Raw genomic sequence first — 57,671 nt, forward strand, 5'->3', positions numbered from 1 at the left:
TTTAAGAATTCGCTTGTTAGCTCATTCAAAAAACTAGCTTTGCGAAACGTTCGTTTCGCGATTTATGACCATTTGACTGGTCGCTCATTGTTCAGTTTTCAAAGAACAAATTTCATGTTCTGGTTTGTTGACCCAGAATCAGATCTTATCATACTTCGAAACATAATTGCAAGCTTTATTTTTCAACTTGTTTTCGTTTCGATCACCGCATCCCGTATCTCTCAGCGGCGGAATTAGAATATATCATGGTTCGACATCATATGGCAAGTCTTTTTTGAAATTAATTTTGAATAGGTAATCCGGAGACGCATCAAGCGCCTCCAGACCGGTAGTAGGACTATCTATAACGCTGAATAAGATCAAGTTTCAATTGCCATGCTTCGACACTGATATTCACGCGATACATCTCCGGATTCAGCTTGCGAAGGTATTGCGGCCAGAACAACTTCAGCTGCTCCTCATGATAACTCCGGATTCCCCCAAGGGTAGGCATCGAATATACAAGCTCCCCCGATTGGAATATCGGCTGCAAGAGCGGTACAGCGTCGTATTCTTTAATGACTTTGTGGATATAAGGATGCAAAGGATCGAATAGTTCTATAGCCTCTCCACGCTTCACGGCTTCCTCATGACGAAGGGCGATATAATCGCCATCAGCCATTCCGGTTTCCCGGTTAATGATGCGGTAAACCTCTTTGATCCCCGGTGTGCTTACTTTTTCGGGATTACCTGAGATTTTGATAACGGGAATATATTCGCCATCGCAGCCTTCTCGAGCAACAAGTTTATAGACGCCGCCTAACGAAGGCTGGTCGCCGGCCGTTATCAGCTGCGTGCCGACACCCCAGACATCGATACGAGCTCCTTGCGCCTTTAGATTGAAAATAATGTTCTCGTCCAAATCATTCGATGCAATGATCTGAACATAAGGGAATCCCGCTTCATCGAGCATATGCCTCGCACGCTGCGATAGATAAGCGAGGTCACCGCTGTCGAGGCGAATCGCGTTCATCCGTTTCCCCTGCTGCTCCAACATACGCGCGATGCGAATCGCATTCGGTACTCCGCTCTTCAGCGTATCGTACGTATCAACCAGCAGCGTCACGTGATCCGGAAGCACTTCCGCATATTTGCGGAAGGCCTCCTCTTCCGATTCATGGCCTTGAACCCACGCGTGCGCATGCGTCCCCTTGGTAGGAATGCGAAACAGCATTCCCGCTCTTAAGTTGGAAGTCGCATGGAATCCGGCAACATAAGCAGCCCTTGCTCCCCAAATCGAGGCATCTGCCTCCTGCGCGCGCCTTGTGCCAAACTCCAGCAAACCATCTCTTCCGGCAACCTGCTTAATCCGCGAAGCTTTGGTAGCGATCAGCGTTTGAAAATTAACGAAGTTCAGCATGGCCGTTTCAATCAGCTGCGCCTCGAACACTCTGGCTTCTACTCGAATCAGCGGCTCATTCGGGAAAATAATCGTGCCCTCCGGAACCGCGTCCAGGTTACCGGTAAACCGGAAGGTACGAAGCTCCTTCAGAAACGTCTCCTCATAATTTTCTTCCTGCTCCCCCAAATAAGCAATCTCTTCGTCGCCGAATTGCAGGTTCCTTATATAGTGGATAACCCGCTCAAGCCCGGCTGCGACCGCGTACCCGTTCCCAAAAGGAAGCTTGCGGAAAAACAGTTCAAATACCGCCTTATCATTCAAGGTACCGTTCATCCAGTGGGCGTACATCATATTAATTTGATATTTATCCGTATGGAGCGTTAAATTGTCGTAGCTCGTCATAGTGCCTCACTCCTTCCACCAGTCATCATAAACCGTCACAGGGCCACGGCGTTTATGCTCCGTTAATTTGTAACGCGCTTCGATTTTGTCGCTTAACTCGGCAGGTAATGTTTTGCCCTCTAAGTAGTCGTCGAGCTGCTCGTAGGTCATACCTAATGCGACTTCATCGGGAATTCCCGGCTTCAAATCCTCCAGATCCGCGGTTGGTTTCTTCGTATATAAGTGGGCCGGGCAATGCAATGCTTCTAATAGAGCTCTTCCTTGACGCTTGTTAAGGCCATAGATTGGCGCCATATCGCAGGCTCCGTCACCGTGCTTCGTGTAAAAGCCCGTTATGGCTTCAGCAGCATGATCCGTACCCAGCACAAGCAGCCCATAGTGGGCAGCCAAATCGTATTGCGCCTTCATCCGTTCCCGCGCCTTCACATTCCCTTTATGGAAATCGCCCAGCTTATCGCCGGTTGCCGCTTCAAACTGCTCAACAGCCGCATCCACCGCTGGTTTAATATTGATCGCAGTCGAACGAGTCGGTGCAATAAATCGGAGCGCATCCTGGCAATCGTCCTCATCCTTCTGCACGCCATATGGCAATCTGACGGCAAGGAAGGTCGCTTGATTCTTGCTGGCTGGATCGGCATTATATTCGTCTACGGCCAGCTGCGCGAGCTTGCCTGCCAATGTGGAATCTTGACCGCCCGAGATGCCAAGAGCGAACCCTTTGGCCCCGGTATGTTGAAGATAGGCTTTCATAAAGCCCACTCTACGCCGGATTTCTTCCTCCGCATCAATCGTCGGTTTCACTTGCAAGTGTTCAATAATTGCTTGCTGCTGCTTATTCACCATAATTCAATCTCTCCTTTATAGGGTTGTGCGATTGCGCAAATTGGGGTGATTAGGTAATCGGTTGATCGCCTGCTACTACTTCCGCTCCAAGCGAATGCTTGAAATGCTGCAACGCCCACTCATGCCCCTGCTCATTAAAGGTTGCCACGCCATCGGCGTGAACGACGATTTGATAGCCTCTATTGTAAGCATCCACCGCTGTATGCAGCACACAGATGTCCGTACAGACCCCAACCAGATGAAGCTCCGTAATCCCTCTTGCCCGAAGCTGCAATTCCAGATCCGTTCCGCAAAAGGCGCTGTATCTCGTTTTGTCCATCCAATAGATACGGTCTTTCTCCATCTCATAAAGCTCTCGCAATTTGCCATACAGCTCCCGTCCTGCCGTACCTCGAATATTGTGCGGGGGGAACAGCTTGTGCTCGGGATGAAGAATATCGTGCTCATCATGCAGATCTACAGCCATCACGACATAGTCTCCCTGTTCCACAAACTGCTTCGTTATAGCTGTGATTCGGCTCTCAATCTCAATTGCATGCTGACCGACAGGAAGCTGGCCGTTCACAAAATCAACCGTGTAATCAATGACAACCAATGCTTTCATCATATCCACCATCCTTATTTGAATGCATGATCTCAAATCATGTCACTATGACAATATCAATGTCGTAAAAAGAATGCCTAGCTGTATATAGACAACTGAGGCACGTAATCCGTAAAGCGATAAAGCTGTGCTGCCCGCTGGGAGTAGCGATTCGACATCTTCGGCTCACCTCGTGAATCCCTACTCTCTTCAATGATACCTTTGCGGCTTTGCGTCGATGTGATCTTGCGGATAAAATTGCGTTCCACAAACTCCGGCACAACCGCTTCAATGACCTGGTACAGCTCGCCGATCGTGAATTCGTCCGGCAGAAACTCTCTGGCAATTGCCGTGGTCAGCATGCTGCGGCGAATATGCCCCAGCGCATCCTGCAAAATCTGCTTATGATCGAATGCCAGCTCCATCTCAAGTGCTTCTTGCACCGAAAACAACCGTACATCCGCGGCATCATCGGCAGCTCTGCGATGCTCAAGCGCCCCCTCATGCACCAGCGCGCAGAAGGCATGTGAGATCATCCATCCGCGCGGGTCCCGCCCGGGTTCACTGTAAGCGTTGAAATATTCAATATGAACATTATCGACGCCGGTTTCTTCTTGCAGTTCCCGCTTCGCGCTCTCGATGATGGTCTCGGTATCTTTCGAGAATCCCCCGGGCAAGGCCCACTGCCCTGCGAACGGCCAGCTTTTGCGCTGAATCAGCAGTACTTCTAGCCGGCGGGCGGGAAGAGACTTCTTCACTGTATTCCGCTGTGTTGAAGTAATCGTGAAAATGACAATATCCGCAGGCGCACCATCCGGAGTGCGATAGTTACGCGGGGAATAAGTCTTTGCTTCAGACTCGTTAGCCTCGTCAATGGGTTCAGTCAAGGTGCTTCACCTGCTTTTTACTTTAATAATGTCATTATGACATTATTAAAGTATTTGTCAAGCGGTTTGAAGTAAATGTTATCCATGCGGCAGCCAGTCTATTCGTTCCACATGCAAACCAAGCTTCTCAAGCTGCATCTTGTTCAGGAACAATCGACCGCCGTAATTGCGGCTTGTTGTGATATCCACATCAAGCTCCCCGCCCAAAGCGCGTGTGATATGAAAGCTCCCGACATTCTTACTGACCGTAAGCTGCTCCATCTGCAATTGGAATCGATCTATTAGAGGCCGAATCCACATCCAAGTTTGGTCGCCTTCAAGGAAAGCTACAGGCATATTAATAGCTTGTCCGTTCATATGAATGGTCGCTTCCGAAACATAAGAATCCGTTACTGTCTCCTCCGGAAGTTGATCAGGCTGTATATCTGAGGGAGGCACTATGCTTGGCTCATGTAATTCCAATTGATCTGATTCGCTGCTTCTCAGTTTCTCTTCACTTAGCGGGTCTCTAATAGTCCCTGTTCGAATGTTCAGGATATGCGTAATACGGCTAGGCTCGTTATAAGCGAACCAGATGTCACCCTTGTCTGCATCGAAACCAACCAGTTTGGCTAACAGCAATCTTGTCGCAGCGCCGGTGGCCGGATTAATGGAGAGGATTTCATTTTGCTTCGCTTCATTGCTATACACATTCGCCAGAAGCTGATTATCCGATGTCCAACTAATGCCGGAATAAAAGGCCGGGAACGCCATCTTCCGCAGCTTGCCCGACTTGAAATCTTTGACGAGCACGATAAGCTCTTTGTTAAAACCGTCACTAGCAAGGTAATTCGCTGAAACGGCTAGACCCCACTTCGCATTAGGGGACTTGATGTAGTCAATCCGGTGTGTAACATTGTCGCCGGAAGGATCGTAGACAGAATTGATCATCACTGAATTCATATTATCGTCGAGAGAAGCCAGTAAATAAGAACCACTTGTGTTCGCATTCCCCATCCACCAATATCGCTTCGGAAGCACATGCCAATCTCCGCCCTTGTCCGCAAAGATGATACGATGGTCGAACGTGTATCCGTTCTGTGCATAGATGGGAAAGTAGGATCTCCCGGTTGCCTGATCGGCGAAACCGTTATAGTACTGCCACTGTTGAGGCTGGGATTCTTGCTGCGCTTGCTCGGCTGATACTGAAGCCGTTAACCCAAATAGAGCTGTCGCCAGTGCGAATGCCGTCCATATGCGGAATTTCATATTTCTATCTCCTCCTTGTTAATAATCAGGCTACTAATGAGCAAGACGCTACAGGAGGAAGAATAGTTGCTCCGTTCTGTTATGCAATTCCTCAATTGGGCCAATTATGATACTATTACGTTTGGCAAAATCATTATATCCGCCACATCAGGAGGCCATCACCGTTGTCGAAGATCATTCAAGTCCATGAACGGCCGTCACTCGCGGCCAGTATTCCGCTTAGTTTGCAGCATTTATTCGCCATGTTCGGTTCCACCGTGCTCGTCCCGATTCTATTCAAAGTAGATCCTGCAACGATTCTGCTCATGAACGGTATTGGCACGCTGCTCTATCTCTTCATTACGAAATTCAAAATCCCGGCTTATCTGGGATCAAGCTTCGCTTTTCTCTCGCCGGTATTCGTGGTGCTTGGATCTAAAGGCGGGTACTCCGCGGCGCTTGGCGGATTCATTGCGGTCGGACTCCTATTCATGCTCGTCTCCTTTATCATTAAGCTGGCCGGCACGCGCTGGATTGACGTGGTGTTCCCGCCAGCGGCAATGGGCGCAATCGTGGCTGTTATCGGCCTTGAGCTTGTGCCGACTGCTGCGCAGATGGCCGGCCTGATTGCCAAGCCGGGTTCCCCGGCCGAATGGTCTCCCGATACGGCTACCATTACGGTATCTCTCGTCACACTTGGTATCGGCGTTGTCGGTTCCGTGCTGTTCCGCGGATTCATGAAGGTCATACCGATTCTGATCTCCGTTATCGTCGGGTATGCCCTCGCTTCGATCCTTGGGCTGGTTAAAGTACAAGCAACGATCGATGCTGCTGCTTGGTTCAAAGCGCCGACGTTCTATTCACCGACGTTCGACTGGTCCAGCATCGCGATCATTGCGCCGGCAGCCCTCGTCGTCATAGCGGAGCATATCGGCCATTTGATCGTAACGGGCAACATAGTCGAGAAGGATTTGACGAAGGATCCGGGCCTCAGCCGGTCGCTGCTCGGCAATGGCGTATCCACGATTCTATCCGGCTTCGTCGGCTCAACGCCTAATACGACCTACGGCGAAAATATCGGCGTCATGGCAATCAGCCGCGTATATTCCGTATGGGTGGTCGGCGGTGCAGCCATTATCGCAATTGTGCTTTCTTTTATCGGCAAGCTGTCCTCCTTAATCCAAACGGTTCCAGAGGCAGTTATGGGCGGCGTATCGTTGCTGCTCTTCGGTGTTATTGCAGCTTCCGGGATTCGCATGTTGGTTGAAACCAAGGTCGATTATTCAAAACCTGCCAACCTAATGCTGACTACCATTGTGCTTGTCATCGGTTTAAGCGGGGCTACCCTCAAATGGGGGAATTTCGAGCTCAAAGGAATGGCGCTCGCTACGGTTTCCGCCATTGTGCTCAGTTTGTTCTTGAAGATCATTGAAGTGTATAAGCTTGCTGAAGAATAGCAGCAACTCAAAGAAGAGGGCGTCCCGACGGACGTCCTCTTCTTTAAATCATCAAGCGAATGAAGAGCAGCTAGCACAAGAAGCTCGGAGATTATTCGCCTGTAAAATGCGGCGGCCGCTTCGAGCGGAACGCTTCGAGCGCCTCCAGCCGATCTTTGGTCGGAATGATCGCTTCGTAGGCGGCGGTTTCGTGGGCAAGACCTGACGGGAGGTCCATGTCTAGTCCAAGATCAATGGCCCGCTTCGCTTGATACACGGCGAGCGGGGCATTGGCGAGCAGTTCTTCTGCCGTTGCCGCGCATAGCGTTTGCAGTTGCTCTTCGTTCTCTGCGATGTCGGTTAGCAGACCGAGCTTATGCGCTTGTTCGGCTGTGATCCGCCGCGCTGTAAGAATCAGCTCTTTGGCCTTGGCCTGGCCGATCAGCCGCGGCAATCGCTGCGTGCCCCCGGCGCCGGGGATGATGCCGAGGCTAACCTCGGTCAGCCCCAGCCTTGCACTGCTTATGGCGTAGCGGAAATCGCAGCATAGCGCTAGCTCCAGACCGCCGCCGAAGGCGAGGCCGTTGATCTTGGCAATCGTCGGCTGCGGCAGCCGCTCCAGCGCGGCGAACACGGCCTTGCTGCGAACGAGGCGCTGCCGGATTTGCTGCGGATCGGTCAGCAGGCTGCGTTCCTTGAGGTCCGCGCCGGCGCAGAAAGCACGGCCTTCCCCTTCGAGGATGACGACGCGGATGCTGCGGATATCGGAGGCAATGCGATGCAGCTGCTCCTCCAGGGCAATAAGCATCGCTTCGTTAATCGCATTCAAGCTCTCCGGGCGATGGAGCCGGATGTAGCCGATATGCCCCCTTTGCTCCCACAGAAGGGGCTGTTGCGGCTGCGTTGATTCCGTAGTCATGGCGCTGCCCTTCCTCCCTCCATTCTTCTGCTAAACCGGATAGACCGGATGTTTGCGCTCCGTGAAGGCGACGGTTTTTGAGCTGTACACCTCAAAGCGCTTGATCAGCTCTCTGCGCAGCGAATGAGCGGGAACGATGCCGTCGATGACCATGTCTGAAGCCAACTGGTAGAGATCGATGTCTTGGCGATATTCCTCGCGTTTGGCGGCGATGAACTCGGAGCGCTGCGGCTCCTGCAGCTCCGCGATCTTGTTGGCATACACGGCGTTGACCGCTGCTTCCGGTCCCATGACGGCGATTTGGGCCGAAGGCAGCGCAAGGCAGCAATCGGGCTCGAAGGCCGGGCCGGCCATGGCATAAAGGCCCGCTCCGTAAGCTTTGCGGACGATGACGGATATCTTCGGCACGGTCGCTTCGGATACGGCGGCGATCATTTTGGCACCATGGCGAATGATGCCCGCCTGTTCCACCGCCGTGCCCACCATGAAGCCGGGCACATCGGCGAGAAACAGCAGCGGGATGTGGAACGCATCGCATAAGCTGATGAATTTGGCGGCTTTGTCTGCGGAATCGTGGAACAGAATGCCGCCCTTGGTCTTCGGCTGATTGGCGATAATGCCAACCGGTTTCCCGGCGATTCTAGCTAAGCCCGTGATGAGCTCCCTGGCGAAGAGGCGTTTGATTTCGAAGAAGGAATGCTCATCGATTAAACCGTCGATGAACGGATACATGTCGAATGGGGTGTACTGGTTATCCGGAATAATGGAATCAAGGGGGACTTTCAGATCTGCTGGCGGACGGGTTTCTTTGGTAGGCGGCTTCTCCGTGAAATTGGGCGGGAAGTAAGCTACGTATTGTCTCGTCAGCGCGATCGCTTCCTCCTCGCTCTTGGCGAGCACATCTCCGCAGCCCGAAACAGAGCAATGCATCCGGGCTCCGCCGAGCTGCTCCAAAGTGGCTTTCTCCCCCGTTACCATCTCTACGATGCGAGGGGATCCGAGGTACATAGATGCATTGCCCTCGACCATAATGACGATATCGCAAAAGGCTGGGATATAGGCGCCGCCTGCTGCCGACGGTCCGAATAGCAGGCATATCTGCGGAATTTTGCCCGACAGCTTCACCTCGTTGTAGAATATTCGCCCTGCGCCTCGCCGCCCCGGGTACATCAGCGCTTGATCGGTTATCCGAGCCCCGGCCGAATCGACGAGATAAAGCAGCGGTACCCGCAGCTTATCCGCCGTCTCTTGCATCCGAATGATTTTCTCAACGGTGCGCGCTCCCCAAGAGCCGGCCTTCACCGTGGAATCATTGGCGATCACGCACACCGCTCTACCGTGAATCTTACCGATAGCCGTGACAACGCCGTCGGCGGGCAGCCCAACCTCGTTACAGCTGGCGAATAAGGCATCCTCGAGCTCGAAGTCCGGATCGAAGAGCAGCTTCAAGCGGTCGCGCACGAAGAGCTTGCCCTGCTCCGCATTCTTCACGTGATATTTGGAGGCGCCGCCCTTCTTGATCTCCTCGATCTGCTCCTGCAGCCGGTCATTCGCCGATTCGTGTTCAGCTTCCATTCTTCTCGGAGCTCCCCTCTGCTGCTGGCTCTGCCAAGGTGAAACGGCTGCTGCCGTCCTTTCGGCTGCGCAGCGCGTTTCATTCCGGAGAATTCTAAGCTCATTTATAAAGTGAAACTATAAATTCTTAGAATTCAAGTTAACAGCCGATTTGGGCTGCAATGACGAGACGCTGGATTTCTGAGGTTCCTTCGCCGATCTCGAGCAGCTTGGCATCGCGCATGTAGCGCTCCACCTCGTACTCTTTCATATAGCCGTAGCCTCCATGAATCTGGACCGCTTGATCACACACCTTCATGCACATCTCCGTCGCGAACAGCTTCGCCATCGCCGCTTCTTTCTTGAACGGCCTCCCTTGATCCTTCAGCCATGCAGCCTTATACACCATCGTACGGGCGAGCTCGATGTTCATCGCCATGTCGGCCAGCTTGAACTGGATGGCCTGAAACGCGCTGAGCGTTCGGCCGAATTGCTTGCGCTGCTTGGCGTAGCGAAGCGATTTATCGTAAGCGCCTTGGGCGATGCCGACCCCCATGGCGCCAATCCCAATTCGGCCGCCGTCGAGAACGGCGAGAAATTGCTTGAAGCCATTCCCTTCCTTGCCGAGCAAATTGTCCTGCGGCACCGCTACTTCCTCGAGCACGAGCTCGGTTGTGTTCGAAGCGTGAAGCCCCATTTTCTCGTATTTGCAGCGGGTGGTGAATCCGGGCGCATCTGTCGGCACGATAAAAGCGCTGATGCCGCTCGTTCCCTTCGACTTATCGGTGACAGCAGTAAGCGCGAGGTTGCGTGCATAGCTGGCATTGGTGATGAAGCATTTGGAGCCGCTGATGATCCACTGATCCCCGGCCCGCACCGCTGTTGTGCGGGTTCCGCCCGCATCCGATCCGGCATCCGGTTCGGTTAACCCAAACGCGCCAAGATACTCACCTCTGCATAGCGGGGTTAAAAAAGCAGTTTTCTGCTCTTCTGTGCCGAACAGTGCGAGCGGCGCTCCTCCGAGCGACACATGCGCGGAGTAGGTAATGCCCGTTGATGCGCATACTCGGCTGAGCTCTTCCACTACGATCGCGAAGCTGATCGTATCCGCCCCGCCTCCCCCGTATTGCTCGGGAAAGGGAAGACCCATTAAGCCGAGCTTGGCAAGCTTCTCGAAAACATCCATCGGAAACGTGCCGGAGCGATCCCGCTCCACGGCCCCCGGCGCCACCTCCGCATCTGCAAAATCATGAATCAAATCCCGAATCATCGCCTGCTCTTCCGTTAAGTCGAAATTCATCGCAAGCAACCCCTCTTCTGCTTAAGTCGTGGTGGCGGGCGGCGGCAAAGCATCATTGGCGTCGGCCTGCGTCTGTTCCTCATTACCGTTACCAACGTCGTCGCCGTCGTCCACTTCAATTTCCAACCGTAACAGATTAGCCGCATAACACTTGCCGAGGTTATCCATCCGAAGCGTGGCGGAGCCGCCCCCGCCAAGTGCGGCGCGGCATACATAATTCATGGCCAGCAGATTCGGCACTACATAACGGATCACTTCCCCCTCAATCATGCCGGCAAAATGCGCCTTTACAAGGTCGGAGGTCAGCTCCCTTTTCAACAACTCGAACGCAGCCGCATCGGGTGCGAACACGGCAATGTTGATCGTATTGCCCTTGTCGCCGGATCGGGCCTGCACCAAATGACGAAGCTGCTTGCGTATACGCGCCATGCCGGCTACACCTCCACAACCGTCACTTGCACACCCTGCTCGATGAGCCCGCGCTGAACAAGACATGACCACATGCCGAGCAGCTCGCGCGGCTTCATCACGCCAAGGAATGCACCCATCGCAGGTGGCCCGCTCAGCATGAGCGGCGGAACGAGCCGGCCCAGTTTAGCCGCATCGTCTCTGCTCTTCGTCCGCATCGCTACGCGCACATAAATTTCGTTCAGCTCATCCTGCTGCGGCTGCCTTGCGAGCGGACCATGCAAAGAGTTGTAACCCAGATAATCCGTACGAATTTCTTCGTATTGTAGACCGAGCCGATCAATATGACTGCGAACAATCCGATCGGCGGTCTGCGCCTTGGCGAGTGCATCCGGCCACGAATAACCCCAGATCGCCTGCCCGAGCCAGCCATCGGCATAACCCATCACGACCTTGAGCGTATCCGGACGTTTCGAGCCGCGCGCACCGGAGACATGAACCTTATTCGGGCCGACGTCATGCAGCGTAACCCCCATTAGATCTAACACAACATCAGGCGTGACGTACGCAGCCGGGTCATGGATTTCATAGAGCAGCTGTTCCTTGACCGTATCCACGGAGACGCGTCCACCGGTCCCATCCGTCTTGGTCAGCGTGAACGTGAGATCCTCACCAACTTCCGCAATCGGAAAACCAATATGCTCGAGCTCCTCTACCGCCTGCCAGTCCCCGCTGAAGTTGCCGCCCGACGCTTGCCCGGAGCATTCCAGAAGATGCCCCATCAGCACGCCTTGCGCCAATCGATCCCAATCATCCGGCCCAATAGCGAATTCATAAATCAACGGAGCCAGAAATAACGCCGAATCCGTCGTTCGGCCTGTAAGGATCACTTCCGCCCCTTGTCGAAGCGCCTTCACAATCGGTTCAGCACCTAAGTAGGCATTAGCGAAGACGATACGATCCCGGATCGTGCTTATATCTCGGCCATCCTCCATGTGGGAAAGCGCAGCACCTTGGCTGATGAACGCAGGCAGCTGCGAGCGGACATCATCCCCGGTTACGACGGCTACCCGGAGTTCCGTCAAACCTAACTCTCGCGCGATTCGCTCGGTTTCCTGCATCGCCCCTAGCGGATTCATGCCTCCCGCGTTCGTGATGATGCGAATCCCTTGCTCCTTCGCTATTGGAAGCAGCTCTTTCATCGTGCGGCCAATATCCGCGGCGTAGCCTCGGGTCGGATCCCGCTGCCGATCCTTCTGCAGGATGGCAAGCGTGAGCTCAGCCAGACTGTCAAAGCAGAGATACTGCACCTTCCCCCGCTTAGCCGTCTCGATGGCGGGCAGAATGGAATCGCCATAGAATCCCTGTCCCGCTCCTATACGTATCGTTTTTTTCATGCGAACCTCCTTTCGATAATCGCAATCGATCGTGAGGTACCTTCGTTCACGAAATGAAACATAACGTGTAATAGTATCATTGTATGGCGGGCAAAAGTAGGCTAGACATAAACAAATACCCCTAGTATGGCATTCAGTCATCTCGGGGTATTGTCGTACGCAATCCATTAAGGATTCATGAGTCCTTGGAACAGTATGCTGATCATCTTCGCAGTTTCTTCACGCGTAGCAAATTGCTGCGGATCGAAGCTGCTTCCTGCACCGGCAGATGTTCTGCCGTTAATAATGCCTGCTTGCTGAACGGCCGAAACGGCTTCTTTCGCATAAGCAGAGATACTCGACTCATCTGTGAATGTAACAATCGGCACTGTTTTGGGAAGCGTGTAGTGCAGGGTTGCTGCCAGACGCGCAATCATCGCCACCATTTGCTCTCTTGTAATCGGAGCATTGGGATTGAATAAGCCTTGTGCTGCACCGCTTGTAATTCCCGTTGCCGCCGCCCATTCCACGGACTCCGCATAATAAGCATCTGCGCTTACATCGCTAAACTTACTTCCTTGGTAAGTCGTTAGGTCGACCCCTGCTACCCGGGCCAGAATCAACGTAAAGTCGGCTCGTGTCACTTGCTTCTTAGGAGCAAAGCTTCCACCGCCTACACCCTCCATGATCTCTCTTGCCGATAAGTAAGTAATTTGGTCCTTCGCGAAGCTGGATGCCGTATCGTTATACTTCACGTTGTTGCTTGCGATCGCATACGTCGAGAAGTGGGTCACCGAGAAGATTAATCGCCCTGTTGCCTTGTCATACTTTGCATTAGGCAGCAGCTCGATTGTTCCATTCTCAGCAATATAGTAAGCGATAATGGCATTGGCATCTTCGCCTGCGCTTAGCACATACGGAATACTGATATTCACGATACCGCCTGCAAAATCAGATACCTTCTTCCCATCTGCCAGCACATTAAAATCATACACAGGATGCGAGCCAATAGCCTCAGCTACTGCAGCTTGATTGTCCTTCGTACGAGCAGCCAGGTCCGAAGCTGAAACCTTCGCAACGGAAACCGTTACTTCCCCTGTGCTTGCAGCATTCGCTACTGTGGACATCGCTTTCTTATCCAGCTGTACCTGTCCAATCCCCGATTGAATGACCAGTGCATCCGCGCCGCTGCCGGAGATCTTATCCATTGCCGCTGCAGAGAAGGTAACGGCCGTCTCCTTCGCACCAGCATCTGCCATTGCTTTGATCGCAACGATGTCTTTCACGCTTGCCGGATTAGAAGCTGTCAGCTTGGACAAGGCTTCCTCGACTTGCTTATCCGTAACTACCGCTGTCGCTTTGCCAGAAGCGTCCGTGACGGCTTTCACTTCCGTCGTTACTTTGGTTCCATCCACAATGGGTCCTGTTGCAGGTGGCGTGGTTGGGGCCGTAACCGGATTACTTGGCGCGCTATCTGCATTCGCAACGGTAACCTTTGCTTCCGCTACACCATAACCATCTGCGCTTAGTGCCGTTATGACAGCAGTACCGGCTTTAATAGGCGAAACTTTACCGGTTCCATCTACCGTGGCAACCGTTGCATCCAAAGAAGACCAAGTCACTGTCGAAGCACCGTCCCTATATGGAACTACCGTTGCTTCAAGCTGCGAAGTCGAACCGCCAACCTTAAGCGAAATATCCTTCGCATTCAATGTAACTTTGTCTACATTCAGTTGATACACCGTAATCGTACCGCCTACTTCATTCGCTACCAGAAGAAGCGGCATTCCGCTCGGACTTGCTGTTGCAGGTATAAACTCGAGACCCTCCGGGCCGATATCGCCTTGCAGCGGATTGCTCGGATCATCCGGCGTCTCAAAGTTGCGCGTATTCGTATAATTAACAAAAGCAGGGGTCAGGGGGTTTGTCACATCATAGGTCATGATGCCGCCCACACGCTCGAGGCCGATGAATGCCAAGGCTTTGCTGCCCACCTTGCCTACTTTCACATACTCCGGTTCAGGGCCCTTCTTAGGGCTTCGTTTATCGAAAGCAATCTCCTTATGATCGGAGTTGAAATACTTCGGAAGACGCTGCGCTGTTATTTTCTCAAAATCATTCTTGCTGTCAAAGACAGGCTCTAAGCTGTCCGCATGCCAAATGGAGAATGAGCGCCCGCCATACAAGTAGACGCCGTCCGGTCCCATATCGCTTGGTACCTCTACACCGTCATATGGCGTTTTGCCATTTACCGTTTGGCCGGCTAAGAACTGAGCTGCATCCGATGCAGGGTTCAATCCGGCTTTCAAACTGCCGATCGTAGCGATATTGGTTCTGCCCGGCCACTCCGTCGCATCCCCTTCATTGGCCGTGAACAAATACGTTTCGCCGCCAACGGTATAGGTATCGATGCCATCCGGCATAAACATGCCTTTGAACGGCACGTTCTCGAACTTGATCTTGCTGTCCTTCACCAAATCGAGGGAGTTGCCTTCGGCATTCAAATCCTTGTAGCCAAGTCCGGTAACCGCAGCCACCGTTCCACTTGCAATATCGATAGCCGCAATCGCGTTATTCTCTTGCAAGGAGACATAGGCTGTTTGCCCATCATCAGACAGCGCGATGTATTCCGGCTCCAGATCATACTTAGCTGCTTCTTTCGATGCAGCCGGTCCGGTAATGAGGCCTGCCTCGTTTGCAGTGCCGCGAAGATGCACCAGATCGTCAATGACGCTGACATCGTCGAATTTCACGTGTTTCGTCGCGTTATTCACCCGATCGACGATTGTCACGCTGCCTTCCGGATCAGCGCCGGCCAAACGCGGCTCGGCTTCATCGGCTGTTAATACGTAACGGCCGTCATGCGTAACCTTGATCATATCCGGTTGTACGCCTGCCTCGTAGGAGGTAACATACTCGCCGTTATAATCAAATACGAGGATCGCTCCGTTGTTGGTATACGTCTTCTCTTGAATAGCGGCGTAAACCAAATCATTCTTCAGGTCGATGTCGACGCTTGTAAAGTCGCCGTATTCGAAGTTAGGAAGGTGCTCTTGAACGACCTCTTCGATATTGATCGAGGTTGCATTCGGTTCCGGTTTTCCCGCGTTATCCAAGGAGACAATATCCAATGTTGCAGGATCGCTGGATCCGTTGACGGAATAGAATTTATGATTCTCCGGGTTGTACTTCACAATCTCCGCAACGCCGCCATCCTCGTTCGGTGCACCGGCGATAAAGGAGCCCAGTTTCGTCATTGTTAATGTATCTACAATAGCCTGGTTGACATGAAGGACATAGGATTTGCTTGTGGATTGCGGCGTAGATGCACTGTCCGTAATTGTAACCTCAACGTTGTTAGTAACAGGCGCATCTGCGGCCAGGGTTCCGGTAATGACTCCTGTACCCCCATCAATCGCGAGACCTGCAGGCAATCCCGTAACGCTGAAGTGATAAGGAGCTTTCCCGCCTGTCACACTGATGGCAGCCGTATATGCTTGCGTTGCTGTCGCATCGGCAAGCTCATTAGTGGAAACGACAAGAGGTGTCGGAGCGACTCCCCATTCTCCATCATTTGCACTGCGAGGGCTATAAGCGGTTATATCCGTTGGCATGGTCATGGACCCGTACGTAATTTGAACAAAATCGTTCTTGTTATTATCACTGTCCGCAAAATTAACGCGTCTTAGCGACATGTTCTTGGAAGTGCCGCCCGTCGTGCCAGCGACTCCTGTTCCGACTGTTTTACCCGTAGGATATGCCGTCTCAAAACCGCTAATATCACTTCCATTATCATTACTGCCTGTGCCGAGCATATCCACATAACCCGCAGGCTTATTCACGAACGGGTTCACCGATACATCTTTATCGAGCAAATCCTGATTGCTCATCAGGACGAGCTTCATCCCTTTGTTCTGGAGCGTACGAGGAAAATTCAAATCGAAATCGCCGTCCGCAATCGTAACCTTGGTTGCAGGAAGCGTTGTCGCGTTAGCACGGATCAAAAACGAAGCGTGTGCTGCAATTGTTCCTGTCAGGTTCAGTTTCTCCCAACCGCCTGTAGCACCGGTAGTAGTGTTCGTAGCTTCACCGCGATCGGCATATTGAATGGACCATGTGCTGAGATCCACATTTGCATCTGTTGGATTGTACAACTCAATAAAGCCATGGGTTACGGCCGCACCATCCGTCGAAATGCCTGCCCCATAGTACTGATTGATGATTACATGCGGAACTTGGACGCTGTACTCCCCGTTTGCGTCGTATGGCGTTCCTTGAGTAACAGCTGCAGCAGCGGAAGCAGGTAATGCTCCGGCCAGCAGACTTGCGGCAAGCTCCGTTGAAAGCAGCAAGGCCAATAGCTGTTTATTTCTCTTCTTCAACATGTCTTCACTCCTATATATGGATTGTCCTAGAAATTATAGGGGAGGAATGTGAAGCATCTATTAATGCGAAATGGATGTTTTGTAAATGACAGGTAAAAAAAATAACCCCGCCAACTCAGGAGCATGCCTGAATTCCGCGTGGTTATTGACTTTCATACGTTTATTCAATTGGAAAAAACGTGCGACTATTTACTTGATTCCTTAGTCGCCTTATCCAGCATATCGTTCCAATTCGCGAATTGGGTTTCTCTGGCTACATGGCGATCAAACAGCTCATCGGGAATATTACGAATGTCCTCGTGGGTTTCCACTTGGAAATTGCCCTTCTCCAGAAACTCCGAAAAGCTCTTCATACCGGAGTATTTCCCCATGAAGGAATCGTTGAACAAACGATCAAACGACAAATGCTCCGGATCTTCCTGAATGTTCTTCTGTCCTTGCAATTCCTTTAGCAACTCATCAAATGGCATTGGCTTATGCTTTCTCAGACGCTCACCCCTAAAATATTTTTATCAATAGTATAACCATGACGGTACTGATTTCTTCCTGTTTATTCAAGCTCAGTATATGTGAAAGTCAGACACGGCACACTGCTACTCTACCCAGTATACAAAAGGTACCCCCAGTTTGAACACCTTTTTTAAAAGTGTCCTGTCTAAGAGTACCCATTCTAAGCTATTTGGCAAGTCGATAATTTCTAATCTTCGTTAACGGATTCTGCGTATTTCTTAAAGTTATCCATGATCGCCTGCCAGCCTGCTTGCTGCATCTCGGCCGAATTCATCGTTTCCGTCTCGAACGTTTCGATGACTTTCGTCTCGTTGCCTTGGCTGATGAACGAAATCGATACTTCCCTGCCATCGCCTAATGTATAAGCAATCGTCTCGTTGATCACGACTTCATCATAGACGCCGCCAAATTCAAATTCAAAGCTGCCATCCTTCGCGGCCATCTTGGAAGAGAATGATCCGCCAACTCGCAAATCGTTCTCGGAGAATGGCGTATGCCAGTCATCAGAGGCGGCATTCCATTGCGTAATATGCGCCGGCTCGGTCCAGTATTTCCAAACTTTCTCAACGGGTAAGTGTACAACTGTTTGCACGGTTACTTTTTCAGAACCTGTTCCCATTTCCAAGACCGCCTCTACTCGTATAGTAACTGCTAACAAGCACATTCTACCAGAACATTCCTTCTTCCTCAACGCCGCGCCTAACTACGCGTGAATCTTCACTTTCGTGCCTGTCGGGACGGTGCTGAACAACCATTCTACATCCTTATTCAGCATCCGGATGCAGCCTGCGCTGGCATTTGTTCCGATCGAAGAAGGGGCATTCGTACCATGAATACCGTATTTCGTTCCTTGCGTATTCGGCACGCTCAGCCCAAGCCAGCGGCTGCCCAGCGGGTTCTTCGGGTCACCGCCCGGGATTTCTTTGGCCATGTACCATGGATTCTTGATCTTCGTAATAATCTCGAAGCTGCCGGTCGGCGTCGAACCCTTCTTCCTTCCGCTCGCGATATCAAAGCTCTTGTCCACGGCTCCACCCGCGATGACATATAACTTATTTCGTGTAATGTCGATTTCAATGGAGACTAACTTGCCGGAAGTGGAAGTGGCAGTAGAGGCCGGGGGAGTTACCACGGTAGTCTCTTCCGGGGCCGCGACACCGGCGCAGTCCTCAATCGAGTAAAACGGATTCGGAATTTGTACAACTTGACCCGCTTTGATTGAACCGGACGATCCGTCGATCCCATTCACCTTGGCGATCATTTGCTGATAGTCCTGCGCTCTAAAATATTTGGCCGATAAGCTAAACAACGTATCGCCCTTCTGAACCGTATATTTCAGTTCGCCTGAAGGCAGTGGCACGTGCAGCGCCATAGCGGCTTTCAAGTCCGTATCCGCTTCCGAAATGTGATTGTACGCCATCAACGCGTTCATATAGTAGCCGCGGTTGAAATACTGATTCGTAATCGCATACAAGGTATCGCCCTGCTTGACCGTATATTGATCCAAAACCAGCGGGTTCGACAGCGTGACCGCCGTGCCTGCTTTCAAGCTCACCTTCGGATCCAATCCATTCGTTCTCGCAACCTGCACATAATCGCCGGTTAGATAAAACTTCTTCGCGATGCTGTATAACGTATCGCCAGGCTTTATGTTGTACGAAACGCTGCTAAAGGCTGCTTTCTCTGTGTATCCCTGCGCGTTCGTCATAACGGGATAGCTTGTACATAAGACCACCAACAACACTATACTTAAGACCCACTTCGATTGCCTGCTCAACGATGATCACACCTTCTGCCGGAATAATTTGCGGCTCAGATGATTCGTCATCGTTCGTCAGGAATCCTTTTTATTTCATGTCGATTTTTGAAAAATAATCCAATCGTAGGAGACCGAAGAAAAAGCACGGCCTTGGTGGGTTCTTGAGGACCAAGCTCATCCTCCTTTTACCCGGTTTTCGAAGAGGGATAAAGTCCCAGCTCGCAAGAGAGGCTTAGAATGCCATATCTTCACGCATGAGCCATTGATCCAACCACCGGAACGCGTCCTCTTGCATCTGACTATCGAACTTATGAAGACCGGGATAGAACATGCCGCGATAATGATCTGCGGTTCCCATTTTCTCATAAATCGCCGTCAGCTTCCGGTCGCTCTCTTCTTGTCCTTCAATGGTCCATAAAGGATCGTCACTATCGTATTGCACCATTACGGCACCCGGTCCGCTTAATGAAAGAATGTCCGGCATATCCAGATAGGAGGATAAATGTGGGACATGCATCATCCAGGTATGCCGCTGAATGCGATGGGCCACGACTTCACGGTTGGTAGACATGAACCCTACGCATACCGCGCATTTGATTCGGTCATCTAATCCTGCAAGGTAAATCGTTCTTAGGCCGCCTCCGGACAATCCGCCGCAGCCAATTCGATCGCCGTCCACCTCAGGTCGCGTTAATAAATAATCGACAGCCCGCCGATCCTCATAGGCCATGATTCCCGTCCACGTGGTACCTGCCAGAAATAACGATTTGGCTACCATCGATTCATATTCGCCCGCAAATTGATTGTAGGCTTCAATATAAGCTCTAGAGCCCGGCTCTGCATTTCTTAGAGGCTGCACATATTCTTCCGGCACGCTATCTGCGTCCAGCTTCCTTGACCCCCATAGGAAAACATCCGGCACAAACACAACATAGCCCCGTTTAGCCAGCTTCGTCGCCCATGAGCTGCCCTCATAGGCTGCCTGCTTGAATTCCTTCATGATTTCAGGCTCATCATCGAGCTCCACCAGTTTCTCTTTGCCAAAGTACTTAAACCCTCCATGGTCATGAAGTGCCACGACGGCCGGAAGCTTCCCTGTCCGTTCAGACGGATACAGCAGAATGCCTTCCGTTCTTGGACCAAACGGCTGATCGTAACTAACATGCTCCACGACAAGACCATCCTTCACATACGAGCGGTCCACCGATGCTTGCAAGGGACACGGATCAGCTTGATAGGACAACAGCTCCATCACCTTCGTCTTTGCGGTCGTTCGCCAGCTGTCGATGTCAGACCCCTCATAGGCTAGAAAAGAAAGCGGAAACGAACATTTCTCCATCGCATTCATAGCTAGTGGTAAATAATTGCCCATTAGACTTTTCATGTCGAATTCTCCTTTCAAATTTAGGCAGCCTTGATTCTATTAAAGATCCTCAGCAGCGGCACGGATAACAATAGCGAGGCAGCTCCCGCTAAGATGAAGGGCATCGAAATCATACCCGTAGCCAAGTATCCTGCTATGGAGATTGCTCCTCCGCCTTTGAGCGCAACCTCTCTGGAAACTAAGCATCCGGGCAGGTTATGCGTTCTTTTGCTTTCTTGAACAAAGTTAGCGAAAATCGGAATGGTGAAGAACGGCACTAGAAACCCGCCTGCCGCGGACAAGGTAAACACACTAATCGGCGCCATTGCATATGGCCTTATCATCCAGATGATTGCATAAGCAAGCAATGGCAGAAGTGCCGGCAGCAGCCATTTGCGAACATCCGTCAATTTGCCAATCACTAAGTTAGCACCTAATACGCCAAATTGAATAAATACGGCAACAAAACCGACATCGATAAAAGCTGCGGAGACGGTGTACACATACAGCGACCAGAAGATGTCAGCTGTATCGCTGAAGCCTGACAGTACAGATGAAACCACATAAATCCGAATGGCGGCTAAAGTAGACTGAGGAGGCTCGTCCGTCGTTGCCTCGGCAATAGGAAAGGGCATTAATGGAGCTTCTTCCTTATTGCTGAGATAAGAAACTAGCAGCACGACAATGGATACCACGAAGAAGGTAATCGCGATCGTCGATACGGCTTCAATCCCGAAATAAGTCAGCACGATGCCGCTAATGCCGGGTCCGATGATTTTGCCCGCAACAGATGCGGCGCGGAAGCGACCCGTAGCTTTCCCGACTGCCTTGCCGGCCGATGCCGCGAACAGGTAGTTCAATGGGACCCAGTAGAACGCATTGGCACAGGCCGTAGCTGCGATCAACCCATACAAGAGCACGCTGCCATCTCCAGCAACTAATAAATACTGAGTGGCCAGGACAGGAATAAGTCGAAGCAAAATGAAGACAACCGGCTTCGTCGTCATGTAACGGCCTATCATCATATTGAGCAGGGATTGAACGATATAATAGCCGCCCAAATAGGCAGCCGCATAACCGATCGAGCCCAGCTCTTTGTAAATCAAGATAGGAATAAATACTTTGAGCAAGCTGTCGGCCAGCTCGTTCATCACTCTGTGGACTAGCAGGATCTTGGGGTTAACGGTTCTCATGTGATTCTCTCCGATGCGCATACAATCTATCTATCTATACGGTTATTATAAGGAACCTTATTCCGGTTTAATAGATCATGCGTGCAATAAAAAAAGGTGGCACAGGGTTTCTCCCTATGCCTCCGGTATGAGTTTGAAATATGGGACTATTTCGGTGCTGAACCTTCGCATTCCTCATGCGGCGAGACCCTAACGAACCGGAGCGGCGTCAATTAGCCGATTTTCCGGTCTTCGAGATTCTAACGAACCGTAGAGGTCTTATTTGGCCGAATATCCGGTCTCCGAAATTCTAACGAACTATGGAGGTCTTATTTCGGGAAAACCGGCTCCAAAACACCTCTAAACCTTCAAATAGCGTCCCTACGATGCGTTAGAATTTTTTTGAGGCTATTTTGGGGTAAATAAGACCCGTACGGTTCGTTAGCGCATTCGGTCAGCTCGCACACCGCAAGTGGCTAGCGTAAGCGTTCACTCCTACACTAGGCGTGGTTCAAAGCGTCTAGCTCGGCCGTTACGGATTCGATCATCGTGACGAAAGCTGCCAGCTCCTGCGAGCTGGCGGCTTGGTCGCGTGCGATTTTGACCGTTTCTTCACTGCCGCTTTGTACTTCACCCAATAGTTTACCGATAATGGATAGCTTCTCTTGAATGGTTTTCAACGATTCCTTCGAGTGGCTGGCCAGCTTACGGATCTCGTTCGCTACAACCTCGAACCCCCGCCCGCTGTCGCCCGCACGTGCTGCTTCAATTGCTGCATTCAAGCCGAGCAGGTGGGTCTGATCGGAGATTTCCCGAATCATGGCCCCCATGAGGTGGATCTCCTTCACTTCAGCTTGCAGCACTTCCACGTTTCGGTGCGCCTTCTCTTGAAGCGCTGCGGTAAACGAAGCGGATGCCGCAACCGATTGCGTGCTGCTACCCAGCTCAACCATCATCGAAGCTAACTCCTGTACAGCCGAGCTGATTTTCTGAAGCATCTGCTGCCTTTCATCGGCCATCCGCTGGATGATCGCCTTTTCGTCCGTTTCATAGGCTTCCAAGACGAGCTGCGAGTCGAAATTAAACATTTTGCTAAGCGCGAAAATAATCGCCGTCCACTGTTCCGGGGCAGCAGCTTGCATGAGTTTCGTTGCAATATCGAGATACAGCATATAGGTGCCGAGGTACCAGGTCGTAGTTAAACCAATCCGGGAATGCACATTGCCGATAAACAGCCGCCGTTTGATGAATTCTTCATCGATTCTGCCTTCCGTCATGGATTGGAAATACCAGATTTGCGTCCCCTTCAGTCGGTCGACTGTGCTGTGTTTATTAATAATCTCAACCAACTCTGGCTGTTTGAGTACGCGGTCATACAATTCGTCCACGACGGAATTCGTAATTTGCTTGAATATGCCGGCTTGCGATTGCAGCAATTGAAGATCTGCTTCCGTAATGCCTATGTAATCGATCTGTTTTCTTCGTTCAGCGCTGACTTGGATCATCGTGATCACTCCTCTTCAATTCCATTAATTGTAACGATTCGCGCCACTACCGTATATCAGGAACTTCCCTGATCTATCGGGTTAAAAACCCTGATCCATTACTAATGAAAATCCTGGCATGGCGATAAGGTTCATTTTTGGACGGCAACTTGGTAAGATGAGAGGATTGAGAACTAGTCTAGTTAATAGAGTGAAGCCAGAGGGAGGAACCTCTTATAATTCGTATAGTCATCGTAGACGATCATGTCGTAGTTCGGTCGGGGTTGCGATCGCTGCTGGATAGCAAGCATGACATGTGTATCGTCGGTGATGCAGCTGACGGGGATGAAGCCATTCATCTCGCACAGGAACTGAAGCCCGATGTGGTGTTAATGGATCTAAGCATGCCTCACGGCAAAGATGGCATGACTGCAACGCGAGAGTTGAAGGCGCTTCTGCCGGAAACCTATGTCCTTATTCTTACGATGCATGACGACGGCGAATATTTATTCCGAGCGATTCATGCCGGCGCCTCCGGTTATATTTTGAAAAGCGCTCCGTACGAAGAGTTAATTACCGCGATCCAGTCCATTGCCGATGGGAACGCCTACCTATATCCGACCGCTACGAAACGACTGATGAATGAGTATTTGGAGAAGCTGCGGCAGGGTGAGAATACGGGGAGCTATGCCTCATTGTCTGACCGCGAGCAGGAAGTGTTAGTCGGGATCGCAAAGGGATATTCCAATAAAGAGCTCGCCGAGCAGCTTGTGATCAGTGTCAAAACCATTGAAACGCACAAGAGCAACCTGATGGACAAGCTCGGGATGCGCACGCGACCGGACTTGGTGCGCTACGCCGTGGAGAGAGGACTGTTAAGTTATGAATAGTCGCTCCTACCCGGAGGTCATCGGCCAAAAGGTGAACTCTCTACTGGCACGCCTCGACGATCACATTACCGAGCCTGCGTTCCGTGAAGATTTGCACCAAATGCTGAAGCAGCTGACTGACGTGAAGCTGGCACTGGATGAATCGTCGATTGTGGTCGTTACCGATCACCACGGGATTATTCAATATGTAAACGATAAGTTTTGCGAGATTTCCCACTATACGCGCGACGAATTGATCGGCAAGGATCACCGGATTATTAACTCGGGGTTCCACGGCAAAGCCTTCTTCGAGGATCTATGGCGGACCATTCAATCCGGTCAGGTGTGGCGCGGAGAGATTCGAAATCGGGCGAAGGACGGCAGTATTTATTGGGTGAACACGACCATCATGCCTTTTGTCGATAACGATGGGCTTCCCTATCAATATTTGGCCATTCGCAACGAGGTTACGCAGCTAAAGAAAGTGGAAGAGGAGCTTCAGGAAATGATGAAGCGCGTTATGCACATTCAGGAAACGGAGCGGCAGCGTTTCTCGCGGGAGCTGCATGACGGGATTGGGCAGAGCTTGTTCGGGCTTTTCATTCAATTGGACCAGCTGATTGGGGAACAACAAATCGATCAGTCTGAGCTATCGACAATCCGGCAGTCCGTATCGGCGATTATTGAGGAAGTGCGAAGCCTGGCGTGGGATTTGCGCCCCTCCGTGCTCGATGACTTAGGCGTCATCCCCGCGCTGCGAACGTATATCGATAATTACAAGCAGCATTACGATATCCAAGTCCAATTCACATGCACGTTGCGCGCTCGTCTGGACCCGCGAATCGAGACTGCTCTGTATCGCATTGTTCAGGAGGCGCTGACTAACGTGGCCAAATACGCCGCGGTGTCCAATGCTGTGGTGGATGTGTCAGAGTCAGAGGAGCAAGTTTTCATTCGAATCCTGGATCATGGGCGAGGTTTCATTCCGAATTTGAACCGGCAGGGCGTTGGACTCTTCAGCATGGAAGAGCGCGCTCGCGGTATTGGCGGTCAGCTTGAGGTGGTTTCAGTTGTCGGGGAAGGGACTACGATTAGTTTGATGGTGCCGAAGAGGTTGTAGGCTGTGGCTCAGTTAAATTAGCAAAGCCCTCTCTGTAGAGAGGGCTTTCTTGTTTATTCCGCGAAAAACTGCGCAGCCTTCGCACGATGCTCTTCCGTGATATAGATGTTAATCGTTTTATAGGCAACAAATACCGCAGCTCCATCATCTGCAAAACCCGCGACTGGAATAAAGTCAGGGATCACGTCAACCGGAAGTATGAAGTAGGCCAGTGCACTGATTGCTGTAATTTTCGCAGCAGTCGGAGTAGCCGGATCCATTGCACAATAGTACATGGATACGGCTTCGTGGGAGAATGGCACTTTTGACGCATATTTCTTCACTTTGGACCAGAAGCCTTTGTTTACATATTTCACTTGCTCTTCATGATCACCTATTTTGGAGGTATACTTGTCTGTTTCTACCTCCTCGTTTGCAACACCGGATGGAGCTGTCTCTACCGCCACCGCAATCTCTTCGTCGGAGAATGCAGCCGGGATCACATCATCGTCTACCAGCTTCTCCTTACATGCGCCGCAAAGAGCAGATTTTACTTTTTGTGCATCCACTTGGTTTTTCTGACCACAACTCGAGCATTCAATGATTGTTAGCATGTTAGTTCCTCCATGTAATAGAAAATTTTAGGATAGCGACTATAGCACTATGCTTTCGACAATAATCCACATTATTCCTTTAGGTTTTACAAATAATTAAGTGTGCGTACCGTTTAATACGACGAATATAAAAAAACCATTCTCTAAAGCCTCCAGAGCACTGAATCGCTACGATATTGTTCCTTCAGAAACTCATTCAACATAGATAAAAGACCTCTGCCCACACCAAATGCAGAGGTCTTTTTGTACTTACTTGAATTCCCAGCAGTTCAAGCTCAATGTGCCAAGCTGATAGCTGCGATGCAGCAGCTTCGCTTGCCTGTTGCTGTCACCGGTTCCCATCGCAAGTAGCAGCGGAATGAAATGCTCACTCGTCGGAACCGCTTCTTTGGCATACGGTGCCAGCTCTTCATAGTTGAACAATGCTTCCAGGTCCCACTTTTCCAGCTTATCTTGGATCCACTTGTCGAAGGTGAGGGCCCATTCTTCAGGTGTATTTCCTCCGCGCCAATTCAGCATGCGCAGATTATGAACGATCCCGCCGCTGCCAAGGATCAGAATATCTTGCTCCTTGAGCGCAGACAACGCCTTACCAATCTGATACTGCTGCTCATTCGTCAGGAATCGGTTGACGGACAAGGCAATGACCGGAATATCAGCAACGGGATACATTAATTTCAGCACCGCCCATGCCCCGTGATCCAGCCCTCTCTCCGAATCCATGACACTTGGGATACCGTTCTTCGCGAATAACTGGCCAATCTCCTTGCTGATCGCAAGGTCACCTTGAGCCGGGTAAGTTATCTTGTATAGTTCATCTTGAAAACCGGAAAAATCATAAATAGTGGAGTACGTATCCACGGTGCTGACGGCTTGCGTTCTGCTTTCCCAGTGTGCGGAGAAAATGACGATCGCTTTTGGTCTGGATGGCAGTGTATCGGCGAACTGCTTCAGAAATTCGGTATAGTCATGCTGTTCGAGAACAAGTGACGGTGCTCCGTGAGCAATGAAATAAGATGGCATCATAATGGTTGTTCACTCCTTCAGTCGTTTGGTTTATCGTTGTATATTTGCTTGGAGCCAGCTTACGAAGTCCCTTTGATTCTCTTCTGAAACCCCATGATCGGTGGGATAAATCTTGAATGTACAGTTCGGCGTTATTTTATGAAAATACTCCGCGTTGTCTTTACCTATCCGGACCGGGAATACGGAATCGAACTCACCATGCGAGATGAAAACGGCTACTTGGTCTACAGGCTGCAGCGTGTATTCCGTCTTCACGAATTCCGGTACATAGCCGTTCAAAGCTACAATTCCTTTCACTTGCTCGCCCATCGTTAGCGCAAGCGTCATGGCTAGAATCGCGCCTTGGCTGAAGCCGAGCAAGTATCGCCCAGCAGCGTCAATCGGATACTTCTCAGTCGCATAGTGGATGAATGCCTCCAGCTGATGAACAGCCCGATCGAAGCTTTCCCGAATTGGATTGCCCAATCCCTTCAGCTCGTAATATTGGTATCCCGCTCCTAAACGAAGGTCTCCCCGAATGTTGACGATAATAAAATCACCGGACAACGGAGCCACTAATCCCTGCATGTTCTGCTCGTTCGAGCCTTTCCCGTGAAGGGTGAAAATCGCCGGGTATTTCTGGTTTGGATCCATGTGAGACGGTAGATGGATATCATATCCATAAGTCAAACTCACTATAATCAACCTCCTCATTACGCTTGCTTGAATATTAGTAATAAAGAATTATTTTTTATATGGCTAATATAACTCCGCCCCACTAGTATGTCAACGATTTTATTGTTAATATGTAATTAACTTTTGTATTACTAATATTTTGAGGCAGGTGATCCTGATGGACATCGGTTCCACCATTCGCGCAATACGCAAACGCAAAAACATCACGATCGCCCAAATATGTGAAGAAACCGGTTTGTCGCAAGGCTTCATGAGCCAAGTCGAGACGAATAAAACATCACCTTCGATATCCACACTGGATAACATCGCTTCGGCGTTGAACGTCCCGTTGACCTATTTGCTCATGAAGAAGGATGAACGCATGACGATCGTCCGCAAAGAAGACCGCAACGTGACAACCAGCGGCATTGAGAAGCTCAAGGTCGAGCACCTCAGCTCGACCAGAGGGATGAGGATGATGCTTGTTGAACTTCCACCCGGCGCCTCGACAGGAGCCGCCCCCCATGCACATAAAGGCGAGGAGTCTCATCTCGTCGTCCAAGGAAAAATTCTAGCCGAGCAAGGGGAAGATTCCGCCTTCCTGGAAGCAGGCGACTCTTTCAGCTGGAACGCCTCTACTCCCCATAGGGTAACCAATGTCAGCGAGGGTATCAGCATTGTCCTCATCTCGGTATACACCGGGGCGGAAGATGATCTGGAACAGGAGCTTTTGTAGCTTATAAAAAAGAGGCTACCCCAGAGTCGTCATTCGACCTTCAGGATAGCCTCATAGTATGATTGCGTTTCTAAATCCCCAGCTTCTGCCCCTTCTCCATCCGCTGAATCTGTTTCTCCCCTTCCTCCGCCAGCTCGCGGAATTGTCCGATCGTTTCGCGCATCTTGGGGAGCGCTTCTTTCTTATACGTACTGATGGAATCCAGCGCAGCGAGGACATCCGTAAACGCTTGTTTCAGCGTATCAACCGAAATGCTCGCATTAAGCGCCTGCTTGTGGATTTCTGCCCCTTGCTCCTTCAGCATGCGGGAAGTACCGGCGATTAATTCATTTGTCGTTTGGTTCAACAGCTCAATCTTCTTCAATACAATCTTCTGGTTGTAGAGGGCGCTGGCGACCGTAACGGAAATGCGCAGTGCCGATATGGTCACATTCTTCGCGCGGTCAACGCCGCGAATAAGCTCTTTATTGTTGCGGATGACGACCTCGATGGCCATAATCCCCTGCTGATTAACGACTAACATCTGCTGCAGGTCCATAACACGCTGGCGCAGCGGGAACAAGACTTCTTCCGTAATGAAACGAATCTTATCGGGATCTTCATTGCGAGCTGTCGCCGCAGCGATCTGCGTTGCGATGGATTCGTCCATCATGATGCCGAGCTGGATTTCCTTCTGGAGCTTCTTGGTCAACTCCCGAAGCGTCTGCTGTTCGATTTCCAGCGTCGTATTGTCGTTCTTGAGCGTCATTTTCCCCTTATCCAAGGAGACGACGATGTCGGCGATTACCGCATCGGCCTTCTGATATTTAAGGAAGTAGGCGCGTAACGGATTGAACAATTTGCCCAGAATACCGGTTTTGGCAAAATCCACAACGCTCGGGTCCAAATCCTTCAGCTGCGTATGAAGCTCGGATAACCCTTTGGCAACTTGCCCTCCGTCATCGCCCGTCTTCGAGAGATTGCCGACCGACACTTGGAGCAGCGAGTTCTTATCCGAGGATGATTTCATCGTATTCAATCCGAACGCGTCGATCGATTGGAGAATCTCCTTCCGTTTCTCGAGCGATTCCGTATCTAAAGCCATAATGGTGGAGACATTGTTATCTGCGATTTCCTTGAGCTTGGCGATCTCTTCGGGGACCGGTTTGACCTCTTCTTCGATTACCTGTTTGATTTGCTCCGGGCTTGCGACTTCCATCGAGAAAGACATCGAATTCCTCCTTTAGGGTTGGGCATTACATCTGAACGTTGAGCAGGTTGCCGATCTTGTAAACGACATCGTCCGTATCCGCGTTGATGCTTGCCGCCTCGTTAATGCTCGATATGCTTTGAAGCGCTTTGATGTTGGCATTGTAGCCGATGGTGTAGATCGGAACTTTGTAGATTTCGACCAGCTCTTTGATATCGTTGAGCGAGTGTCCTTCGTTCGTTTCCCCATCGCTTAGGACGAAAATAACGGGTTTCGTATTCGGATTAACAAGCAATTGGTCTTCAAGCATCTTGAGCGCAACGATGATGCCATCGAAAGTCGCCGTTCCGCCGCCGGATTGCAGATTGTTCACGGCTCCCACGAACAACGATTGTTGAATCGCATCGTATTTGCCGATCGGCACATCGATGGATACATCGCTGGAGTACGAGACGAGTCCGATACTGTTATCCCGGCCGAGATACTTCTGCCCTTTCAGCAGCGATTCTTTCAGGCGGGCGAGCGGCTCGCCGTCCATGCTTCCGGAGATGTCGGTTACGAAGACGGCAGAAATCGGTTTGCTTCCGTTCTTCTTCTCTTTCCACAGCTTCTGCGCGGAAGACAGCGTTGCGCCGTCCATGACGTCCAGTTCGGATTTGTACTCTTCTAGCTGATTAAACCCTTTGTCCTTGGCCATTTGTTGATAGTTGTCTTGGGTCACGAATTCAGCGAATTTCTTAATGATGTCGATTTTCTCTTGCGGAAGATCTCCTAGAGCGAATAGCGGACTGTCATGTCGAACACCAAACGGTGTAAATACATAGCCGCTCTTCAATTCCGGCGCATTAACGAACGTCTGATACTCCAGCACGAAGCCGTCCAACATGCCTGACTTGGCCGCGTCCCGCATCTGAAGGGTAGTTGAAGCGATAAACGGCACGTTCGCTTGGAATTTCTCGAACCCTTGAACGGCTTTGTCGCTCAAGCTATTGGCATTATCGAAGGTATGAAGTGCCGTGACGAGGAAGTTGAGTCCGGTCGAGCTGGCAAAAGGATCCGTATACCCCATCGAAAACTCATTGTTCGCAATGGCTTCGGTAACGGTTTTGACGTTGACCGATCCATATTTGTCGACTAATGCATCGTACTTAGCCTTGGCAATGACAATGCCCGGAACATTGCCGACGAGGCGCGGCGCAATGAGCTGCGTCTTGACCCCGCTGGCTTCCGCCATTTTGCCCCATAGTTCATTGGAAGGGGTGAACGCGTCCGGCACATATTTGCCGGTCTTGATATAATCGGTCGCCGTTCCGGAGGCGATGTTTCTTATCTTCACGGATGCGGGCTTTCCATCCACCTCGATGCCGGCCTTATTGAATTCCGTAGCAACTTCGGTTAACCAGCCGTCAACGCCGGTTCCCGATTTCTCCGTGGAGGAGAAGATTTCAACGAATTGATCGGTTGTGCTGTTCACCGTAATCGGGAACTTGGAGATGTCCGGCAATGAGGCAGCCACGTCGATGGGATCCAGATCGATCTGTCCTTTCACCGGCTCCGCTGTCGTAACGGAGATATCTTCGTACAGATTGCTTAGTTGCTTGCCCGCGTTCTCGGAAGTGACCTCCGCTTTGGACTTGCCTAAGTTCGAGGTCAGATTGATGCCATAATACACAAGAACGAATACGAGACCCAAGATCACAATCGATATCAACAAAAACTTGCTCTGTTTGGACATAACCGCACCTCTCACTGTTTGTAATATTTAGTCTGCTTGATCAACGAGTCGATCTCCTGCATGCAAGGCATCTGATCGATTTCGCTCGGCTCGAAGCTGTCCAAGCGCGAAATTTCAAGCAGCAGCTTATCCAGCTTGATCAACATCTCTTCGTTCGACTCCAGCGATAGCTTGACGAATGTCAGCTGCTCGCCCACGATCCCCGCTCTCACTTGGAGAAGCTCTGGGGATATCCGGGATGGCTTCCGACCTCCTCCGGCATTCTGAAGCTCCGATTCATCGAACATATTTAACCGATTCAAGATACTTCTCACGTTCAGGTAAAATAACTTCTCCACCTCTCGCGTCACCGAAGCGAATTTCTTGTAACTAAGTTCATTGGGATCGAATCGCTGCCCGAGAACGTTCAGCAAGGTGTCCTGTTTCTTATTCATCCGCTCCATCTGCTCCAAGGCGTAAGCCATATCCTCCTGCAGCACCTTCACTCGTTTATACCTAGTGAGCGCCTCCTGGAAGTCTTCTCTCGTTTGAAGCTGTTTGAGAGGAAGCTTCTCTTGCTGTTTAAACAGGAGCGTAAAGCTTCCGTACAGAAGCGCTATACCGCTCGCCAGAAGCAAAGTAACGCCGAGAGCCGAATCGAAGGGACGCTCCCCGATCGCAACTCCCATCAATCCGGGCGAGAATACCGCAATATTCAAAGCCGCGATGACCACGATCATACCCAGCAGCTTTACGAATTTAGTTCCCATCGACCATGCTCCTCCATCCAGGTTCATTCCAATGTACGCGGCTTGATCGCAACATATTTCCGATTCCTTAATCTGGATTACGGAAGATCAGACGCGTAGTTTCAACTTCGCTTAAATCGCCCGATCGGACAAGAAGCCGCCAAGCTCGACATTTTGTTCTAATTCGACACATTTTACCATTATCCTTGATGATTATTTAAAATTTTCCATAAGAATGATGCATGTATTCGCTTCCGCAAGTACTCGCATACTGACAGAGAGTCCCAGAACAAAATAAATTTTTTCGATCGATTTCCAAATATTTGTGTTATAATTTCCATAGTTTTTTGACCGGAGAACAGCCCAATCGAACTGAAGGCGGCATTCGGATACTCAAAATCTAGAAACTTACAGAAGTCGGTGATCACATGTTTCAATTCAAGTGGCTTTGGCACAACCTGATAGGCGATCGCACGCGTTATATTTTCGCATTATGCCTATCGGTGGTGGGCTCCTCGCTCACCATTATTAATCCTTACATCGGACAGCGTATTGTCGATCTATTCATCGCTGGCGATGATGCAGCACGTAATCTGACAGACGAACGGGCACTGCTGATCGGTCTTTGTTTGGGCATGATCGGCTTCTCCTTGCTTCGCACGAGTCTGTCCTATTTTACGACCTTGCTGTATGAACGCGCTTCACAGAACATGCTTTACCGTGTCCGGATCTACCTGTACAACAAGATTCAGGGCCAGGACATGAAGTATTACGATCGCAATCGTACCGGGGATCTCATGACCAAAATGACAGGCGACCTCGAAATGGTGCGGCATTCCTTGGCGTGGATCATCAAAACGATCATTGAATCGCTAACGGTATTTATTGCAGCAGTGGTGTATTTCTTCTATATCGACGCAGAGCTGACGTGGTGGCTGCTCATCCTGTCGCCTCCGATTGGGATCGTGGCATTCATATTCGCCAGACGCGTACGTCCGATGTATGTGGATCTGCGGGAGCGCCTATCGCAGCTGAATACGACAACGCAGGAAAATATCGCGGGTAATCGCGTGGTCAAAGCGTTCGCGCGCGAGGAATTCGAAATCAACAAATTCACGGAGAAAAGCGTGAATTACTCGAAGGCCAATAAGAAAGCCGCCTTGGTCTGGCTGGACTATTTTCCATACTTGGAGATCTTCTCTCAGGGATTCAGCGTTATTCTGATGCTGGCAGGAGGTCTGTTCGTCATGAACGGGCGGATTACATTTGGGGAATTCTCGGCCTTCTCCGCACTTGTCTGGGGACTATCCAACCCGATGCGCAGCATTGGTATCATTATCAATGATATTCAGCGGTTCTTCGCGAGTCTTACCAAGATCATCGAGGTCTACTACGCGCATCCGGAAATCGTCAACAATCACAATGCCACGGTTATGAGCCGTTATCATGGCCGAATTCAGTTCGAGCATGTGAGCTTTAAGTATGACAATGTGACGGTACTTGAGGACATCAACTTCACGATCGAGCCCGGCGAGACAATCGCTATTATGGGTGCGACGGGATCGGGTAAAACGACGCTCATTAACCTCATCCCGCGTTTCTATGACGTTGCGAAAGGCCGCGTCTTGGTGGACGGCAAGGACGTTCGTAAGCTGGAGCTCGACGAGCTGCGCGGCAATATCGGCATCGCGACGCAGGATGTCCTGCTGTTCTCCGATACGATTGACGGCAACATTGCCTACAGCAATCCGGATATCCCGGAAGAGGATGTCTACAAGTTCGCACAGCTTGCGGCTGCCCAAGACTTCATTCGCAAAATGCCGGAAGGCTACAACACCGTCGTCGGCGAACGCGGCGTCGGTCTATCAGGCGGACAGAAACAGCGTATCGCTCTGGCTCGGGCTTTGGCCGTGCAGCCCCCGATCCTCATCCTCGACGACACTACGTCCGCCGTCGATTTGGAAACGGAAGAGCATATCCAGAAGAGTCTGCGCGAGCTGGACTTCCCATGTACGAAGATCATCATCGCCCAGCGCGTATCCACAACGGCGCAGGCCGATCGTATTCTTATTTTGGACAATGGACGTGTCATTGAAGAGGGCACACACGCGGAGCTTCTAGCTAAGCGCGGGTATTATTACGACGTATTCAAGCTGCAAATCGAAGGCATCGGAAGGGGGGCGATCGCTCATGGCTAGAAATAAGTTCGATATTGATGAGAATTTAGAGTCACCGTTTAATATCCGACATTTCCGGCGTGCGCTGGTCTACATCAGAAGGCAGCAGAAGCCGATGATCATCGCGTTCATCCTGAGCGCCTTGTCAGCCGGGATCGCGCTCTCCGCGCCTCTCATTATGCAGCATGTCGTCGACGTTACGATTCCTACTAAGAACAAAGAGGCGCTCGTCGGATGGTCGCTGCTTACACTGGGAACCATCGTCGTCAGCGTTATCTTGGCCACGATCCGCTCGCGTATGATGACGAGCGTCGGGCAGGATATTATTTTCGATATCCGGACGGATTTGTTCAAACACTTGCAGGAGCTGCCGTTTCAATATTATGACGATCGCCCACAAGGTAAGATCCTCATTCGGGTCGTCAACTACGTCAACTCCGTATCGGACGTACTGTCCAACGGGATCATCAACTTAATTCTTGAAATTATGAACCTGCTCTTCATCGCCATCTTTATGTTCGCTGTTGATGTGAAGTTATCTTTTGTCATTCTGGGCGGTCTGCCTGTCTTCCTAGGTATTATCATGCTCATCAAGACCAAGCAGCGCCGGGCATGGCAGTCGGTATCCAACAAGAGCTCCAACTTGAACGCTTACTTGCAGGAGAGCATCAGCGGCATTCGCGTTACGCAAATCTTCACCCGTGAGAAGCATAACGAAGGCATCTTCACGCGGTTGTCCAGCAACTACCGCAGTGCGTGGATGCGTACGATGTATCTGAACTTTCTGGTTCCGTTCTCGGTAGATAACTTGGCGACGACTGTCACGACAGCGATCTATTTCGTTGGTTTGCTGGCGCTCGGACCGGAAGAGGTTACGTTCGGCGTTATTCTCGCGATGAGCAGCTACGCCTCGCGCTTCTGGCAGCCGATCCTTAATATTTCGAACTTGTACAACAGCTTCATCAACTCTGTCGCCTATCTGGAGCGTATCTTCGAGACGCTCGATGAGCCGGTGACAGTTAGCGACGTGCCGAATGCGAAGGAATTGCCTCCTATCCAAGGGAGTGTTACCTTCGACGACGTGACCTTCGCTTACGATCCGGGGCACAATATCCTGCAGAACCTTTCGTTCGATGTCAAAGCTGGCGAGAGCATCGCGCTTGTTGGTCCAACCGGTGCAGGTAAGACGACGGTGGTCAACCTGATCTCTCGTTTCTACAACATCACGGGCGGACAAATTCGCATCGACGGTCATGACATTTCGCAAATCAAGCTCAAATCACTGCGCAGCCAAATGGGGATCATGCTGCAGGACAGCTTCATCTTCTCCGGCACGATCCTAGATAACATCCGCTATGGCAAGCTCGACGCTACAGAGGAAGAGGTTATCGCGGCTGCCAAGGCTGTCTGTGCGGATGAGTTTATCCGCGAGTTCGAGAAAGGCTACATGACCGAGGTTAACGAGCGCGGTTCGAAGCTCTCTCAGGGACAGCGGCAGCTGATCTCCTTCGCCCGTACGCTTCTGGCGAACCCGCGGATACTCATTCTCGATGAAGCCACTTCGTCCATCGATGCGCAGACGGAGCGTCTGGTGCAGATGGGACTGAATGAACTGTTGAAGGGACGTACGTCATTCATCATCGCGCATCGTCTCTCTACGGTTAAGAACTGCGACCGCATCATGTACGTGGCTGACAAAGGCATCGCCGAAAGCGGCTCGCATGATGAGCTGCTCGCGCGGCGCGGCCGGTATTATAAGCTGTATTCGGCTCAGAAGATGGAGGCTTGAGTTTAGTTATCCTCCGGTATATAAGGCAAGCCCCCAATCTCCTATGTGAGATTGGGGGCTTTTTTAGAGGGATGAGAAAGGGTTACCCGACAAGCAGCTTGTTCGACTGCTTGTAGAGTAACCCTATTTTAAAGCTCTATTTGCTCATCTGTGCCAGCATGTTAAGCAGAACCGTTACAGCTTCTGCTCTTGTTGCATGGTCGCCAGGGGCGAAGTGGTTTTCGCCTTTGCCTTGCATGATGCCTGATTGCTTCATGTACGCAATACTGGCTTTTGCCCATGCCGGAATGTCCTTGTCATCTGCGAAGTCCGTTGCTTGAGCTTCTTTGACAGCCTTCCCGGTCGCTTTCGCGATCATAGCTGCCATCTCTGCTCGAGTAATTTCTGCATTCGGACCAAAGCTGCCATCAGCATAACCATTAATAACACCCGCTTGTACCGCTTGAGCGACTGCTTTCTGCGCCCACGTTCCGATCTTCGCTGTATCTGTAAAGGTAAGCTTCGCTCCGTCTCCTTGCGGCTTCAATGCATTCATCAGCATGACTGCAAACTCGGCGCGCGTAACGGTTTTCCCCGGCTTAAACGTACCATCCAGGTAACCCTTAACGATTCCGCTGCTTACCGCATTCTTAATAGTAGCTTCAGCCCAGTGACCAGAGATGTCGCTAAAGTTAATCGTTGGTGTTGGATCCGTTGGCGTTTGATTGACAACGAATACCGCATATTTCGTAAAGTGATTGACCTCTACGGAGATGTGGTTTGCGTTGATTTGGACACCGCCAACTTTTATCCATTCCTTCTTCACTTCGTCATAATAGAAGACCGCTACTTTCTCATCGCCACTCAATTTGGTCGGATCGAAAGCAAACGTCAACGTGATGGATTTACTGAAATTCTCCGAGAAATTCTTCAGAATCTCGAAAACCGGACTGGCTAGCACATCATCATCCGAAACTAAATTTTGAGTGTTCAACACTTTGTCTATCGTTAGTTTCAGGTTATTGTCCGTTGCGCCTGCCGGAATCGTGATTGTAACATCGTCTTTCAGGCTAACCTTACCGGATTTGCCTGAAGGAAGCGTTAGTGTACCGTCTGTCGAGGTCACTGGGGTATCGCTTGGTATCGATGGAGTACCGGTGAATACCGCTGTTACCGTGACCAGCGTCGCCGAGCTCACATTGCTAGCAGTATCCGTTGCCGTTACCTCAAGCTGTGTTGCTGCTGGTAGAGCAGCTGTCAACGTGATGGAGAACGTGCCTCCTGTTGCTACTGCTGTTCCCAGCGTCGTTCCGCCTGCTTTTACCGTTACGGTCGAACCTGCTTCTGCAGTACCCGTGATGACGAGGTCATCGCTATCCACTGCGTTCACTGTCGGTGCTGCCGGCGGTGTTACGTCTGGCGGTGTCACCACTGTCGCTTCTGTTACCGTGATCAGCGTTGCCGGGCTCACATTGCTTGCCGCATCTGTTGCCGTTACTTCAAGCTGTGTAGTTGCTGGTAGAGCAGCTGTCAACGTAATCGAGTACGTGCCTCCTGTTGCTACTGCTGTTCCCAGCGTTGTGCCGCCTGCTTTTACCGTTACGGTGGCACCCGCTTCTGCAGTACCGGTGATGATGAGGTCATCGCTTTCCACTGCGTTCACTGTCGGTGCTGCCGGCGGTGTTACGTCAGGTGGTGTTACCACTGTTGCCTCTGTAACCGTGATGAGTGTTGCTGGGCTCACATTGCTTGCTGCATCCGTTGCCGTTACCTCAAGCTGTGTAGCTGCTGGTAGAGCAGCTGTCAACGTGATGGAGTACGTGCCTCCTGTTGCTACTGCTGTTCCCAGCGTCGTTCCGCCTGCTTTTACCGTTACGGTGGAACCTGCTTCTGCAGTACCGGTGATGACGAGGTCATCGCTATCTACTGCGTTCACTGTCGGTGCTGCTGGTGGTGTTACGTCAGGCGGTGTTACTTCGTCAAGCTGAATTACTGTTAGCGTGAATGTTTTAGTCTCGGTTACCGCATTCTTCGTAATCGTCGCAGTCAGCGATACTGTTGCATTGCCTGCTCCGAATGCTGGACGGGTAACTGCACCTGTCGTTACATCAACTGCTGAGCTATCGGACGACCATGTTACTGTCACTCCATTCAGCCCTGTTCCTGGAAGCGTTACTGCTTGCGTTACGCTTGTAGCGGAATCGCTGCCTACGTAACCAACTTCTAGCGTCGCCTTCGTTGCGCTTACTGCTTGCGCATCCGTTTGTGCAAGCTGCGTTACCGTCAACGTGAACGTCTTGGTCTCGCTTGCTGCATTCTTCGTGATCGTCGCGCTCAACGTTACCGTTGCATCACCTGCACCGTATGCTGGACGCGTTACTGCGCCTGTTGCTGCATCAATGGCTGAGCTATCGGACGACCATGTTACCGTTACTCCGTTCAGCCCTGTTTCTGGCAACGTTACGGCTTGCGTTACGCTTATAGCGGAATCGCTGCCTCCGTATCCAACTGCTAATGCAGACTTAGCCGCGCTTACTGCTTCTGCATCTGTCTGTGCTAATTTCGTTACGGTCAACGTGAATGTCTTGGTCTCGCTTGCTGCGTTCTTCGTAATCGTTGCAGTCAACGTTACCGTTGCATCTCCCGCTCCATATGCCGGACGAGTTACTGCACCTGTTGTTGCATTAACTGCTGTATCATCGGACGACCATGTTACTGTCACTCCGTTTTGTCCTGTTGCTGGCAGCGTCACCGATTTAGTTACGCTTGTAGCCGAATCACTGCCGCCGTAACCAACTTCTAGCGCCGCTTTCGTTGCGCTTACTGCTTGCGCATCCGTTTGTGCTAGCTCCGGCACGGTCAACGTGAATGTCTTGGTCTCGCTTGCTGCGTTCTTCGTAATCGTTGCAGTCAACGTTACCGTTGCATCTCCCGCTCCATATGCCGGACGAGTTACTGCACCTGTTGTTGCATTAACTGCTGTATCATCGGACGACCATGTTACTGTCACTCCGTTTTGTCCTGTTGCTGGCAGCGTCACCGATTTAGTTACGCTTGTAGCCGAATCACTGCCGCCGTAACCAACTTCTAGCGCCGCTTTCGTTGCGCTTACTGCTTGTGCGTCTGTTTGTGCTAGCTCCAACACAGTCAGCGTGAACGTCTTGGTCTCGATCGCTGCATTCTTCGTGATCGTCGCTGTCAACGTTACCGTTGTAGCACCTGCACCGTATGCTGGACGCGTTACTGCACCTGTTGTTGCATCAATGGCTGAGCTATCGGACGACCACGTTACCGTTACTCCGTTCAGCCCTGTTTCTGGCAATGTTACGGCTTGCGTTACGCTTGTAGCGGAATCGTTGCCGCCGTATCCAACTGCTAATGCAAACTTAGCCGCACTTACTGCTTCTGCATCTGTCTGTGCTAGCTTCGTTACGGTCAGCGTGAATGTCTTGATCTCGCTTGCTGCATTCTTCGTGATCGTCGCAGTCAACGTTACCGTTGCATCGCCTGCACCGTATGCTGGGCGAGTTACTGCACCTGTTGTTGCATTAACTGCTGCATTATCGGACGACCATGTTACTGTCACTCCGTTCAGCCCTGTTACTGGCAACGTTACTGCTTGCGTTACGCTTGTAGCGGAATCGTTAACACCGTAACCAACTTCTAGTGTTGACTTCGTTGCACTTACTGCCTGAGCATCCGTTTGTGCTAACTCCAACACAGTCAGCGTGAACGTCTTGATCTCGCTTGCTGCGTTCTTCGTGATCGTCGCTGTCAACGTTACCGTTGAATCGCCCTCTCCGTATGCCGGACGCGTTACTGCACCTGTTGTTGCATTAACTGCTGCATTATCGGATGACCATGTAACTGTCACTCCGTTCAGCCCTGTTGCTGGCAACGTTACTGCTTGCGTTACGCTTGTAGCGGAATCGTTGCCGCCGTAAGTGATTGCCAGTACGGATTTCGTTGCGCTTACTGCTTGCGCATCCGTTTGTGCAAGCTGCGGTACCGTCAACGTGAACGTCTTGGTCTCGCTTGCTGCATTCTTCGTGATCGTCGCAGTCAACGTTACGGTTGCCTCACCTGCACCGTATGCTGGACGCGTTACTGCACCTGTTGTTGCATCAATGGCTGAGCTATCGGACGACCATGTTACCGTTACTCCGTTCAGCCCTGTTTCTGGCAAGGTTACTGCTTGCGTGACGCTTGCAGCGGAATCGCTGCCGCCGTATCCAACTGCTAATGCAGACTTAGCCGCGTTTACTGCTTCTGCATCTGTCTGTGCTAGCTTCGTTACCGTCAGCGTAAATGTTTTGGTCTCGCTTGCTGCATTCTTCGTGATCGTCGCAGTCAACGTTACCTTTGTATCGCCTGCACCGTATGCTGGGCGAGTTACTGCACCTGTTGTTGCATCTATTGCAGTATCGTCGGATGACCATGTTACCGTCACTCCGTTCAGCCCTGTTCCTGGCAGCGTTACTGCTTGCGTTACGTTTGCTGCTGAATCGCCGCCTACATAACCAACTTCTAGTACCGCTTTCGTTGCGCTTACTGCTTGGGCATCCGTTTGCGCCAACTGCGGTACCGTCAGCGTGAATATTTTGGTCTCGCTTGCTGCGTTCTTCGTAATCGTTGCAGTCAACGTTACCGTTGCATCGCCTGCACCGTATGCTGGACGAGTTACTGCACCTGTTGTTGCATTTACTGCTACATCATCGGACGACCATGTTACTGTCACTCCGTTTTGTCCTGTTGCTGGCAGCGTCACCGCTTGCGTTACGCTTGTAGCGGAATCGCTGCCGCCGTAACCAATTGCTAGTGCCGCTTTCGTTGCGCTTACTGACTGCGCATCCGTCTGTGCCAGCTCCAATACAGTCAGCGTGAACGTTTTGCTCTCGCTTGCTGCATTCTTCGTGATCGTCGCTGTCAACGTTACTGTTGCATCGCCCGACCCATAAGCCGGACGCGTTACTGCACCTGTCGTTGCATCAATGGCTGAGCTATTGGACGACCATGTTACTGTCACTCCGTTCAGCCCTGTTCCTGGCAGTGTCACTGCTTGGGTTACGCTTATAGCGGAATCGCCACCACCGTAACCGACTACTAATGCCGACTTAGCCGCGCTTACTGCTTCTGCATCTGTCTGTGCCAGCTTCGTTACGGTCAGCGTGAATATCTTGGTCTCGCTTGCTGCATTCTTCGTGATCGTCGCGGTCAACGTTACCGTTGCATTGCCCGATGCAAATGCAGGGCGTGTTACCGCACCTGTCGTTGCATTAACTGCTGTATCGTCGGATGACCATGTAACTGTCACTCCGTTCAGCCCTGTTCCTGGGAGTGTCACTGCTTGCGTTACGCCTGTAGCGGAATCGCTACCGATGTAACCCACTTCTAGTGCAGCTTTAGTTGCACTTACCGCTTGCTCATCCGTTTGAGCCAGCTCCAACACGGTCAGCGTGAACGACTTGGTCTCGCTTGCTGCATTCTTCGTGATCGTCGCGGTCAACGTCACCGTCGCATTGCCAGATCCGTATGCCGGACGCGTAATCGCTCCAGTCGTTGCATTGACTGCTGCATCATCGGATGACCATGTTACTGTCGTTCCACTCAGCCCTGTTGCCGCCAATGTTACGGCTTGCGTAACACTTGCAGCTGTATCACTTCCGCCGTAAGTAATCGCCAAAGCCGCCTTTGCTTCGGTGACGGCTTCTACATCTGTCTGTGCTAGCTTCTGCACGGTCAATGTGAATGCTTTTGTCTGGCTTACTCCGCCTCTAGTGATCGTCGCAGTCAGCGTTACCGTTGCATCTCCCGCTCCATATATCGGACGCGTTACCGTACCTGTCGCTCCGATAACTGCTGCATTATTGGACGTCCATGTAACTGTCGTTCCAAGCAGCCCTGTCACTGGCAGCGTTACCGCTTGCGTTACGCTTGTAGCTGTATCACTTCCGCCATAAGTGACTTCTAGCGCCGTTTTTGCTGCAGTTACCGCTTGCGTATCCGTAGGCGCTTGCTCCAGTACGGTCAGCGTGAATGGTTTTGTCTGGCTTATACCGCTTTTGCTGATCGTCGCAGTTAACGTTATCGTTGCATTGCCCACTCCAAATGCCGGACGCGTTACCGCTCCATTCGGAGCAATTATCGCTGAATTACTGGACGACCATGAAACTGTCGTACCATTAATGCCTGTTGCCGGCAACGTTACCGCTTGAGTTACGCTTGTTGCGGAATCGCTGCCGCCATAACCAATTGCCAGTGCAGCATTTGCTTCGCTAACTGTATCCTTCGTCACGCTAACCGTCAGCGTTCCGGAAACATTGCCCACCGGATCCGTGACAACAATGGTAATACTGTTGGCTCCCTCCGCCAGTTTCGTGAGGTCGATCGGCAATGTCGCTTTACCGCCTGCAGCGACGACACTCGCTCCGGACTGGAGGACGTTCGTGCTCCCAACTTTCGCTGTTACTGTAGCTCCAGTTTCCGCGTTCACGATCATGTTGAAGTTAGCGGTCTGAGTGGTCCCCGCTTTATCTGCCGTTCCATCTTCTGTCGCAGTTATTGGTGGCGTCGTATCCTTCGTTACCGTAACCGTTAAATCTTCAGAAAAGTTGCCTGAAGTATCTTTTAAAGCAACAACAATCTGGTTGTCGCCTTCCGACAGACTATCGATCTCAATCGGAAGTGTCGCTTTCCCACCACTTATCGTAACATCAGTGCCCGTTTGCAATACGTTCAAGCCGTCAACTTTCGCTGTGGCCTTCGGCCCGTTTTGGGCATTTACGACGATATTAAAATCCGCTCTCTGTGTGGTTCCCGCTTTATTAGCCGTTCCATCCTCTGTCGGTGTCTTATAAATGGTCACTACGCCAGAGGCTGTCGATTGGGATCCATCCTTATAGGTCACGGTATCCCCGATCGCTTTGACTTTGACCGTATAATTGCCCGCTCCTGCAGCACGCATAGCTGCTAAAAGATTTGTACTTGTACTGCCAGCGGCTACCGAGACTGGGCTGCCCCAAATGGATCCGTTACGGTACAGTTGTACTTCGTAACTAACCGTTCCAGCCACACTACCCCACGATGCATTCCCATTCGGATTAAACTGCACACCCGTAACCTGCGCCAGCGAAGGCGACGTGTTAACCACGTTGACGGCTACTCTCTTCGATGCTCCGTTGCTTACGTGCAAGGCGATTGTCTGCCAACCTAGAGGCAGTTTAGCCAAAAATGACTTTTTAACCGTCACAGTAGTTCCTGATACGCTATAATCGGTTCCTTCTACCAGTGCGCTACTATAATTGCTGACACTGATATTTCTCAAGGTACCCGTAAACGTGATCGGAATGTCCGTTTGATTGGAACTCTTCTTATCAAAAGTAAAGACGATCGGAGCTGCTTGAACGCTTGACCAATTTCCGCCTGTATAATCGGACTGAAGAAGGACTCCCGAATCGCCCGCAGCATAAAATCCTGCACCATCGAAGGCAACGAACCTTAACGCGTTATAGTCGACGGAATCGCTCCTCTCCATCGTCCAGCTTGTACTGCCGTTTGCCAACCTATAAATGGACCCAATGTCATCGACTGCCACGAATGTGGCGTTTGCAAAAGCGACCGACGTGAAGCCGTACTCCGAAACAGCAGGAGAGTTTACGGACCAAGTGGTAACGTTGCTTGATGTTAGAACCGTACCCGGGGAGTCGCTCACCGCAACATATTTACCCAGCCCGGTGGTAATAGAAGTCAATGCAGGAACACGCTGTGGCAGCGTGACAGGTGTCCAATTCACAAAATCCGTAGAAGTTTTAATAAACCCATCGTTGCCATGTTTACCGACAGCTATGTATTCCGTACCGTTGTATAGAACACTGCTCACAACGCCGCCGTAAGCGTAATCCCAACTAGTCCCGTTGGTCGAAACGACGATGCCGTCGTTTCCAAGCTGCATGTAGACTCCGTTCGCGTAGAACCCATTTTGCGCGGTCATTGTAGTGGTTTGAACACCTTGCTTAGAGAAGTTCACGCCGTCCGCTTGGTTAGACGTAAACACTGCGCCATACGATGTCCCATCGTATCCGAACAAATAGTACTTGGTACCATCGTAGAGACCACCGAAAACTTGACCAGGTATGCTGGCGGATATCCAGGTATATCCGTCAGTAGATGTATAAGTCGAGCCCAGAGCATCATTTGCATAGAAACGGCCATTAAGACCAAGAACGGAATTGATAAAGAAAGAACCATTCAGCTTCTTCGGCGTCCAGCTGGTTCCATTCGTCGAAGTATGTACATAGCCGCCGGAATCGCCGATAACGATGATAGATCCGCTAGCTGCAATGGAGGTAAGATCTTTGCTCGTCCCTACAGAAGCCGAGGTCCACGAAACGCCATCGGACGACGTGAGCAGGATTCCTGCTTTGGTAACGGCAAAGAATTTATTGATTCCTGTAATGTATGTAACTCTAGCAATCGTGCTTGTGACGGTTGAGTCCCGCTGCGTCCATACTGCACCGTCCGGCGACGTCATGATCGTGCCGTCATATCCGACTGCGACGAACGCGTTATTACCAAAAGCGACACCCGTGTAAGTGATGTCGAGCCTCGTTTTGTCTGCGGCGATTTGCCAATCAAGCCCGTTCGCAGACGTTAAGATTTTGCCGTAATAGCCTACCGCTACATAAACTCCATTCCCGTACGCAGCTCCGGTTATGGGCTCGTTCGGAATGGCGCTGGTCAGCGCACCGGAGGACGAAGCGGCGGACACGAATGCTTTTTGCTGAAAAAACACGCCAAAAACTAGCATAAAACATATGAACATGATGACGGATTTTGATAATTTCCTACTCACTATGACACCCCTATTGACGATTTGTTTGAACCGATACCTAAACTATTGTAGCTCTTTGCATCTGGGTTTCTATCCTTACCCGTGTGACCTCCTATCACGACCTTCCATTTCGCCTTCTATTCAAACTTCCCTATGAACGTAGACTGAGAAACACGCTCGATTCACGCTAGTAATTTTGTATCCCTATTATATCGTATATCACTACCTTACTAGTCCTATTTTGTCGAAATAAATCTTTTATTTGTTGAATGATTTCTCAACTAAAATCGATCTCGCGAAGCGAAAAAGCAAAAAAGACACGGAAGATCAATTCCGTGTCTACATAGCCAGAAATACGAATATTATGAAGTCTGCGCCGCTGCCGATGTCGACAGGGAAATCACATGTTCTCGGTCTGAATCTTGTCCGCGGGCGTCTGGATTAGGGTCAAAAAACGGCATATATCGGTGCATGAGAGCGGCATGTTCCATCATGCCTTCATCGATCACATCCACTGTGGATATTCGGATTTGTTCCCCCTCAAGCTCCACGATCCGGAATTCAGGCTGATCCAGACAGGCAGATAGCTGCACGAACGTCCAATTATGCTGAGTAACGATCGAATTCACATGCGTGTGACCGTTGAAGTAGACGCCGGTCCCTTGTTTCCGATTCAGAATGCGCCACATGTCGATGCTGGGATGAATCGATTCTTTGTCCAGCTCCGATCTTGCTGTGGTCCCATAAACAGGGTGATGACCGAAGACAAGCAGCGGCTTCAATCCCGACTTCTCCACGCAGTCCTCCAGCCAGCGCAGCTGCTCATCATCCATCCAACCGCTCCAGTCAGTGATGTCCAGCTCTCTGGCCGTATCCAGAAACACCAGCATCGCCTCATCCGTTTCGATGGCGTGATAGCGCTGCTGCCCCGTGATAGCCAGCACCTCTTCGCGTGTCTGCAAGTAGAGATCATGGTTGCCCAGCACATGAATGAATCTCCGTTCCTCTCTCTGCAGCAGCTCATAAACCTCCTGCAGCTCTGAAGGCGATCCGATATTCGTCAGATCTCCAAGCGATATATGCCAACCCGCATTCGTATTCAGGAATCGCTCCAGCAGCGTGTGGTAGAAGGCAGTCCTTGCCGCAGACAGCCCCGGAATCATGGCTTCGATTTCGTGATAATGCAAGTCGCCGATCAGAATCAATTTCATTAGTTCTCTCCTCCTGGAAAAAAGCTAATTTTCAACTCCTACCCTTATGCTAATGATCAACTATTGATTATCCATTAAGTGGGTACGAACTTTTTGTAAAAGGGGAAACGAAAAAAGACACGGAAGCACAATCCCGTGTCTTTCTCAACTAAGCTTTACACGCGCACGCCATCCCCACGCACAATCTGCAGTACGCGATCCGGATAATTCGTCGTAATCCGGATATTCGGATACGCTTCGATAATCCCCGCCAGAACCTCCGAATCATCTACCGTCCAGACACCCAGATCCATTTCGAGCGCCGTCATCTCCTCTACCAGCTCAGGCGTAACGAATCCGTAATGCACCGACAAGCCCGTTGCGCCCGTATAACGAAGCTGCTCTGCAAGCAGCGTTGGCTTGCCCAGGAAGATCAAAGCCGTCGCGATCGAAGGGTCGATCTCATGCGCCAGCTTCATGGAATCATGATTGAAGGAGGAAAGCACAACTTCATCCTGAATGCCATGCCGCTGAATGAGCGAGATAACCCGCTCCTCGATGCCCTCATATTCATTGGCCAGCATCTTCAACTCTACATGCAGTTTGCAGCAGCCTTTGGCGAGCAGCAGGACTTCCTCGATCGTTGGGATCCGCTGTCCCGCAAAAGCAGGATCAAACTTACTTCCCGCATCCAGCTGCCGCAGTTCTTCCAGCGTGTAGGCTTTTACCGGACCTGTCCCGCTCGTAGTCCGGTCCAATGTATGATCGTGAATGACAACGGGGACGCCGTCCCTCGACAAATGCACGTCAAGCTCAATCATCGCAATATCCGGCTCGCTTAGTGCCAGCTCGAATGCCGCCATCGTATTTTCCGGTGCTACTCCTGAACATCCGCGGTGTGCCACAATTCTTACCATCATCTCTTCATCCTTCCCATCACGCTTCTATTATTTGACGCCGTTATACACGAAAGCCTTGATAATCTGCCGCTGCGATAAGAAGAACACGATGAGGATCGGCACGACAAGAATCACGTTACCGGCCATCAGGATATTCCATGTCGCAACGCCTTCCACTTCTCGGATCTTGGCGATACCGAGCGGCAGCGTTCTTGCTGTTTCGTTGGTGGTCATGACAAGCGGCCAGAAATAGTCGTTCCAATGCGCAATGAAGCTGAACAAGGCGAACGTCACCAGCACCGGCTTCACAAGCGGTACCATGATCTGCACGATGACCTTCCATTCCGCTGCCTGATCCAGTCGCGCAGCTTCGATCAACTCATCGTAGATTTGCATGAACGCCTGCCGTAGCAGGAAGATACCGAAGGCGCTGGACGCGAAAGGCAGGATCAGACCAAGATGCGTATTGAGCAGCTTGAATGCACTCAGCTCCAGGTATACGGGCAGGAAGATCAGCTGGGTCGGAATCATGAGCGTCACCATGACGATGCCGAACAGGAAGCCCGAACCGACGAACTTATATCTGGCAAAAGCATACGCGGCCGGAATAATCGTCAGCAGCTGCAGGACCAGAATGCCGACCGCAATGATGACGCTGTTCATGAAATAGTTGAGGAACGGCCCCGTGTTCCAGGCATCCGAGTAATTCTTCCAGACGGGATCGAGCGGAATCCACTGCGGCGGGAATACCATCGTCTCGGAAAGCGTCTTCAGCGATGTGGAGAGCATCCATATGAACGGCATGGCAAAAATCAGCACCAGCACCAGAAGGCCGATCGTATTCAATCCGCTTAGAATAGCAGATATCGCTCGTCTAATTGTCGCTTCGCGAGTACGTGTATGGCTCAACTGGCTGCTTGCAGCAGCAGTCCCCATAGATGGGCCGCTGATCGTATTGTCTACGGCTTTCAAGAGCTTCACCTCTTCTTAACGGTAATGAACGCGTTTCGACAGCAGTTTGAAATAGATGATCGTAAGGACTCCGATGATGACCAGCAAGATGACGCCGGCCGCAGAAGCATAACCGATCTTGAAGAACCGGAATCCGTTCTCATAGATGTAATAGACCAGCGTGTTGGTGGAGTTGATCGGCCCGCCTTGCGTCATAATGGCGATGGTCTCGAACACCTGGAACGAACCGATCATGTTAATGATCACCAGGAAGAAAATCGAAGGTGACAGCATAGGCAGAATCAGCTTCCTGAAGGTCGTCCACGGCTTGGAACGATCCAGCGAAGCCGCTTCATAGATATCCGGCGGGATGCTCTGCAGCCCCGCGATGAACACCAATGCGTTGTAGCCGAGCCCTTTCCATACGGCCACGATGACGAGCGAAACCAATGATGTGCTCGGATGGGACAACCACGCCAGCTTGCCGAAACCGACGAGCCCGATCACCCAGTTCAGCAGCCCGTATTCAGGGTCCATCAGCCAGCTCCACAGGAGCGAAATCGACACGAGCGAAATAATGTGCGGACTGAAGATCGCGCCTTGGACGAAGCCGTGAAAGAAGCTTTTGCGATTCAGCCATAGGGCGAGCAGCAGTGCAATACTAGTTGTTAATGTTACCGTTAGCAGGGTATAGATCGTTGTGTTCGTCAGCACCTGGCGGAAATCCGGTTCCGACAGCAGATCCTTGAAATTCTGAAGGCCCACGAAGGTCTTCGTCGGGCTGACAAAATTCCAATCGAACATGCTCAAGTAAATCATGTAGAAGATCGGATAAATGAAGAACAAGGAGAACACGATAATCGCCGGAGCGACCATACTGTAAGGACGCAGTCTTTCCCATACCGTCATGTCATCTTCCTCCAGCCGCCGCCAGACGTTTCGAGCTTACCCCCACGCCGCGCAGCCTTTCTCCGTTCAAGCCGAAATAGTAGAGCTGCTCATACGGAATCGTGACTTTTACGTGCGAGGCTGTTTCTAGCGGCGAAAGGAAGGTTTTGACGAAGAAGATGCCGCTGCGCGACTGGATCTGATAAATATTTTCCGCTCCCAGACTCTCCCGGGTCAGAATCTCGCCTTCAATGCCGTACCCTTCAACCGCATCAGCTGCGCCGATAAGCGCCTGCTCCGGACGGAATCCTACACGGCTCACAGTGGCAGAGGACTGAATCTCCAGCTCGTGGATATCGCGTACATCCATCATGTTCATAGCCGGTGTTCCGATGAACTCCGCGGTAAATTGGTTAGCCGGGTCGTGATAGAGCTTCATTGGCGTATCCGCCTGCTGAATGACGCCTTTGTTCATGACAACAATCTCATCACCCATCGACATCGCTTCTACCTGATCATGCGTAACGTAGACGAATGTCGTACCAAGGCGCTTGTGCAGCTGAATCAGCTCCGTTCTCATCTGGTTACGCAGCTTCGCATCCAGATTGGACAAGGGCTCATCGAGGATGAACACCTTCGGCTTCTTCACCATAGCTCGGGCGAGTGCCACACGTTGGCGTTGTCCGCCGGATAAGTTCTGAGGTTTCTTGTTCAGATGAGGGGTTAAGCCGACAATCTCGGAAATATCCATAATCAACTTCTCGCGCTCGCTCTTCGCAATCCCCATATTTTTAAGACCAAATTCAATATTGCCGCGGACGGTCATCGTCGGATACAGCGCGTAATTCTGAAAAACCATCGCTACATCCCGCAGCCCCGGCGGCGTATCGTTCACGCATTTATCGTCAATCCAGATCTCCCCGCTCGTCTGCTTCTCAAGCCCCGCCACCATGCGCAGCGTCGTGGATTTCCCACAGCCCGAAGGCCCGACAAGAACGGTGAACGATCCATCCTTGATGGTCAGGTTCAAATTCTCAATGACGGTTTCATCCTTGAATTTCTTGCCGATCTGTTTCAGCTCGATTCTCGCCATCCGCTATATGCCTCCTTGTGATGGATTCTTCAATCGTACGCATGAGCTGCTCCAGCTCTTCCAACTGGTAAAGCCGCAAATCCCAAACCTCGGGGTCGCTGCTCGGATAAGGAGAGATCAAACAAGTTCTGCCGCCCAGCTGCTTCACCGGATGCAGATCGTTCCACGGGTTATCCCCGATCGACAGAATTTCGTGCGCCTGATAGCCTTGTTTAAGTAGCGCTGTGACATAGAAATGAAGGCCGTTAGGCTTATTGGCATCGTATACGACATCTTCGAACATATACCGGATCCCCATGTAGCTCGTGAATGCGATGCCGGATTCGTGATGGGTGTTGGTCATGAGCACTTTCTTCTCCACAGCCGTGAGCTCTTCGATAGCTTGGAACAAGTCAGTGTGGCATACGAATTGATAAGGAGCTTCTTCGACCATCTCCTTGCGGACGCGGTCAAACGCGGCTTTCAAATTCTGCTCGGGAAGCTTATATCTGTGGTTAAGAGCCGTTGCAATTCCCCATGGGTCGCCAATCGGAATGAGATGCGGCACCTGAGCGGACACCGTTCCATAGCCATGAGCTTGCTCATCGACCACTTTCGTCCCCTGCCAAGTATTGCCCTGAACGAAAAACTCTCCTTCTCGAACCAACCACAAATCATCCAGCCTATGATAAAAATGTCCAAATTGGATCTCATGCTCGCCTGCCCGAATTGCTCTTCCTAAGCGAACAGCCGCCTCGGTTTCTCCTTCATGCGCCGTTCCCTCTAGCAGGTAACGGATATACCGATCCAGGTAGGTGTCTTCTTGGTAGAGCGTCCCATCCATATCGAAAATAACTACTTTAATCGCAGACAACCAGTTGTCGTTGTTGCTTTGCATTCATGCATCAAGCTCCCCTGCTCTTAGGATGAGGAGGAGAAGGCTTCCGCCGTAAGCGCAAGACTCCTCCTCTTGGGTTTTAACTAAATATGAAGGAAGTGAAGTGATGCTTAATTATTTGCCGAGCAGCTTATTGGCTTTCTCTGCCGCTTGATCAAGTGCTTCCTTAGGCGTTACCTTCGGATCAAGAATAGCTTTCTCGATGGCTTCTCTGATGATCTTCGCCACTTCCGGATACGCGTTCTCCATCGGGCGCGGTCTAGCGTATTGCAGTTGGTCTACAGCTACTTTGAATTGCGGGAACTCGATAAAATGCTGCTTCAGCTCATCGCTCTCTACGGCAGACATACGCGTCGGCAAGTAACCGACATGCTTGTGCTGGTAAATCGTGTTTTCCTTCGACGTCATCCATTTCAGAAATTCCCAAGCCGCTTGCTTCTCTTCATCGCTGCTCTTCGACGTAATAACCAGCTGACAGCCGCCAGTTGGAACGCCGTAGCTGACATTGGAAGGCATGAAAGCCGTATCCATCTCGAAGCCGCCTTGCTTAGCCAGTTCCAGACTTCCCGTTACGCCGGCCGTCGAAGCAAATTTAAATGCGGACAATTGGTTGGACCAGTCTTTGTCAGCCGTTGCTCCCGCTTCATCACCCATTGGAATTTTAATTAGCCCTTCACCGACCAGCTTCTTCCAGAACTCTACCGGTGCTACGCCTTCAGGCGAGTTGAATGCAGCTGTCTTGCCGTCTTCGCTTAGCATTTTGCCGCCGCTTTGAGCAACGAGGCCTTCATAGAACCAGATATCGGCAGGCACGGTCATGCCGAGCTTGCCTTTCTCCTTCAGCACTTTGGCGTATTGCTCCAGCTCATCCCATGTCTTCGGACCGGCCGGGTCGAGTCCGGCGTCCTTCAGCATCGTAACGTTCTTATATAGAATTGGCGTGCTGCGCATGAATGGAAGGCCGTACAGCTTGCCATCCACGTAGGCATTGCCCATCAGACCCGGGTTAAAATCATCCAGCTTCAGTTGATCCTTGTCCTTCTCTGCATAAGCCGTCAGATCTTCCAGCATGCCGGAGTGAGCGAATACACCCGTAGAGGAGATTTCCAGATCGGTTACCGCAGGCGCGTCTCCTGCTGCGAAGGCTGCTTGTACTTTAGCGTGAAGATCGTCGTAGGTACCTTGGTGTTCCGCTATGACTTCGTATTTGTCCTGCGACTCGTTGAAGGTTTGAACCATGTGCTGCTTCGCTTCTTCGATCTTGTCCCCGTACGCATACCAATATTTGATGACGATTTTGTCAGCTGCAGGTGCTTCTGCCGGCTCTGCTGCTCCTGCTGTGGTATTACTCGTGTTTGCGTTCGTTTTCGTGCTGTTGCCCGTGTTCGAGTTCGTTTCGCTCGCTCCGCATGCCGACAGCACACCTGTCGTCATCAGCATTGCAAGTGTCACAGTAGTAAGCTTCTTAACCATCGTCCAATCCTCCACCTTTTCTCTACCTGATTTGTACAATCGAGCGTGCAAAAAAGAAACCTTAATCCTGCCGAAGGCTATATGCCCTCAAGCGGATAAGGTTTCTCCATTACTCCAACCGATCGCTATTTACTTTTCACCTTGAATGTTACAGGAGTTTCGTTAACGCCAGGTTATCCCATTGCAAAGATTGTATGGATTTTTATTTATTGGATGATGAGAGTAGGCGCGATGGATTTCCATAACGCCGGCTTTGACGTCGAGATCGCTGCTGCTCCGTGTCTCAAACATTCCTCTGCCTGCTCCGGCTCGAACAGCAAGCCTCCGGTAATGATGGGCAGCGAAGTGAACGCCCTCACCTTGTCGAAAATATCAGGGATACGGGCAGGCATGACTTCGATGATGTCCGGCTCGCTCAGCAGGAGGCTCTTCGCGATGTTGTCCAAGCCCTCGCTATCGACGAGGAAGAAGCGCTGAATGGTAAGCAACCCCATCTTCTTCGCGGTTTTCACTACATTGGTCTTCGTCGAAATAATGCCCGTCGGCTTGATGACCTTCGTTAGGTAATCCAGACCGTAGTTGTCCGTGCTGAGACCGCCGATCTTCTCCAGATGCAGGAATACCGGGAGCTGGTGTTCCTTGAACACGTCCACATACCCTTTGATGACACCGATGTGACCGGTTAACAGGAAGACCCCGCTCAGTTGATGGCGTAGGGACAAGGTGGTCTCGATATGTCTGGGGTCCTTAATGGAAGCGATCATTCTGTGCGTGGCGAGTCGGTCCAGAAAAGAGGCATGGTTCAAGGCCGCGTTCTTCGTTCTTGATGTCTCCATTATTGGGGCTGCTCCGATGTTACTGTTACTGGCGACAAGGGGATGTTGTACTCACGGTCTGCGTCTAGTCCGCGAGCGTTCGGATTGTGGCCGAAATGTGAGATGTGTTTGTGAAGTGTCGCTGCATGATCCTCCAGATACATGACGTCTATCGTCGAGATCCGAATTTGCTCATCCTCCAGCTCCACGACCCGGAAGCCCGGTTGATCTAGGGCTGCTGCCAACTGCACAAACGTCCAATTGTTCTGAGCTACGATGGAATTCACATGTGTGTGACCATTGAAATAGACGCCTGTCCCCTGTTTCCGATTCAGAATACGCCACATGTCGATGCTGGGATGAATGGAGCCTTTGTCTAGCTCCGATCTAGTTGTCGTCTGATAAACGGGGTGATGACCGAATACAAGCAGCGGCTTCGTGCCGGATTTCTCCACACAGTACTCCAACCACTGCAGTTGCTCTTCATCCATCCAGCCGCTCCAGTCGGCGGTGTTCATCTCCCTGGCCGTGTCCAGAAACACCAGCGTTGCTACATCTGTATCGATGGCGTGATAACGCTCCTGCCCCGTTATCTGCAGCACTTGCTCACGTGTCTGCGAGTACAGATCATGGTTGCCCAGCACATGGATGAAATTCCGCTTCTCATGCCACAGCAGATCATACACTTCCAGCAGCTCCACAGCCGAGCCGAAATTCGTCAGGTCTCCAAGCGATATATGTAAGTCGGCATCTGTATGCACAAATTGCTCCAGCAGCGTCTGATAGAAAGCCGTCCTAGCCTCCGGCAGCCCCAGAATCGTGGTATCGATTTCGTGGTAATGCAAGTCGCCCATCAGCAGTAGTTTCATTCGTTCTCTCCTCCTGAAAAATCCAATTTTTAACTCTATCCCTCATGGTAGAGAGGGAGTGTTGATTGTCCGTTAAGTGGGGGAGGTGTTTTTGTAAAGATTATTGGGTTCTAAGCGAGGCGGTGAAGATCCAGGCTTAAGGATAAGATTGATGATCCGTGTCGCGCCGTCTGTACATACTCATCAACTTGTCGACGGGAAGCTTTTCGGGAAGCGGTGTAGCTCTATCCTGATACCAGTAGGCGGTCGAAGAGTACCAATAGGGCTTCAGGTGCTTCGCCTCCCATGGGTTGACGAACGAGATGCTGAGATTTTTGTCGAACGCAATGGCGTCATGTTCGTGAAACCGATACATGCTGATCATCGAACGCAGCGTGTCTTTCAGCGGCACGCCATGCAGCTCTCCGTTGAATTCACCATCCCTGAAGTACCAGCCGCCATTGAAATAATCTTCCAGTCCGGTGCCAACGATCGTCGGGTTCTCGCGGTCTTCCGTGTCGATGAACATATATTCCGGCGCTTCCAAGTAAGACAAGTAGTTGAGATCCTCTCCCTGCATGGACAGGCAGCATCCGATGTAATGGCCGCGCCCTTGAATGTCTACCAGAGGAAGCGGGTCCTTACCCCCAAGACGAGCCGTCCGGAAGAGGCAATGAAACCGCCCGGAGTCCTTCGGTAGTTCGTCGTATTCCTCGTAGTTGGCGTTAAAGAAAACATCAAGCGGGATGCTCTCATGCAAGTTCTCAAGCTCAATGCGCACTTGATTATATGGCATCAGGAAGTAGGAATAGAATCCTCCGCTCGACATTCCGATATACCGTGAGACGAAGTGTCGGAATTCGCAATGGCCGATGCCAAAGAAATCGCCGATCGGACATTCAACGGACGGTTCAGACTCCCCGTCCCAATAGATACGGATGATGAGCTTCTTCAACGTAGATGTATCATTCTCGGCTTGCGTGTCCCAATGTCGCCAGAACCATCCGGGAAAGGTTAACCACATCCGGCTGATTATGCCTGGTTTGTCACTCTTTACAATCGTGCGTGGAGGCTCGCCGGGCATGATTCTCACCGTCTTGCTCTTGGTGGCGGGATCGAAGGTCGTGAATTGTCGGGTTGTCGCTTTCCTAATCTCGTATAAGGCGGGGAACATATTCATCTCTCCTTTGTTCTTAGCAATTTTGGCAACGCTTCCATGTTTCGCCGTTTAGTCGTTGTTGCTATTCAATATCTCCGCCTCGGTACGCTTTCTCATGATACTTGGTGATGAATTTGAACAGCGATTGGCCGTCATCCTCCGGCTTAAACGCAGGCTCCAGCGGCAAATACATTGCTTGATAAGTCTCAGGCACCCAGATGTATGGATGCACATAACTCGTGAGCTGAAAGCCTGTCCGCAGCCAAAATCTGATGCGCTCCGCATTCTCCTCCGTTTGCTCCGCTTCGACCTCGATAACGACCGCGCGACATGATTCCGACGACCTCGCCCACTCGCTGATCGCTTCCACACAATATCGGCCTAATCCGCTGCCCCTTCGGCTTGCCCGCACAGCGAGATAATCGATTACGAGTACATACGCTCCACGATCAGTCGCTGTCAGCGCCATAGCGACGACTTCCCCCGCTTCCATCCATGTATGCAGCTCGCTCAGATTGCGCTGAAACATGCGGCGGATTACGCCTTCGCTCTTCCCTCTATGTTCGGGGAAGGCTTCCCGGTACACCGGCTCTACCTTACGCCACAAGCTGTCGTTCCACTCTGAAGTAACTTGATAGTTCATTATCGTGACCTCACAGATGCTCTCATAACTTCTAAACGAATTGATCGAGCTGATTGATGTTCGCAATTTTTCTCATGTATTCCTAAATACACTTCGGGATGAATCATGATGTTTGTTCCTTTACCTTGGTGAAATGACGACATGCACAGCCTTCCCTTAATTCTATATCAGTCGGGAGAGCTGTTCAATTTAACCTGTTGAAATGGTCAGGGACTTTTGGAGATAACCATTCTTCAGCAGTTAATTCTCATTCATACCATAAGGAATACTCATTAGCTTCTTCTTGTACAAACTCTCAACAATAATCACTTCTTCAGCTGTTATGTTCTTAGGTAAAATTTGCAATACACTAAACTGAAAAAACTCATATTGAGTTGGATTAGTACCTAAAACTTTTATTATTCCCTTATTTCCGCCATGCTTAGAATCAACATAAGATCTCCATCTCTCTAGTAACCCACCAGAACCATAAGCAGACCCGACATACTGTTGACCATTCATTTGATCGGTAATCAGGTAGATTGCGTAAACTGAAGACAATGCAGCATGCCAATTCTCGTATAATGTTGGATCACTTATTATTTCTTTTAGCTCTCCATACATTAACACGATGTTTTCAAATCCATGGAAGGCCAACCTAGGGCTTTCTTGAATTGCGATCACTGCTTTCTCATTCGTTGCCCATTGTTGCCAAGAGATAGCAGCTTTCCCCTAATCAATTACTAGTCTGCCGTTCAAATCACTTAACAGTTCAACCTTTTGCAAATCATATTGATAGAGATGACCACTGCTAAAAAATTCAGCCACCGGAAACCCATTAGGCATCATTTCTGGATTGACTGCTCTACCTACCCCGACACTGTAGCAACCCATGAACTTTGCACTAGTCCCAGGTTCACTTACAAACGACAGTATATATTCAACCCCCTTGAAGAAATTCTCCCTTTGGATCTTTTGATATTCATCCATAAAACCATTTTGGTAGCACTTCTTAAACTCCTTATCTTTTAAAGAATGCCTTATGAGCTTTACTTTCTTTAGATCAAGTCCATTTCTTTTTAGGATGTCGGATAAATAAAGTGATGGCATTTGCTCGCTCCAATCTAGTCTATAAAACGTCTATAGGAAACACTGTGTTATTCCTCGGCCTTATTAATTCGAACAACCCTACTAGCCAAATCCACCTGACTATGATCAAGTTCAACCCTCACCCGTCCTTGGCGTCGTTTTTCACGCCACTGCCGGATGTCCTCCTCCGTGTTAAGTTTCAGCTCAGCAATCTCTAATGCACGGTCGAATATGTATTTTGAAGTATATAATAATGTGTAAATGCCTTGTCCCCCTGGGGTGACCGGATTTCCCCGCTTAATCCACTCTTCTACAGTAAATTTCACGTAGAGCTTCTCCTCTGTCCCCAGTCTTGCCGGAAACTCGGTAATCTCACGACGCTTCAAGACTCTCCAGTCCTTGACTCTCCCGGACCAATGAATGCCAGACTCTCTCCCACGAGATTCAAACATCTTAACTGATTGATATAGAGCTACATATTCCAATTGAGTGAGCATCGTATGATCGGTGATATTTTCGAGTGGTACATAATAGAATCCGTGCTTAAGCACATCGTCTAGTTGCTCGACGCCTCGAAGGGATCCCACGAGCACATTACGTCCACCGAGCTTGTTTTTATAATAATCCTTGGTTCCCTTTGGACGTGTAGATCGCTCATACGCCTTCTCCGGACTATCCATAATAATTTCGTCCAGAAAAGCTTCCATAAGCTTCGTCGCATTTGGCAAGAACGGGAATGCTCCAACATTTACGAGCTGAATACTCTTATAGAATCGATGTTCTTTAAACTGCTCCTCATCCTGAAAAGGAAAGAGCACATAAGCTCCAAACATGCTGCGCTCGAGTTCATTTTCCTGAACATCTTCATAAACAATCGCATCTCTATATCGATGCATCGTATTAATATCTGATTCCACTGGTCCTGGTGTCTTGTAATCTCTCTTATAGGGAGTGCCTTCGTACGCAGGATCTAGCCGGTATTTTGCATCAAAAATATACTTGTACACGGTCTTAGAATCATTCTTCTTCAGAGTCAGTACATTATCGGGTCGCTGAGAAACGGTCGGCGTTTGCTCCCCTTGTGGTAGGGTATTGTAATACAACGTGAACACTTCGCTGTTCTTCGGATTACGGTAGACCATCTTCGCCTTCTGCGTTTTATCAAGCGTAACGAATACGCCAGCCCGATTGACCTTAATAATATCTTGCTTTAGCAGCTCATATTTCCTGCTCAGCAGGTCATGGATTTTCAAAAAACACCAGTATTCATAAAGCTGTGCTAGGTCCTTCATCGACAGATGGAACAAGTCACTCTGAATGGATAAGCCTTTCATTAACATGAGATAATTCCGA

The 57,671-nt window shown here is 50.8% G+C and carries 44 protein-coding genes (1 of these 44 running past the window's edge); 6 read left to right on the forward strand and 38 right to left on the reverse strand.

What is annotated here, in order from left to right; translation table 11 throughout:
- Nucleotides 1–337: 337 nt before the first annotated feature.
- The 5 genes from AC6ESO_RS15625 to AC6ESO_RS15645 form a co-directional block, all read right to left on the reverse strand.
- Nucleotides 338–1,783 carry a nicotinate phosphoribosyltransferase gene (locus tag AC6ESO_RS15625; RefSeq protein WP_497092159.1) on the reverse strand — a complete coding sequence of 482 codons (1,446 nt, stop codon included), beginning with the start codon at nt 1,781–1,783 and terminating at the stop codon, nt 338–340.
- Between the two features lie 6 nt (nt 1,784–1,789).
- Nucleotides 1,790–2,626, reverse strand: coding sequence for an NAD(+) synthase (gene nadE / locus AC6ESO_RS15630; protein WP_497092160.1), 837 nt, complete (start codon nt 2,624–2,626; stop codon nt 1,790–1,792).
- 49 nt (nt 2,627–2,675) lie between these two features.
- Nucleotides 2,676–3,230, reverse strand: coding sequence for a cysteine hydrolase family protein (locus AC6ESO_RS15635; protein WP_497092570.1), 555 nt, complete (start codon nt 3,228–3,230; stop codon nt 2,676–2,678).
- Nucleotides 3,231–3,307: 77 nt separating this feature from the next.
- Nucleotides 3,308–4,096: an NUDIX domain-containing protein gene (locus AC6ESO_RS15640; protein WP_497092161.1), complete on the reverse strand. Its 789-nt coding sequence runs from the start codon at nt 4,094–4,096 to the stop codon at nt 3,308–3,310.
- A gap of 78 nt (nt 4,097–4,174) precedes the next feature.
- The gene (locus AC6ESO_RS15645; protein WP_497092162.1) at nt 4,175–5,344 is read right to left on the reverse strand and encodes an NHL repeat-containing protein; all 1,170 of its coding nucleotides are present in this window, start codon (nt 5,342–5,344) and stop codon (nt 4,175–4,177) included.
- A 164-nt stretch (nt 5,345–5,508) separates the two neighbouring features.
- Here AC6ESO_RS15645 and uraA point away from each other — a divergent pair, with 164 nt between their 5' ends.
- Complete coding sequence (gene uraA / locus AC6ESO_RS15650) at nt 5,509–6,780, forward strand: uracil permease (protein ID WP_497092163.1); 1,272 nt, start codon at nt 5,509–5,511, stop codon at nt 6,778–6,780.
- Between the two features lie 91 nt (nt 6,781–6,871).
- On the opposite strand, the gene AC6ESO_RS15655 is transcribed toward uraA, so the two are convergent.
- The 12 genes from AC6ESO_RS15655 to AC6ESO_RS15710 all read right to left on the reverse strand — a co-directional run bounded on the left by AC6ESO_RS15655 (nt 6,872) and on the right by AC6ESO_RS15710 (nt 23,010).
- Nucleotides 6,872–7,678: an enoyl-CoA hydratase-related protein gene (locus AC6ESO_RS15655; protein ID WP_497092164.1), complete on the reverse strand. Its 807-nt coding sequence runs from the start codon at nt 7,676–7,678 to the stop codon at nt 6,872–6,874.
- 30 nt (nt 7,679–7,708) lie between these two features.
- On the reverse strand, nt 7,709–9,253 hold the full coding sequence (locus AC6ESO_RS15660) for an acyl-CoA carboxylase subunit beta (RefSeq protein WP_497092165.1): 1,545 nt from the start codon (nt 9,251–9,253) through the stop codon (nt 7,709–7,711).
- Nucleotides 9,254–9,392: 139 nt separating this feature from the next.
- Nucleotides 9,393–10,532 (reverse strand): acyl-CoA dehydrogenase, encoded by a 1,140-nt coding sequence (locus AC6ESO_RS15665; RefSeq protein ID WP_497092166.1) that lies wholly within the window; start codon nt 10,530–10,532, stop codon nt 9,393–9,395.
- Nucleotides 10,533–10,553: 21 nt separating this feature from the next.
- The gene (locus tag AC6ESO_RS15670) at nt 10,554–10,961 is read right to left on the reverse strand and encodes an AtuA-related protein (RefSeq protein ID WP_497092167.1); all 408 of its coding nucleotides are present in this window, start codon (nt 10,959–10,961) and stop codon (nt 10,554–10,556) included.
- 5 nt (nt 10,962–10,966) lie between these two features.
- On the reverse strand, nt 10,967–12,337 hold the full coding sequence (locus tag AC6ESO_RS15675) for an acyclic terpene utilization AtuA family protein (RefSeq protein ID WP_497092168.1): 1,371 nt from the start codon (nt 12,335–12,337) through the stop codon (nt 10,967–10,969).
- 167 nt (nt 12,338–12,504) lie between these two features.
- Complete coding sequence (locus tag AC6ESO_RS15680; RefSeq protein WP_497092169.1) at nt 12,505–16,701, reverse strand: choice-of-anchor I family protein; 4,197 nt, start codon at nt 16,699–16,701, stop codon at nt 12,505–12,507.
- 185 nt (nt 16,702–16,886) lie between these two features.
- On the reverse strand, nt 16,887–17,171 hold the full coding sequence (locus tag AC6ESO_RS15685; RefSeq protein ID WP_494820998.1) for a hypothetical protein: 285 nt from the start codon (nt 17,169–17,171) through the stop codon (nt 16,887–16,889).
- Nucleotides 17,172–17,398: 227 nt separating this feature from the next.
- On the reverse strand, nt 17,399–17,830 hold the full coding sequence (locus AC6ESO_RS15690) for an SRPBCC family protein (RefSeq protein WP_497092170.1): 432 nt from the start codon (nt 17,828–17,830) through the stop codon (nt 17,399–17,401).
- A gap of 84 nt (nt 17,831–17,914) precedes the next feature.
- The gene (locus AC6ESO_RS15695) at nt 17,915–18,988 is read right to left on the reverse strand and encodes a LysM peptidoglycan-binding domain-containing protein (RefSeq protein WP_497092171.1); all 1,074 of its coding nucleotides are present in this window, start codon (nt 18,986–18,988) and stop codon (nt 17,915–17,917) included.
- A 214-nt stretch (nt 18,989–19,202) separates the two neighbouring features.
- Nucleotides 19,203–20,354 (reverse strand): dienelactone hydrolase family protein, encoded by a 1,152-nt coding sequence (locus tag AC6ESO_RS15700; protein ID WP_497092172.1) that lies wholly within the window; start codon nt 20,352–20,354, stop codon nt 19,203–19,205.
- Between the two features lie 20 nt (nt 20,355–20,374).
- Nucleotides 20,375–21,526 carry an MFS transporter gene (locus AC6ESO_RS15705; RefSeq protein ID WP_497092173.1) on the reverse strand — a complete coding sequence of 384 codons (1,152 nt, stop codon included), beginning with the start codon at nt 21,524–21,526 and terminating at the stop codon, nt 20,375–20,377.
- Between the two features lie 479 nt (nt 21,527–22,005).
- Nucleotides 22,006–23,010, reverse strand: coding sequence for a protoglobin domain-containing protein (locus AC6ESO_RS15710; protein ID WP_497092174.1), 1,005 nt, complete (start codon nt 23,008–23,010; stop codon nt 22,006–22,008).
- Nucleotides 23,011–23,225: 215 nt separating this feature from the next.
- Here AC6ESO_RS15710 and AC6ESO_RS15715 point away from each other — a divergent pair, with 215 nt between their 5' ends.
- Entirely contained in the window at nt 23,226–23,879 is a 654-nt protein-coding gene (locus AC6ESO_RS15715) for a response regulator (RefSeq protein WP_497092571.1), read from the forward strand.
- The gene (locus AC6ESO_RS15720; RefSeq protein ID WP_497092175.1) at nt 23,872–24,978 is read left to right on the forward strand and encodes a PAS domain-containing sensor histidine kinase; all 1,107 of its coding nucleotides are present in this window, start codon (nt 23,872–23,874) and stop codon (nt 24,976–24,978) included. The genes AC6ESO_RS15715 and AC6ESO_RS15720 overlap by 8 nt, the downstream gene beginning before the upstream one ends.
- 53 nt (nt 24,979–25,031) lie before the next feature.
- Here the strand turns inward: AC6ESO_RS15720 and AC6ESO_RS15725 are convergent, their stop codons facing one another.
- From AC6ESO_RS15725 to AC6ESO_RS15735, 3 genes are all read right to left on the reverse strand, one after another.
- Complete coding sequence (locus tag AC6ESO_RS15725) at nt 25,032–25,571, reverse strand: YkvA family protein (RefSeq protein ID WP_497092176.1); 540 nt, start codon at nt 25,569–25,571, stop codon at nt 25,032–25,034.
- A gap of 249 nt (nt 25,572–25,820) precedes the next feature.
- Entirely contained in the window at nt 25,821–26,597 is a 777-nt protein-coding gene (locus AC6ESO_RS15730; protein ID WP_497092177.1) for a DODA-type extradiol aromatic ring-opening family dioxygenase, read from the reverse strand.
- Between the two features lie 30 nt (nt 26,598–26,627).
- A complete protein-coding gene (locus AC6ESO_RS15735) occupies nt 26,628–27,272 on the reverse strand; it encodes an alpha/beta hydrolase (RefSeq protein ID WP_497092178.1) in 645 nt (214 codons plus the stop codon).
- A 157-nt stretch (nt 27,273–27,429) separates the two neighbouring features.
- Here AC6ESO_RS15735 and AC6ESO_RS15740 point away from each other — a divergent pair, with 157 nt between their 5' ends.
- Nucleotides 27,430–27,987 carry a helix-turn-helix domain-containing protein gene (locus AC6ESO_RS15740; protein ID WP_497092179.1) on the forward strand — a complete coding sequence of 186 codons (558 nt, stop codon included), beginning with the start codon at nt 27,430–27,432 and terminating at the stop codon, nt 27,985–27,987.
- Nucleotides 27,988–28,057: 70 nt separating this feature from the next.
- On the opposite strand, the gene AC6ESO_RS15745 is transcribed toward AC6ESO_RS15740, so the two are convergent.
- The 3 genes from AC6ESO_RS15745 to AC6ESO_RS15755 are packed head-to-tail and all read right to left on the reverse strand — an operon-like array spanning nt 28,058 to nt 31,660.
- Entirely contained in the window at nt 28,058–29,197 is a 1,140-nt protein-coding gene (locus AC6ESO_RS15745) for a toxic anion resistance protein (protein ID WP_497092180.1), read from the reverse strand.
- 25 nt (nt 29,198–29,222) lie between these two features.
- Nucleotides 29,223–30,911 (reverse strand): VWA domain-containing protein, encoded by a 1,689-nt coding sequence (locus AC6ESO_RS15750; RefSeq protein ID WP_497092181.1) that lies wholly within the window; start codon nt 30,909–30,911, stop codon nt 29,223–29,225.
- 11 nt (nt 30,912–30,922) lie between these two features.
- The gene (locus AC6ESO_RS15755; protein ID WP_497092182.1) at nt 30,923–31,660 is read right to left on the reverse strand and encodes a hypothetical protein; all 738 of its coding nucleotides are present in this window, start codon (nt 31,658–31,660) and stop codon (nt 30,923–30,925) included.
- A gap of 407 nt (nt 31,661–32,067) precedes the next feature.
- Between AC6ESO_RS15755 and AC6ESO_RS15760 the strand changes: the two genes are divergently transcribed.
- Nucleotides 32,068–33,837, forward strand: coding sequence for an ABC transporter ATP-binding protein (locus AC6ESO_RS15760; protein WP_497092183.1), 1,770 nt, complete (start codon nt 32,068–32,070; stop codon nt 33,835–33,837).
- Nucleotides 33,830–35,605, forward strand: a complete 1,776-nt coding sequence (locus AC6ESO_RS15765; RefSeq protein ID WP_497092184.1) for an ABC transporter ATP-binding protein — start codon at nt 33,830–33,832, stop codon at nt 35,603–35,605. Before AC6ESO_RS15760 ends, AC6ESO_RS15765 begins: the two co-directional genes overlap by 8 nt.
- A gap of 136 nt (nt 35,606–35,741) precedes the next feature.
- Here the strand turns inward: AC6ESO_RS15765 and AC6ESO_RS15770 are convergent, their stop codons facing one another.
- The 15 genes from AC6ESO_RS15770 to AC6ESO_RS15840 all read right to left on the reverse strand — a co-directional run.
- Complete coding sequence (locus AC6ESO_RS15770) at nt 35,742–44,435, reverse strand: immunoglobulin-like domain-containing protein (RefSeq protein ID WP_497092185.1); 8,694 nt, start codon at nt 44,433–44,435, stop codon at nt 35,742–35,744.
- A gap of 341 nt (nt 44,436–44,776) precedes the next feature.
- Nucleotides 44,777–45,625, reverse strand: coding sequence for a metallophosphoesterase family protein (locus AC6ESO_RS15775; RefSeq protein WP_497092186.1), 849 nt, complete (start codon nt 45,623–45,625; stop codon nt 44,777–44,779).
- A gap of 155 nt (nt 45,626–45,780) precedes the next feature.
- Entirely contained in the window at nt 45,781–46,524 is a 744-nt protein-coding gene (locus tag AC6ESO_RS15780) for a glycerophosphodiester phosphodiesterase (RefSeq protein ID WP_497092187.1), read from the reverse strand.
- Between the two features lie 27 nt (nt 46,525–46,551).
- Nucleotides 46,552–47,382, reverse strand: a complete 831-nt coding sequence (locus AC6ESO_RS15785) for a carbohydrate ABC transporter permease (RefSeq protein ID WP_497092572.1) — start codon at nt 47,380–47,382, stop codon at nt 46,552–46,554.
- A gap of 108 nt (nt 47,383–47,490) precedes the next feature.
- Nucleotides 47,491–48,363 carry a carbohydrate ABC transporter permease gene (locus AC6ESO_RS15790; RefSeq protein WP_497092188.1) on the reverse strand — a complete coding sequence of 291 codons (873 nt, stop codon included), beginning with the start codon at nt 48,361–48,363 and terminating at the stop codon, nt 47,491–47,493.
- Nucleotide 48,364: 1 nt separating this feature from the next.
- Nucleotides 48,365–49,435 carry an ABC transporter ATP-binding protein gene (locus AC6ESO_RS15795; RefSeq protein ID WP_497092189.1) on the reverse strand — a complete coding sequence of 357 codons (1,071 nt, stop codon included), beginning with the start codon at nt 49,433–49,435 and terminating at the stop codon, nt 48,365–48,367.
- On the reverse strand, nt 49,389–50,312 hold the full coding sequence (locus tag AC6ESO_RS15800) for an HAD family hydrolase (RefSeq protein WP_497092190.1): 924 nt from the start codon (nt 50,310–50,312) through the stop codon (nt 49,389–49,391). Before AC6ESO_RS15800 ends, AC6ESO_RS15795 begins: the two co-directional genes overlap by 47 nt.
- A 114-nt stretch (nt 50,313–50,426) precedes the next feature.
- On the reverse strand, nt 50,427–51,785 hold the full coding sequence (locus AC6ESO_RS15805) for an ABC transporter substrate-binding protein (protein ID WP_497092191.1): 1,359 nt from the start codon (nt 51,783–51,785) through the stop codon (nt 50,427–50,429).
- A gap of 206 nt (nt 51,786–51,991) precedes the next feature.
- Complete coding sequence (locus AC6ESO_RS15810; protein ID WP_497092192.1) at nt 51,992–52,621, reverse strand: glycerol-3-phosphate responsive antiterminator; 630 nt, start codon at nt 52,619–52,621, stop codon at nt 51,992–51,994.
- Nucleotides 52,621–53,469, reverse strand: coding sequence for a metallophosphoesterase family protein (locus tag AC6ESO_RS15815; RefSeq protein WP_497092193.1), 849 nt, complete (start codon nt 53,467–53,469; stop codon nt 52,621–52,623). Before AC6ESO_RS15815 ends, AC6ESO_RS15810 begins: the two co-directional genes overlap by 1 nt.
- Before the next feature lie 136 nt (nt 53,470–53,605).
- A complete protein-coding gene (locus tag AC6ESO_RS15820) occupies nt 53,606–54,622 on the reverse strand; it encodes a glycoside hydrolase family 172 protein (RefSeq protein ID WP_497092194.1) in 1,017 nt (338 codons plus the stop codon).
- Nucleotides 54,623–54,689: 67 nt separating this feature from the next.
- Complete coding sequence (locus AC6ESO_RS15825) at nt 54,690–55,250, reverse strand: GNAT family N-acetyltransferase (RefSeq protein ID WP_497092195.1); 561 nt, start codon at nt 55,248–55,250, stop codon at nt 54,690–54,692.
- A gap of 240 nt (nt 55,251–55,490) precedes the next feature.
- A complete protein-coding gene (locus AC6ESO_RS15830; RefSeq protein WP_497092196.1) occupies nt 55,491–55,913 on the reverse strand; it encodes a GIY-YIG nuclease family protein in 423 nt (140 codons plus the stop codon).
- Nucleotides 55,914–55,961: 48 nt separating this feature from the next.
- Entirely contained in the window at nt 55,962–56,339 is a 378-nt protein-coding gene (locus tag AC6ESO_RS15835; protein ID WP_497092197.1) for a hypothetical protein, read from the reverse strand.
- A gap of 47 nt (nt 56,340–56,386) precedes the next feature.
- Nucleotides 56,387–57,671, reverse strand: the 3' portion of a protein-coding gene (locus AC6ESO_RS15840) for a DUF2357 domain-containing protein (RefSeq protein ID WP_497092198.1). The gene runs 1,136 nt beyond the window's last position; the window shows 1,285 of its 2,421 coding nt (coding positions 1,137–2,421); the start codon falls outside the window, past its right edge; its stop codon occupies nt 56,387–56,389.

Source organism: Paenibacillus rhizoryzae (genome assembly GCF_059686995.1).

Excerpts from the sequence above, each read along its gene's own strand:
- AC6ESO_RS15795 (WP_497092189.1), bottom strand. The coding sequence starts at position 49,435 with ATGGCGAGAATCGAGCTGAAACAGATCGGCAAGAAATTCAAGGATGAA.
- nadE (WP_497092160.1), bottom strand. The coding sequence starts at position 2,626 with ATGGTGAATAAGCAGCAGCAAGCAATTATTGAACACTTGCAAGTGAAA.
- AC6ESO_RS15815 (WP_497092193.1), bottom strand. The coding sequence starts at position 53,469 with ATGAAACTACTGCTGATGGGCGACTTGCATTACCACGAAATCGATACC.
- AC6ESO_RS15805 (WP_497092191.1), bottom strand. The coding sequence starts at position 51,785 with ATGGTTAAGAAGCTTACTACTGTGACACTTGCAATGCTGATGACGACA.
- AC6ESO_RS15750 (WP_497092181.1), bottom strand. The coding sequence starts at position 30,911 with ATGTCCAAACAGAGCAAGTTTTTGTTGATATCGATTGTGATCTTGGGT.
- AC6ESO_RS15680 (WP_497092169.1), bottom strand. The coding sequence starts at position 16,701 with ATGTTGAAGAAGAGAAATAAACAGCTATTGGCCTTGCTGCTTTCAACG.
- AC6ESO_RS15835 (WP_497092197.1), bottom strand. The coding sequence starts at position 56,339 with ATGCCATCACTTTATTTATCCGACATCCTAAAAAGAAATGGACTTGAT.
- AC6ESO_RS15710 (WP_497092174.1), bottom strand. The coding sequence starts at position 23,010 with ATGATCCAAGTCAGCGCTGAACGAAGAAAACAGATCGATTACATAGGC.
- AC6ESO_RS15765 (WP_497092184.1), top strand. The coding sequence starts at position 33,830 with ATGGCTAGAAATAAGTTCGATATTGATGAGAATTTAGAGTCACCGTTT.
- AC6ESO_RS15740 (WP_497092179.1), top strand. The coding sequence starts at position 27,430 with ATGGACATCGGTTCCACCATTCGCGCAATACGCAAACGCAAAAACATC.
- AC6ESO_RS15760 (WP_497092183.1), top strand. The coding sequence starts at position 32,068 with ATGTTTCAATTCAAGTGGCTTTGGCACAACCTGATAGGCGATCGCACG.
- AC6ESO_RS15775 (WP_497092186.1), bottom strand. The coding sequence starts at position 45,625 with ATGAAATTGATTCTGATCGGCGACTTGCATTATCACGAAATCGAAGCC.
- AC6ESO_RS15725 (WP_497092176.1), bottom strand. The coding sequence starts at position 25,571 with ATGCTAACAATCATTGAATGCTCGAGTTGTGGTCAGAAAAACCAAGTG.
- AC6ESO_RS15660 (WP_497092165.1), bottom strand. The coding sequence starts at position 9,253 with ATGGAAGCTGAACACGAATCGGCGAATGACCGGCTGCAGGAGCAGATC.
- AC6ESO_RS15675 (WP_497092168.1), bottom strand. The coding sequence starts at position 12,337 with ATGAAAAAAACGATACGTATAGGAGCGGGACAGGGATTCTATGGCGAT.
- AC6ESO_RS15645 (WP_497092162.1), bottom strand. The coding sequence starts at position 5,344 with ATGAAATTCCGCATATGGACGGCATTCGCACTGGCGACAGCTCTATTT.
- AC6ESO_RS15700 (WP_497092172.1), bottom strand. The coding sequence starts at position 20,354 with ATGAAAAGTCTAATGGGCAATTATTTACCACTAGCTATGAATGCGATG.
- AC6ESO_RS15820 (WP_497092194.1), bottom strand. The coding sequence starts at position 54,622 with ATGTTCCCCGCCTTATACGAGATTAGGAAAGCGACAACCCGACAATTC.
- AC6ESO_RS15720 (WP_497092175.1), top strand. The coding sequence starts at position 23,872 with ATGAATAGTCGCTCCTACCCGGAGGTCATCGGCCAAAAGGTGAACTCT.
- AC6ESO_RS15635 (WP_497092570.1), bottom strand. The coding sequence starts at position 3,230 with ATGAAAGCATTGGTTGTCATTGATTACACGGTTGATTTTGTGAACGGC.
- AC6ESO_RS15625 (WP_497092159.1), bottom strand. The coding sequence starts at position 1,783 with ATGACGAGCTACGACAATTTAACGCTCCATACGGATAAATATCAAATT.
- AC6ESO_RS15745 (WP_497092180.1), bottom strand. The coding sequence starts at position 29,197 with ATGTCTTTCTCGATGGAAGTCGCAAGCCCGGAGCAAATCAAACAGGTA.
- AC6ESO_RS15825 (WP_497092195.1), bottom strand. The coding sequence starts at position 55,250 with ATGAACTATCAAGTTACTTCAGAGTGGAACGACAGCTTGTGGCGTAAG.
- AC6ESO_RS15730 (WP_497092177.1), bottom strand. The coding sequence starts at position 26,597 with ATGATGCCATCTTATTTCATTGCTCACGGAGCACCGTCACTTGTTCTC.
- AC6ESO_RS15705 (WP_497092173.1), bottom strand. The coding sequence starts at position 21,526 with ATGAGAACCGTTAACCCCAAGATCCTGCTAGTCCACAGAGTGATGAAC.
- AC6ESO_RS15665 (WP_497092166.1), bottom strand. The coding sequence starts at position 10,532 with ATGAATTTCGACTTAACGGAAGAGCAGGCGATGATTCGGGATTTGATT.
- AC6ESO_RS15655 (WP_497092164.1), bottom strand. The coding sequence starts at position 7,678 with ATGACTACGGAATCAACGCAGCCGCAACAGCCCCTTCTGTGGGAGCAA.
- AC6ESO_RS15810 (WP_497092192.1), bottom strand. The coding sequence starts at position 52,621 with ATGGAGACATCAAGAACGAAGAACGCGGCCTTGAACCATGCCTCTTTT.
- AC6ESO_RS15790 (WP_497092188.1), bottom strand. The coding sequence starts at position 48,363 with ATGACGGTATGGGAAAGACTGCGTCCTTACAGTATGGTCGCTCCGGCG.
- AC6ESO_RS15800 (WP_497092190.1), bottom strand. The coding sequence starts at position 50,312 with ATGCAAAGCAACAACGACAACTGGTTGTCTGCGATTAAAGTAGTTATT.
- AC6ESO_RS15780 (WP_497092187.1), bottom strand. The coding sequence starts at position 46,524 with ATGATGGTAAGAATTGTGGCACACCGCGGATGTTCAGGAGTAGCACCG.
- AC6ESO_RS15670 (WP_497092167.1), bottom strand. The coding sequence starts at position 10,961 with ATGGCGCGTATACGCAAGCAGCTTCGTCATTTGGTGCAGGCCCGATCC.
- AC6ESO_RS15685 (WP_494820998.1), bottom strand. The coding sequence starts at position 17,171 with ATGCCATTTGATGAGTTGCTAAAGGAATTGCAAGGACAGAAGAACATT.
- AC6ESO_RS15755 (WP_497092182.1), bottom strand. The coding sequence starts at position 31,660 with ATGGGAACTAAATTCGTAAAGCTGCTGGGTATGATCGTGGTCATCGCG.
- AC6ESO_RS15690 (WP_497092170.1), bottom strand. The coding sequence starts at position 17,830 with ATGGGAACAGGTTCTGAAAAAGTAACCGTGCAAACAGTTGTACACTTA.